Origin of the sequence: Vibrio sp. 10N.237.312.B06 (assembly GCF_041464685.1) — a bacterium.
Classification (GTDB): Bacteria; Pseudomonadota; Gammaproteobacteria; order Enterobacterales; family Vibrionaceae; genus Vibrio; species Vibrio tasmaniensis_A.
Map to the genome: position 1 here is coordinate 1 of NZ_JBFSPI010000019.1, position 57,671 is coordinate 57,671.

A 57,671-nucleotide genomic window follows, 5' to 3' on the forward strand; every position below is an offset into this window, starting at 1 on the left:
TATTCATCAACGAGTGCCCACACAGATTGATAGGTTTAAATTGTTAAAGAGCTTTACTTATTGAGCGTTCCTTTTAGTAAGGAGCCTCTCTAAGTGGACGGCCATTCTAGCGAATTAGGTCCCAGTGTCAAACACTTTTTCCAGCTAATTTTTCAAAGCATCTTAAATGCTTAATGTCGTCTCGTTACTTAGTTCAAACCGCTTGGTTATCCCTGGCAACGGAGGCGCATTATAGAGAGAATCCCCCTTTGCACAAGACCAAAAACGGAAAAAAACCGCCACAGGCGATCGTTCGGACACTATTCACACAAAGCGTTCAAAATAGGTACGATTAAGCCTTAATTTCGGCTAATCGTACCTATTATTCATAGTTTGATTATTGGTGAGCAATAATTCGGTCGTTATTCACCAATAGCTGTACTTTCTTCTCTGGATTTATTTTTCCAGCCAGTATCGCTTTCGCTAACGGGTTCTCAACAGTTTGTTGAATTGCTCTTTTAAGAGGCCTTGCACCATATACAGGGTCAAAACCAACTTGAGAGATTAGCTTGAGCGCTTTTTCTGAAACTTCGAGTTCATAACCATTGTCTTCCATTCGCTTTTTCAAATGCTCAAGCTGAATAGCAGCAATTGACTCGATGTGCTCTTGGCCTAATGGATGGAACACGACACTTTCGTCAACTCGGTTCAAAAACTCAGGTCGGAAATGTTTACCCACAACTTCCATAACCTCATTTTTAATGCCTTGGTAATCCAATGTATTAAAGTTCTCTTGAATACGAGTTGAACCTAGGTTCGATGTCATGATTACCACGGTATTTCTAAAATCGACGGTGCGACCTTGTCCGTCAGTTAATCGTCCATCATCCAAAACCTGCAATAGAATATTGAAAACATCTGGGTGAGCTTTCTCTACCTCATCAAGCAGAATGACAGAATAAGGTTTTCGACGAACAGCTTCGGTTAAGTACCCACCTTCTTCATAACCCACATAACCAGGGGGCGCACCAACTAAACGAGCAACAGAGTGTTTTTCCATAAACTCAGACATATCGATACGAACCATCGCATCTTCACTATCGAACATAAAGTTAGCTAATGTTTTACACAGTTCCGTTTTACCGACACCTGTTGGCCCTAAGAACAAGAACGAACCAATCGGCTTATTCGGATCAGACAAACCAGCACGGCTACGACGAATCGCATTCGATACCACTTCGACCGCTTCCGCTTGACCGATAACCCGCTTATGCAGAACACCTTCCATTTTCAGAAGCTTCTCCTTTTCTGCTTCTAGCATTTTAGAAACAGGAATACCGGTTTGATTTGAAAGGACATCGGCGATCTCAGCGTCGGTCACCTTATTACGTAATAAGGTCATTTCTTGCATTTCAGCTTGAGTCGCGAGATCTAACTGCTTCTCCAATTCTGGGATTCGACCATATTGCAATTCAGACATACGGTTAAGGTCACCAGCGCGTCGTGCAAAATCCATATCCATTCGAGCTTGTTCTAGCTCTGATTTAATATGTTGCGTACCAGACAGCGCCGCTTTTTCAGCGTTCCAAACTTCTTCAAGTTCTGCGAAATCTCGTTCTTTCTCAGAAAGTTCGCTTTGTAGCGTGCGCAGGCGTTTTTCACTGGCCTCATCATTTTCATTCGTCAAAGCTTGCTGTTCGATCTTCAATTGAATGATTTTGCGCTCTAACTTATCCAATGACTCGGGCTTTGAATCTATCTGCATTCGAATACTCGAAGCCGCTTCATCAATGAGATCAATCGCCTTATCTGGTAACTGACGATCTGAAACGTACCGGTGAGATAACGTTGCCGCCGCTACGATAGCAGGATCGGTAATTTCTACATGATGGTGGAGTTCATAGCGCTCTTTCAAACCACGAAGAATCGCTACCGTGTCTTCAACAGTGGGTTCATCCACGATCACTTTTTGGAATCGACGCTCCAAAGCCGGGTCTTTCTCTATATATTGTCGGTATTCATCGAGCGTTGTTGCGCCGACACAATGCAGTTCACCACGAGCTAATGCTGGTTTCAGCATGTTACCCGCATCCATAGAACCTTCGCCTTTACCTGCGCCGACCATAGTATGAATTTCATCGATAAAGAGAATGACATTGCCTTCTTCTTTCGATAATTCATTAAGCACTGATTTTAGACGCTCTTCGAATTCACCACGATATTTAGCACCCGCAACTAATGAGCCCATGTCTAATGAAAGCACTCGTCGGCCTCTTAAGCCTTCAGGCACTTCATTATTGATAATACGCTGAGCCAAACCTTCGACAATCGCAGTTTTACCCACACCGGGTTGACCGATAATGACAGGGTTGTTCTTAGTACGACGTTGAAGGACTTGGATCGTGCGACGAATTTCATCATCACGACCAATCACAGGATCTAGCTTGCCTTGCTCAGCTCGCTCGGTCAGATCAATGGTGAACTTCTCTAAAGCTTGGCGTCTATCTTCCGCATTCGGGTCATCAACCTTTTGACCACCACGAACTTGCTCGATAGCTTGAGATAGTTTTTGCTCGGTCAGGCCTAACTCTTTAAGTAAGTTACCTAGAGGTCCTTTGTCTTCTATTGCAGCGAGTAGGAATACTTCTGAAGATATGTAACTGTCTTGACGCTTTTGCGCGACCTTGTCACATAGGTTGAATAGCGTTCCCATTGCGTTAGAAAGCTGAACATCACCACCGATACCACTTACTTTTGGGACTCGGTCTAATACTTCACTTAATTTAGAACGCAATTGAACAACATCAATATTCAACATGGTGAGCAATGGACGAATCGCACTGCCATCTTGATTAAGCAAAGACACCATTAGGTGTACAGGTTCTATATATTGGTGATCACGACCTAATGCGAGCGACTGAGCATCAGATATCGCAATTTGGAATTTACTAGTGAATCGATCGAGACGCATGCCAACCTTCCTACTCTTAGATATGTTTATCTTATGGTTAGAAGATGGATACGGTAACGCAGATTTTCAAGGGATAAGGATGAAGAATAGAGCTGATATGAAAATATAAATGAACTGGATGAGTGGTTATGCTAGTCAGAGATTACTCTAACCAAATAAATGTTGCCTGACGCCCAGTAATACCATCACGACGATAAGAATAGAAAGCATCTGAATCTGCGTATGTACATAGATTCGAATCTGTCACCGAAGTCACGCCAACTTTCATTAATCGTTGAGTCGCAAGTTGAGACATGTTTGCTAACCACTTGCCAGGTTCAGATTTAGCTTTAAATGCTAATTTCGCTTGAGGGTCAAAACGAACAAAAGCGTCCAACACATCGTTGCCCACCTCAAACGCATCTTTACCAATAGCAGGACCAAGCCAAGCAATGATCTGATTCTCTGGATCTAGGTTTGAAAACTTTGCGACGGCATTTTCAAGAATGCCACCAGCAAGACCGCGCCAACCCGCATGAACGGCAGCAACTTGAGTGCCTTTGGTATCGGTAAGGATGACCGGTAAGCAATCGGCTGTCATCGCAGAACACACAACACCCGTTGCAGTGGTAAATACACCATCCGCATCAAGCACATTCGCCACAGGTTCTAACACTGTAACGACATCCGTTGAGTGAGTTTGATTTAGCCATACCGGAGCCGTGGGCATCTTAGATTGTTGCTTTAGCCATGTTCGATTACTTTCAACAAGTAAAGCATCATCCCCAACGTGCATACCAAGGTTTAACCCTTGATAAGCACCTGTAGAACAACCATCAAAACGAGTCGAAGCAAATGCTTTCACGTTTTTTGGTGCATTCCAGTCAGGGATGATCATTGACACGATTAAATGTCGTCTTCTATGTTTTCACGAGCATCAACACGCAACGCTTCAGCCATCACAACCATGTCATTTGGCACAGGTGCATGGAACTCAACTTCTTCACCAGTAATCGGGTGAACAAACTTCAGCATAACCGCGTGTAGCGCTTGGCGATCAAAAGAACGAATCATTGTCGTTAGCTCTTCAGATGCACCTTTTGGAATACGTGCACGACCACCGTACGCGATATCACCTAACAGCGGATGCTGAAGGTATGACATGTGAACACGGATTTGGTGAGTACGACCTGTTTCTAGACGCAGACGAATACGAGTATGTTCACGGAAGTGCTCAGCAACACGGTAGTGAGTTACCGCAGGCTTACCCAGTTCATTAACGTCCATTAACGTACGCTTAGTTGCATGACGGCTAATGCCTTTCTCAACCACACCACCCGCTGTCATTTTACCAATAGCAATTGCTTCATATTCACGAGTAATACGACGTTTAGCAAGAGCTCGTACAAGACGAGTTTGAGCTGGAACCGTTTTAGCCACAACCATAAGACCTGTTGTGTCTTTATCAAGACGGTGCACAATACCCGCACGAGGTACTTCAGCAATCTGAGGGTAATGGAAAAGCAATGCGTTTAGTATGGTTCCATCCGGCGTACCTGCACCTGGGTGTACAACCAGATCGCGAGGTTTATTGATAACCAATAAATCATCATCTTCATAGACAATGTCTAACGGAATATCTTGTGCTTCCCAGCGCTCTTCATCCGCAAGCTCTGCTTGTAAGATGATCGCTTCACCGCCCAAAACTATGGTGCGCGGTTTAGTGATAACTTCGCCATCCACTTGGATTTTGCCGTCAAGAAGCCACTCTTTAATACGAGAGCGAGAAAAATCGGTAAATAGTTCAGCGACAGCTTGGTCTAAACGTTGACCTAACTGGCTGCTTTTTACTGTGTCTGTTAATGTTATCTGCTGAGCCATATCGAACTTTTTTAAAAACCGTGAGACTAATACCCATTAGTATGGATAAAATAGAATAATTGCATCATTGTATCTGTTACTGGTTAGAAAGTAACGGAAGCTTACGAAATATTTAATTCAAGGAATCGACGCCTGACATGAAACACCTTACTTTAACGGGTCTATTAGCCGTATCACTCTTAGTTGGTTGTTCAAGTAGTGAAGAAATAGTACCGGATGTACCGCCATCGGTTCTTTACTCTGACGCCCAAGAATCACTGCAGAGTGGTAGCTGGCTTTCTGCAATCGAAAAGCTAGAAGCCTTAGACTCACGTTACCCATTCGGCGCCTATTCTGAACAAGTACAACTGGATCTGATTTACGCTTACTACAAAAATGATGACTTGGCGCTTGGCCTTGCGACTATTTCGCGATTCCTACGTTTAAACCCAACTCATGAGAAACAAGATTGGGTTCTTTACATGCGCGGTTTAACGCATATGGCACAAGACCGAAACTTCATGCATGATATTTTTAATATCGATCGTAGCGACCGAGATCCAGAGCCAGTGAAACTTGCATTTGCTGATTTCAAACGACTGTTAGAACGTTTCCCTGCAAGCCCATACGCTGAAGATGCACAAAAACGCATGTTCGCACTGAAAAACCGCCTAGCGGAGTATGACTTAGCAACAGCTGATTTCTACCTGCGTCGTGAAGCTTGGATTGCAGCTATAAACAGAACACAAGAACTGCAGAAGACTTACCCAGACACAATTGCTGCACGTAAGTCTTTGGATATTCAGTTAGAAGCTTATGAACAACTAGGCTTAGAAGACGCAGTGTTACGAACAGAAAAGTTAATCGAGCTCAATCCACTACCTTAGTCAGCGAATCATACTCGTCGTTAACTAAAACAATCACTTCAAAATCGCGCTAATTTGTTAGCGCGATTTTTTTTGAACTTCGTCTGGTAAACTTGATGAATGGCAGCATAAGCAGTATCTTCAATAGATAACTTTTAACAAAACATCAACATGGAGTGTGGATGTGAGCAGGATGTTATTATTTATCTGGATCGGGTTATTTAGCCAACTTTCCAACGCATTAGAACTGTCCCCATTGAGCAATCAACCTTACATGGGAGACTTAGATGTACTCAAAACAAAAGGAACAGTGAGAGTATTGGTATCGGCTGATCTGGGCTTTTACTACATAGAAGATGGCAAGCCAAAAGGCATTGTGGCAGAAATGCTCTATCACTTTGAGAAAAGCCTTCGTAAGAAACACCCCTATCTCAATGTGCAGATCATTCCGGTTCAGCGAGATGATCTTCTTCCTTCATTAGAATCCGGATACGGTGATGTCGCGGTAGCAAACCTAACCATTACTGATAAGCGGTTACGAGTGATCGACTTTTCAGATCCCATGATTAAAGATGGTAAAGAACTCATTATCACTGGAAAAAATTCAGAACCTCTCACCGAAATCAAGCAATTGAGCGGTAAAGAAGTATGGATCCGCGCGAGCTCTAGCTACTTCGAAAGTGTGCAAAAAGTGAATATGGAGCTCAATGAACTCGGGTTGCCACCATTACATGTCCACTTTATCGAAGAATCTCTCCAAGATTACGAACTGATAGAACTGGTTAATCAGGGGTATATACAAGGCACGATTCTAGATAGCCATAAAGCAAAACTATGGACTGATGTAATGGAAAACATTCAGATCCATAGCGACTTACCTTTGCGAGAGGATGGTCAAATTGCTTGGGCACTGAGAAAGGATAGCCCTCTTCTCAAAAAGGAAATCAACAAGTACGTTAAGAAAGCCCGCACAGGTACTTTACTGGGTAACGTGATCTACCAAAAATATATCGATAATACGCGTTGGTTAGGTCGAGCTCTCAATCCAAACAAAGTCGACAGAGTTGCCAAGCTCGCTGACGTATTTGAGAAGTACTCCAGCAAGTACGAATTTGATCCTTTAATGATGTCTGCTCAAGGGTTCCAAGAGTCAGGGCTCGATCAGAGTCAAGTATCTCATCGTGGGGCGATTGGCGTCATGCAGGTTTTACCAAGTACGGCCAAAGACAAAAACGTTAATATCAAAAATATTCATAAAGTGGATAACAACATCCATGCCGGCGTGAAATATATGCGTTTTATCAAAGACCGATATTTTAATGACCCTGCCATAACGGCTGACAACCAGATCTATTTTACGTTGGCGTCTTACAACGCAGGCCCCGCTAAGATAAGAAAGATGCGGAACATTGCTAAAAAAAAGGGTTATAACCCAAATATCTGGTTTAAAAACGTGGAAATCATCACTCGTAAGTACGTGAGTAAAGAACCCGTAACCTATGTCGCCAACATCAATCGTTACTTCGTCATTTACAAACAATTGCAAGCAATCAATGCCATCCGAGAGGACGGTACAGCGAGATTACTGAACACTAACGATTAACTTCGCCCTTAACATCAGAGCTTGAGGAACAAAGGTGTTAGATAAGGTTAAAAACATAAAAGCCGCATAAGAAAACTTATGCGGCTTTTGTTTATCTAATTCTGAAGAAGCTTACGCAGAGAGCTACATCATGATACCTATATCACAAAACACTATTGAGTAAATTTCAATCAAGCACTTTCTATAGGCTGTAGACCGCCCCTAAAAACTGGTTTAATTTTTAGCGAAGCCTTGTCTCCAACTTATCGTTTTTCATAGGGATAACAAGTATTTTTCGACAAAAAGATCTCAAGACTTGCGTGAGATCACATTTGATTTTAATGCTTATCCCACCCAACCAAAACAAGATCTAGATCACATTCTTTATTCCTGAAAGTCGTAATCTGAAGTTAACCCATGAGGGATACAACAGAGGAAAACTTCTATGAAAATGAACATCACTGGTAAAAATATCGACATTACCTCTGCAATCCGTGATCACATAGAAAGCAAATTTAAGAAGCTGGATAAATGGCAAGTAGACATCATTGGCTGCCAAGCGAGCTTTAGCGAAGAACCAAATAAAAAGAAAAAATTTGAAGCCGTTCTAACGGTACCAAAAGGCCAACTTGTTGCTTCATCAATTCATGACGACCTCTACGTAGCTATCAACGAAGTAGAACAAAAACTAGAGCGTCAACTCAACAAGCTGCGCCATAAACCAGAAGCGCGCCGCGCTGAAAAGCCTGAAATCGAAGAGCTAGAAGCTGAAGTAGAATAAGGAAATATGACAGATTAAAAAATAGCGCCTCAGGGCGCTATTTTTTTGCTTGACGCTCGTAGCTCGCTTGCTTATTGTGTTTAAACATTCATAAAACAATCACTTTTTATGCACTCTCACTCTTTGTTTATTTTTGACTTCTTTTTTCTTCCGTAAATCGGAGGCTAAGTCGTTTTAGAAAAACAAGTCAAAAACGAACAAGAAGCCTCCCACACTAGGGGGGCTTTTTTATAAGGACACATTTATGACTGACCGAACAATTTCACTAGATGATATCCGCCTTCGTCTCAATGATTTAGACGACGAACTCCTAAAATTACTTTCAGAGCGTCGTAAGCTGAGTATCGAAGTCGCTAAAAGCAAGGTAGAAACATCAAAACCCGTTCGTGATGCAGTACGAGAGCAACAACTACTAGTCAAATTGATCAACAACGGAAAAGACAAGTACGAATTGGATGCTCAGTACATTACTAAGCTGTTTCACACCATCATCGAAGATTCCGTTTTACTGCAGCAGTCATACTTACAAAACCTAGCGAATCCGCAAAGCCGTAAACCACTAGCTCGCGTTGCATTCTTAGGTTCTAAGGGATCGTATTCTCACCTTGCGAGCCGTGAATACTTCAGCCGCAAGAATATGGAATTAATTGAGCTGAACTGTAATCACTTCAAAGAAGTCGCATCGACTGTAGAATCGGGCCATGCCGACTACGGTGTACTGCCGATTGAAAATACCAGTTCAGGGTCAATTAACGAAGTCTACGATCTGCTACAACACACAACGCTTTACATCGTTGGTGAACTTTCTCAACCGATTGAACACTGCCTTGTCGCGAAAAATGATATTCGTTTAGAAGACATTAAAACGCTCTATTCGCACCCACAACCTCATCAACAATGCAGTGAGTTTTTAAGCCGCCTTAAAGATGTCAGCCTTGAATCTTGTGCAAGCACAGCTGATGCTATGAAAAAGGTAAAAGATCTAGACGGTGATGATGTGGCAGCGATTGGTAATGCATCGAGCGGCAAGCTTTATGGACTTCAACCAATCCAAGGCAACATTGCAAATCAAACTGAGAACCACACTCGTTTCATCGTGGTCGCTCGTAAGCCTGTTGAAGTATCGACTCAGATCCCAGCTAAGACGACACTCATCATGTCGACTTCTCAAGAAGCCGGTTCTTTGGTTGAAACACTGCTGATTCTGCAACGCTTAGGTATTAACATGACCAAGCTGGAATCTCGTCCTATCATGGGTAACCCTTGGGAAGAGATGTTCTATGTGGATTTAGAAGCACACTTAGATTCAGATAATATGCAGCAAGCGATAACGGAACTAACAGCCATAACTCGTCACCTAAAAGTGTTAGGTTGTTACCCAAGTGAAAACATTAAGGCTACTCAGGTTAAGTTGTCTTAACTTTTTATTATCTGTTCCCCCATTTTAACTGCTATAAGCTTTTCACTAATACAAGCATTTGGCCTACTACAGGCCAAATGCTAAAAGAAAGTAACTAATGGAATAAAACTCGAACTAAGGAATACGCAAAGTCTGTATACTTAAAAATGAATTGGTTGTGTTACTGATTCTCACTCCTATCCACTTCAATCACTCCCACCGTACTTACTTAAACACTCATTACTGATAATTTAATCAGTAAATACAAAAACTTAAAACCCAAACAAAACTCTTCAAACACAATATAATCGATGGCAAGAACTCTCGAAATAACATAAACTTGCGCGCTAAAATTTATAAACCATGTTGTGAATAACCATGAAGCTAAGTACTAAAATATTACTTGTGATTGCCCCCGTAATACTGATCAGTACAGCGGCTTCTAGCTATATCATCTATTCCACACAAAAAAGCAGCTTTATCAAACGTGAAGACAATGCACTGCAATTAAGCATGGAAAAATTAGCAGGCTATTTTCAACAGTCTCGTTCTTTCCTCAACAATTACTCCTACACCCTCACCAATAGTGACCTGGTTAAGCGTTATTTTATGGTTGATGAAAATGTCGACCACCAACGTGAACTGACTGATAACCTAAACGAAACGATTAAGTTACTGCAAGATGGTAACGACAGTTTTACAAGGGTCGCGTTGCTTGATAGCGATCGAGCTCTTAAATATTACGCTGACAATACCAATGATCCTTTCGCAAAAATGGATCCCAAGATATTAGAGTTCATTGAGCATCAATATCAAAAAACGTTAGCAACTTCGAGTACGGACTACATACAGAATTCCCAAGGTGAAGGGGTATTAGTTCATTATGATGTTATTGATAAAAAAACAGTTTCGACACCAATAAACGATCCACCCAACAATGTGTTTTTTGTGGTTGTATCTGTCTCTCTTGATAAGTTTAATTCACTACGAAAACAGATAGAGTTCGACTATCAAACTACTTTGTTTTTTACCCCTACGTTAGTGACACAGGGGCGTGAGTTAACACAATCTATAAAGCTAGCACCTGGCCTCTACGCCACGCTCGATCCTGCACCATTCTTATTAGACAACAAACTCAAATCTATCTGGAATGAACTGAGCCTATCCTTTGCCCTATCTGCATTTGTCAGTGTTACCTTACTGCTGATCCTGCTATCTCGCTGGGTGATAAACCCGATCACCCGTTTAGATAGGCAGCTTCAAGAGGTTGAGAAAAAACAGAGAAAAAACATTGAGCGCCTAGGAACAAATGATGAGTTGGGGCGCTTATCCCAACGCTTTTATGATATGTACCAAGAGTTGGATGACACGTACCAACAGACTAAGTTGTTGGCAGAAAATGATCAGTTGACCCAAATAGCCAATAGGCACCAGTTTCAAACCTTCGTGCAGCAGTCGTTGTCAAAACCTAGTTCGAACACCGAAACCTGGGTTCTCTACTTTGATTTAGATAACTTCAAATTTGTGAACGATAAATACGGGCATCAGATCGGCGACTCGATTCTCGTCAGTTTTGCTCAGCGTATCTCCAATATTTGTAACCACTACAAAACAGAATTAAATGCCCACTGTCTGCCAGCCCGACTTTCTGGGGACGAGTTCGTTGTATACATTAATGCTCCAAATCACCAAGAAAATATCGCACATCGATTTTCGAATGATTTACTCACCCCACTACAAAAGGGGTTTGTCACCGAGTCAGGTAATTTCCCGATTACGGTCAGTATTGGTATTGCGACCCACCCTAATGATGGCGATACAATCGAGAAGCTTCTTTCGAATGCTGATACCGCGATGTATCAAGCCAAACGTGCAGGTAAAAACCAATTCGCAGATTACTCGTTAGACTTAGATAAAACCATTCAGCGTCAAGCCAGTATTGAGAGCGCCCTCAGAGAAAATAACTTTGATGAAGAGTTTAAGCTCGTTTACATGCCTTATATGGACTCAACGGGAAGTTATATTATTGGTGTAGAAGTGCTATTACGTTGGCACTCAAAACACCTTGGTTTAGTGCCACCCGATGAATTCATTCCTATCGCCGAACAAACCGGATTATTTGAAATAATTGATCGCTGGGTTATCCAGAATGCATTTGCTTCATTCCATCAACTTCAAGCTCAATTCGATCACTCTATTCAGCTATCGATTAACTTATCTTCAGCCGGGATTAAAACCACTCACCTTGCTGATTTCATCAAAGAGCATGCGAAAATCAATCAGATTCCGCCCAATTTGATCGATTTTGAAATCACAGAAACCTTTTACTCAAACTCTCAGGGGTTCCCATTACTTAACCAGTTATCATACATGGGCTATAGATTAGCAATCGACGACTTTGGTTCTGGTTACACCTCGATCACTCAACTGGTTCAATATCCAACTCAGAAGATTAAATTGGATAAAACCTTTTTGGACACCTTGATTGAGACAGATAACCAGAACATAGTGAAACCCATTATCGGGCTATGCCATGCTCAAGGGAAAAAGGTCACAGCCGAAGGAATTGAAACTCAATGCATGCATCAGTGGTTACAAGATGCGCAGTGCGATATGCTACAAGGCTATTATTTTGGTAAGCCAATGCCATTAGAAGAGCTGACGGAATGGTACCGACAGCATCAACTCAATTTTATCGATAATAAAAAGAATCAACCACATGAAATCTGTAATCATCGCATCGCTGAATCCAGCTAAAATTAGCGCCGTTAAAAGTGCATTCTTATCGGCTTTTCCTGATACTGAATTTGATTTCAAAGGCATCAGTGTCCCTAGTGGCGTCGCCGATCAACCCATGAGCAACGACGAAACCTATCAAGGTGCGGTAAATCGTGTTTACAACACGATCCAAGCTCAGCCTAATGCAGATTTTTATGTGGGATTAGAAGCTGGAATAGAAAAAAACGTTACCTTTGCATGGATGGTGATCGAAGCAAATGGCCTACGTGGAGAATCGCGTTCAGCAAGTTTGATGTTGCCACCTGCAGTACTTGAAAAGTTAGAACATGCGAACGAGCTAGGGGATGTGATGGATGAAGTGTTTGGCACCGATAATATCAAACAAAAAGGCGGTGCGATTGGCCTACTAACGCATAACCAACTAACACGCAGCTCTGTCTATCATCAGGCTTTAATTTTAGCGCTGATCCCATTTGTGAATCCAGAGCACTTTCCTATCTAGATCTTCGCTAAACTTCGAAAGCCTCAGAGAACAATCACCAGAATTAAAAAACGCTAACATTCAGTTAGCGTTTTTATCGAATTAATAGACACACTACTCAGAGGTTGCTTAACTCAGTTATTGTTTGAGCAAAAGGTCGGCGATCACGGCTTTCTCTTGTTCAGATTTGGCCTTTAGCTCATTTGAGCCTCTGGTTATCGTCGCGACGCCTACTCCCAGCATTTGGCTAACCTGTCGTTGAGACATCTCACCTTTCATCAACTCACAAAAGATGTTAATTCGAGCAACTAAAGCATCTCGCTCGTCTGGTGTCATCATCATGGTCAACAATAGTTCATGCTGATCTTTTTCGACAGCCGTCTTTACCAAGTCCATCAGTTGTTGCCAATTCTCATATTCAGGTTGTGATGCCATATCTCTACACTTACTTTTAAATTCTGACTTTAAAGAGTCGCTTAACGATTGAAAGCGTCGAACACTTTATACCGAAACACTTGATGTGATCCAATGTAAAAAGGCAGTAAGTGGAAATGGTTCGCACTCACTGCCTTTAATATTACTCAGCTTGGAGAAAAATACAGAAAGCTTAGTATTTCGTTTTTGCCTCGTGAGGTGCTAAAAACGTCCCTTTCTCACCCAGGATATCTCGATAGTAAGTCTCAAACATCAAGATATTCTGAACGTAACCACGAGTCTCTTTGAATGGGATCATCTCGATAAAAGCAAATGCATCGAGCTTTTCATCGCTGCGAGATCGCCACTGTTTCACACGACTAGGGCCAGCATTATACGCGGCAAATGCGAAGATGCGGTTATCATCATATTGAGCGAGTAGGCCATCTAAATAATGACTGCCTATCTCAATATTCTTACCTACATCATAAAGATCATCGCTGCCCTGGTACTTAATCTTATGTTTGTTAGCCGTGTATTGCGCCGTCTTTGGCATAATTTGCATGATGCCACGCGCGCCAACTGGAGAGCGAGCCTCTGAATCCATCGCACTCTCTTGTCTTGCTAAAGACATCAAAGTAATTGGATCGAGATCGTGCTTCTCGGCATAGAAATTAAACCACCACTTATGAGCGACAGGGAAACGTAACGCAATGTTATCCCACATCTTCGCAGAAATACTCGCCGTTACCGTAAAGTGATTCCATCGATGTGTCGCAGCATGAGCAGCAAGCATCGCTTTTTGCTCTTTATCTGCATGACTTAATAACCAGCGCCACTCACTCTTTGCAGCCGCTATTTTATCTCGCTCAATCAGCTCACCTATGCGAACCAAAGAAGTGTCGAATGGTTTCACCATTTCTGCACTGTATTTAAGGGTCGACGTTGGATAGCTAACAGGCTTATTTAATTGCTTAGCGGCAGCCACACTATAGAAATTACGCTGACCCAAAATGTCTGACAATCGCTTATTACCTTCAGCAGTATCGCCTAGCGCAATCTCAGCTCTACCCTGCCAATACTGCCAGCGAAGCGAAGCTTGATGTTTACCATCTAAGCGCGCAATCCACTCTTTCAAACCCGTCCAATCGGCATGTTGAATAGCTAAGCGAGCACGTCTTTCCAGCAAAACTTGCTTTGATGAACTCGCGAGCATTTTGTCTCGCCACGCCATCAACTCTTCAGAGTCGGTATTGATCAAGCGGAACGCTAGGTAATCCGCGAGCTCTTGGGATTTTTCTTTCGAAAATTTTTGAGCTTTCACAACATCATCAAAAACCTCTTGAGCGCTGCTTGCGGATTTCCTTACTAGCTTCTCGAAACCAAATTCGGTTTGTGCTTGGTAGAATTCATTCGCTGGGTGCTTCTTAGCAAACGCGAGTACATCTTCAGGCTTGTTGTACAACGCCTTCATCTGCTTCGCTTGAGTAATTGACTCATCATGATCTAATTGCTTAACCAAGTAGCTCATTAACTTACCGTTTCGACTCTCGAACGCTAAAAGCATTCTGTCCAGAATCAGCTGATCCGTTCTTAAGCCCGCTTCATCCCAACTTTCGAAAAGTGAATCACAGTTATCATCAACACCACGGCCACTTAACCAAAGTTGTTTCGCACCTTTAAAGGCGAGATCTTGATTACCTTGTTCATAATTAGCGCGGTAATAGATACATTGATATTTTTCACCAACAGGCTCTTGGGTTTGAAACTCAAGGATCGTCTTCCACTGTTTTTGAGCCGCCAATAAATCTAAATAAGGCGCTCGTATACGATTGGAAAACGGCAGTGCTGTGTTCTCTTCAATAAAAGCATCCACCTCGCTTGGCGTTCGATCACCTAAGCCCAGTAAAAAGGCGCGATAGTCAGTGTAAGGTGTTAACGGGTATGTTTGAATTTTGTTACGAAGTGCTGAATAAGCTTTTAGATCACGGTTGTCTAAAACCTCTTGCGCTCTGTCATAAACATCACGCTGCATTTCAAGCTCGGAAGCATTGCTGGCCATAGCCATTGGAGCCTGTGAAAATGAAAACAAAATTGCCGATGCAGCGACAGCAATTTTCGTATTACCAATGCGGAAAAACATTCGCTCTTTCCTTAGTGCGTGTATGAATACGTGAAGTCTATTTACGCCCGACATCACATCAAATGTAAAGAGTTTGAGTGTAAATATTGTTAATATTTAACACATCGCCTCGAAAGCTTATTAAATATAGTTTTAATGACCAATGTGACAATAATAGGTGAGGATTAGTTCAAGAATGGCTTTTCTGTCCTAGGAGTAACATCTTTGAGGATATTGGTATAAAATAGCAAACAATTTTGAACAATAATTAGGATCGATCGGCAATGGCTGAATACGTATATACCATGTCTCGGGTGAGCAAAACTGTTCCACCTAAGCGTCAAATTCTTAAAGACATTTCTCTTAGCTTTTTTCCTGGCGCTAAAATCGGTGTTTTGGGTCTAAATGGTTCAGGTAAATCTACCCTACTACGTATCATGGCTGGTATTGATACTGATATTGATGGTGAAGCTCGTGCACAACAAGGTCTAAAAGTAGGTTACCTACCGCAAGAACCTGTACTAGACGAATCAAAAACCGTTCGTGAAATCGTAGAAGAAGCGGTTTCAGATGTTGCTGACGCACTTAAGCGCATCGACGCAGTATATGCTGCTTACGCAGAACCTGATGCAGATTTCGATGCATTAGCGAAAGAGCAAGGTGAGCTTGAAGCACTGATCCAAGCAAAAGATGGTCATAACCTAGAAACAGCTCTAGAGCGAGCTGCAGATGCACTTCGTCTTCCTGAGTGGGATGCGAAAATCGAATTCCTATCAGGTGGTGAACGTCGTCGTGTTGCTATCTGTCGTCTACTTCTTGAGAAGCCAGACATGCTGCTTCTTGATGAACCAACCAACCACTTGGATGCAGAATCAGTTGCTTGGCTTGAGCATTTCCTTGTTGATTACAGCGGTACTGTTGTGGCGATTACCCACGACCGTTACTTCCTAGACAACGCTGCAGGTTGGATTCTAGAACTTGACCGTGGTGAAGGTATCCCATGGGAAGGTAACTACACATCTTGGCTAGAACAGAAAGATGAGCGTTTGAAGCAAGAAAAAGCTGGCGAAAGCGCACGTCAAAAAACGATTGAGAAAGAACTTGAATGGGTTCGTCAAAACCCTAAAGGTCGTCAAGCTAAGTCTAAAGCTCGTATGGCCCGTTTTGAAGAAATGACGACTGGCCAATACCAGAAGCGTAACGAAACCAACGAATTGTTCATCCCACCAGGTGAGCGTTTAGGTGACAAAGTACTTGAAGTTAAGAACCTAACGAAGTCATTTGGTGATCGCGTTCTTATCGATGACCTATCATTCAGCATGCCTAAAGGCGCTATCGTTGGTATCGTTGGTGCCAATGGTGCGGGTAAATCAACACTATTCAAGATGCTAAGTGGCGCAGAACAGCCAGATTCAGGCACAGTTGAACTTGGCGAAACGGTTAAGCTTGCTTCTGTTGATCAGTTCCGTGACAGCATGGACGACACAAAAACAGTATTCCAAGAGATCTCTGAAGGCGCTGATATCATTAAGATCAACAACTTCGAAATCCCTGCTCGTGCATACTGCTCTCGTTTCAACTTCAAAGGCAACGACCAACAAAAGATCATCGGTCAGCTTTCTGGTGGTGAACGCAACCGTGTTCACCTAGCGAAACTGCTAAAAGCGGGCGGTAACGTACTGCTACTCGATGAACCAACCAATGACCTTGATGTTGAGACACTACGAGCTCTTGAAGAAGCACTACTTGAGTTCCCTGGCTGTGCAATGGTTATCTCGCATGACCGTTGGTTCCTTGACCGTATTGCGACCCATATCTTAGACTACCGTGATGAAGGTCAAGTTAACTTCTACGAAGGTAACTATACTGAATATACAGAGTGGCTGAAAAAGACTCTAGGTGCACAAGCGGCAGAACCTCACCGCATCAAATACAAACGTATTGCAAAGTAAATAAGCTTGTATTTTGAACAAAGGCCGCGATAATAGCGGCCTTTGATATATCTGGTTATATGTTACGTATTGATATAGAGAGATTTGTTATGATTGAAAGACGTCAATTTTCACGAGTTGTTTATCAAACCCCGACTGATATATCACAAGGGAACGTAAATGTATCAGGCTCAGTACAAGACTTATCTCTTCATGGCCTACTCATTCAGTGCGATAAATTACAGCAACTCAGAGCTGACATTCCTGTTCAAGTCAGCTTTAAGCTCGAAAACAGTGATATCAATATTCAGTTAGAAGCAACGATAGTCTCGACCATCAATACCTCAATGCGTTTACGTATAGAGCATTTAGATATTGATAGTATCAGCCACCTTAAGCGCCTTGTGGAACTTAACGTTGGCGACGATGAACTGCTTTATAGAGAGATTGAACACCTTACCGATTTAGGTAGTGAGTGACGTCTCCATTCCCCTTTTTCTATTAGAAGCATTTAGTTAATACAGAACCATGTCTAAGAAAGTTTCCATTACAATCCCCTTAACCCAAGGGGATCAGACGTTTTATTTCGGTCGAAAAGCCGTACTACTATGTACTACCGCAATTTTTTCAGTACCTCTATTGATTGGCGGAGCTGCATACATGCACTTTGAGGGCAAGCAAGAACTCGCCCTACAAGCCGATGATGCACAACAATTGATTGAAACACTGATTGTTGAAAAAGAACAAACCGACTTTCTTTACGCTGAGCAGGTAGAAACCAATCACTCACTGTCTCAAGCATTAACCGAGAAAGAAGGCACTATTCAGTTACTTGGTAAGCGTGTATTTGATGTGGAATCAGTGCTTGGCCTGACCGATGAAGAGCCGCTTACTGATGACGTCTCTTTAGAAGACCGAATTGATGCAGCTGCAGTAGATTCAGCAGTCAGAGCCACAATGTTTCGTTTGATTCCAAATGACAGCCCTATGGCTTATCAACGCATATCATCCTCTTATGGTCGTCGCTCTAACCCTATAACAGGTAAACGCCACGTTCATACTGGTATCGACCTAACATGTAAGCGTGGTGAAGATATTGTCGCGCCAGCAGATGGCGTAATTGAAACCGTGCGCCCAAGTAAGAAAGGCTTCGGTAACTTTATAACTATGCGTCACTCATTCGGCTTCATGAGCTCTTATGCGCACCTACAGAAGTTCAAAGTACGTAGCGGTCAATTTGTGAGTAAAGGCGATGTGATTGCGAGCTGTGGTAACTCAGGTAACTCAACCGGGCCACACTTGCACTATGAGGTACGCTTTCTTGGTCGTTCATTGAACCCTCAATACTTGATGGATTGGACACCTGAGAACTTCAACTACGTGTTCGAGAAAGAGAAAAAGGTTAAGTGGGGTCCATTGGTTCAACTGATTGATAATGTGGTTCGCTTGCAGATCAACCTGACTAACGTGCCTTACATTAGCTCGACCATAGACACCGTATCGAGTGAAGATAGTAAGAAACCTATCACGACTAACTAGTTATTGGTTATTGGTTATTGGTTATTGGTTATTGGTTATTGGTTATTGGTTATTGAGGGATATTAATTTGGCCTATGATGATCTCATTGCTTTTAGCCTACTGTGCCAAATACTTTTAGTCCTGAATTAGATAAAAAAAGAGCGACCATCAGGTCGCTCTTTTTTATGATTTCAAATCGTAATTAGCCACGATGAATCGAGTCATGTGCTTGTTTTAGAAGACTTTGGCTCTCTTGTAAGAACTGCTGCGAGTAGTCGCCAAACCAATCACTGACTTGATTAAAGCTATCAACGAATTTAGCTTTATCTTTCCCATCCAAGATTTCCAATGCTTCACCGAAACGACTATGGAAACGTCGAATCATCTCAATGTTCTCATCTGAAGAAAGAATGATATCACCGTACAAGTTCGGGTCTTGAGCAAACAGACGACCAACCATCGCAATCTCAAGTCGGTAGATTGGCGAGCTTAACTTCAGAAGCTGATCAATGTTCGGGTTCTCTTTACTCAGGTGTAAGCCGTAAGCAAAAGAGGTGAAGTGGCGTAGTGCTTGAATCAGAGTCATGCCGTGATCGTGTTCCGCAGCATCCATCTGGCAAAGGCTCGCGCCCCAAATACCAAATTGATTCAGCAACCATTGGTAGCTTTCAGAGCCACGCCCATCACTGTAAACAATCACTTGTTTCGCAAGGCTTGGAACATCTGGACCAAACATTGGGTGCAACCCAACCACAGGGCCTTGATGCATGTCTAACATAGCTTGTAGAGGCTTTGATTTTATCGACGTCAGATCACACAGAATACAATCACTTGGTAGGTTACCCAACTTCGCAATCACACCTTCTGTCAGGTGAATTGGAACCGTAACAACCACAAGGCCAGCATTATCTAAGATCTCATCGGCTTTATCCCAATCTTGGCTGCCAAGGATTTTCACTTCGTAACCAGAAAGCTTGAACATACGTCCAAACAGACCACCAAGCTGACCATTACCACCAACGATAACCACTGAACGTAACTCTGGGTTAAGGCACTTAAAACCAGAATCTTTTTCACTGGCATAAGACTCACGCATCGTACGACGTAAAATATCTTCGATTAACTGCGGTGGTACTCCTATTTTCTCGGCTTCTTGACGACGAGATGCCAACATCGCGGCTTCACGTTCCGGTACATAAATAGGTAAACCATGTTCACTTTTTACTTCACCGACTTTCTCTACTAGAGCCAGTCGTTGAGCCAGTAAATCCAACATTTGTTTATCGACAGCATCGATTTGGTCGCGTAATTCGTTCAGTTCAACGGCCATTTTATTCCTTACTCATCTATAAGCCCGTGCCAATCTAAAAGCCCGCACTGATGCAGGTTCGTTAGCAACAGATCTTAAAATGCCCCATTAGATGAGGCACTTAAATTTAAACTCTGACTAACCTTTCAGGCGGTTCTCTAAAAACGGGACTAATTCCGTATGTGCATGTTTCAATAGTGCCTCAGTTGAATCCCAATTGATACACGCGTCGGTAATAGATACACCGTATTTCATCTCATTGAGAGGTATATCTGAAGATTGGTTTCCTTCGTTAATATGGCTCTCAATCATCAAGCCGATAATCGACTTATTACCTTCACGAATCTGATGGATGACATCTTCAGCCACTAGCGGTTGACGACGGAAATCTTTACGAGAGTTCGCATGACTACAGTCGACCATCAGCGCCGCTTCTAAGCCTGACTTGCCAAGCTCTTGTTCACATTCGTGTACTGATACTGAATCGTAGTTCGTTTGCTTACCGCCACGTAAAATAACGTGACCATTCGGGTTGCCTTGAGTCGTAAGTAATGCAACTTGACCTTCGCGGCTGATACCCATGAAGCGGTGGCTAGAAGAAGCTGCCTGCATCGCATTGATTGCAGTACCTAGGTTGCCATCGGTACCGTTTTTGAAACCGATTGGCATTGAAAGGCCACTTGCCATCTCACGGTGAGTTTGTGACTCAGTCGTACGAGCGCCGATTGCTGCCCAGCTGAATGTATCTGCTAGGTATTGCGGGCTGATTGGATCTAGCGCTTCTGTCGCTAGTGGGATTTCCATCTCAGCGAGTTCAACAAGTAACTCACGACCAACATGCAGACCATGCTCAATATCGAACGTACCATCTAGATGTGGGTCATTGATCAAGCCTTTCCAACCAACAGTAGTACGAGGCTTCTCAAAGTAAACACGCATTACAATATACAGTTGGTCGCTAAGCTGCTCAGATAAAGCTTTTAAGCGTTTCGCGTATTCTTTCGCAGCTTCAATATCATGGATAGAACATGGGCCACATACTACAAGCATGCGATGATCTTTCTTATGAATAATGTTTGCTATAGTTTGACGAGACTCTTGAATGAAACGACGAGCATTATCACTCAAAGGCAGTTTTGCTTTTAACTCCTCAGGAGTAATCAGTACCTGTTCGTCGATGATATTGACATTGCTTAATTCACTTTTCTGCATAACTCAACCTGTATATTTATTTTTACACCCAACATTTACATTTGGGCTGATAATCTTTAAAAACACAATAACAGCTACAAAAACGATTGCAAGTGTAAACAATAAAAAACATTTACTGTAAATTAAAACTTACACACCTTCTTTAATTCACTCTGATACACAAACCAGCTTAAACTGCACCTCACACATACAAAAAAGGCGATATTTCTCATATCGCCTTCTTCAAACTTATAGAGTGTTTATTTATCACCCAGCGTTTAACATTCGCTTAATTTGCTCTGAGGCCTCTTTCCATCGACTATCCGAGTGAAGCGTCGATAAATCAAAGCTGTGCTTTTTAAGCAATGAGTTGGCTAAAGGCACCTCTTGAATCGCTAAATGATCAAGAGCCTCAATTTGTGCATCTCGCTTATTACACATCAGCACCATGTCACAGCCAGCATTCAAAGCTGCTTTCGCTCTGTCTGCTGGTCCGCCCATAATGGCCGCGCCTTCCATCGTTAAGTCGTCAGAAAAAACTAAGCCTTTGAATCCAAGCTGCTGCTTCAATACTTTCTGCAGCCAATACAGTGAACCGCTCGCTGGTTGATCATCATAGTGAGAGAAAACCACGTGTGCTGGCATCATCGCATCCAATATTCCGGCTTCAATTTGCGCCTTGAAAATGGCCATGTCTGTTTCAAAGATATCATCTCTAGGATCGTAAGGCGTTTCTAAGTGCGAATCAGCAATTACACCGCCGTGTCCTGGGAAGTGCTTCCCTGTTGTCGCCATTCCAACCGATTTCATGCCTTTAATAAAAGCACTGCTGTGGCGAACGATGGTATCAATATCTTCACCAAACGCTCGGCTACCAATCGCTTTACAGTCGTGACCTTTGTCTAATACCGGCGCAAAGCTCAGATCGATATCATGGGCAATCAATTCCGCCGCCATCAACCAACCGGCTTGTTCTGCTAACTGCTCACCATTATTCTTAGTCGCGAATTCTTGAGCGGCAGGGATAATTGAAAAGCCATCGCGAAAGCGCTGAACTCGGCCGCCTTCTTGGTCAACGCCAATCAAAATAGGACGTTTCGCTACCTTGCGGATCTCTTTGTTTAACGCCGAAAGCTGTTTGCTATCGTGGTAGTTTCGAGCAAATAAGATGAGACCACCAACAGTTGGATGCTCTAAAATTTCTCTGTCTTCAGCTGTTAGCTCATAGCCCGCAACATCTACCCACAACGGTCCCATATTTATCCCTTATTAAACCTAATTTCATAAACTTCCCGAGATTATTCTCTTTAAATTTGCTTTACAATGTTTTTAAACCAATCTGTGGAAGACTTTAAGAATGCAGGGCAAGAGCTTAGGAATGGATCATAAAGAACTGTATATCGGTGTGATGTCGGGGACGAGTATGGACGGTGTTGATACGGCCTTAGTTTCGATTGAAAACACTGGTATCACATTGCTCGCTCATGATGAATTTCCTATGCCTGATGATATCAAAGCGCGTCTGCTTGAAGTTTGTATTGGTCAGAAAACGGATTTGATTGCTATTGGTGAACTAGACCACCAGCTTGGTCATCTATTTGCTGATGCGGTTCTGCAACTTCTCGACAAATCAGGTACACCAGCATCCTCTGTGACTGCGATAGGTAATCATGGCCAAACGGTATTCCACCAGCCAACGGGTGATTCGCCATTTACCATGCAGTTGGGTGATGCCAATATCATTGCCGCTAAAACACAGATTCAAACAGTCGCCGATTTCAGACGCAAAGACATGGCGCTTGGCGGGCAAGGTGCACCATTAGTACCGGCTTTCCACCACACTATTTTTCACCCGCAAGACAGCTCAGTTGTGGTTTTGAATATTGGTGGTATCTCGAATATTTCAGTGCTGCGCCCGAATCAGCCTACTCTTGGTTATGATACTGGCCCGGGCAATATGTTGATGGACGCTTGGGTAGATAAACACATCGGTGAGAAGTTTGACCGTGATGCGCAATTCGCACTTAAAGGCCAACTAAATCAAGCCTTACTCGAACAGCTGTTGAACGAATCTTATCTATCTCAAATGCCACCGAAAAGCACTGGCAGAGAGCTGTTTAATCTACCGTGGCTAGAGCAACAATTAACAGAATTTAAAGACCTTGCAGCAGAAGATGTTCAGCGCACACTTTGTGAATACACCGCATTGACGATAGCGAATGAAGTGGAGATTTATCGCTTGGGTGACCAACCTGCACTCTATGTGTGTGGCGGTGGTACGAGAAATCCATTGTTGATGAAGAGACTGTCTGAACTGCTTCCTAGCTGGGAGGTTGAGTCGACCACCAGTAAAGGCGTTGATGCCGATTATATGGAAGCCATGGCCTTTGCGTGGCTCGCTCAACGTCATGTTCATCAACTGCCAAGCAATTTACCAGAAGTAACTGGCGCAAGTAGACCTGCCTCTCTAGGCGTTCTATATCGTGCCGATTAACTTGTTAGCCGTGCTAACTTAGTAACAATACTGACTTCGTGGTGCTGTCTAAACAATTTTAGAACCATCATTTTAGAATTATCATTTAAGGATCATTATGAGTAACGACGCTCTCATATCAGCACTCTCGCACCTCGTTTCGGAGGGGAGAAACCCTGACACTATGGATATTGATCTGCTCACCTCTCTCGAAGTGGTTGAAAAGATTAACCAACAAGATAAACAAGTGCCTTTAGCGATCGAAGCGGAACTGCCACAGATCGCGAAAGCGGTTGATAAGATCGCTCATGCCTTTCAAAACGGTGGCCGACTGATTTATATGGGTGCAGGTACCAGTGGTCGACTAGGTGTGTTAGATGCCTCAGAATGCCCACCGACTTTTGGCGTTTCAGACAAGATGGTTATCGGTCTCATCGCTGGCGGGCCCGAAGCGATTTTAAAAGCCAAAGAAGGCGCTGAAGACTCGCTGACTCTCGGTATTGAAGATCTGAATGCAATTCAGTTTTCAGAAAATGATGTCGTGGTAGGCATCGCGGCTAGTGGCCGCACACCTTACGTAATTGGTGCACTCAACTACGCCAATCAGATTGGTGCGGTGACGGTTGCGCTGTCTTGTAACCCTGGCTCTCCGATTGCTGAGATTGCTCAAATCGCGATAAGCCCAGTGGTTGGCCCAGAAGCCTTAACCGGTTCCACACGCCTCAAATCAGGTACCGCGCAAAAATTGGTGCTCAACATGCTGACCACTGCCAGCATGATTCGTATTGGTAAGAGCTACCAGAACTTGATGGTCGACGTAAAAGCGACCAATGAAAAATTGGTTGCCCGCGCAGCTCGTATCGTAATCCAAGCAACGGAGTGTGACAAAGCCCTTGCAGTTTCGACACTTAAAACCACCGATTATGATGTGAAGCTATCTATTTTGATGATTCTAACAGGGCTAGATTTAGAACTGGCCAAGGCTCAACTTGATCAACAAAATGGCTTCTTGAGAAAAGCAGTCGAGAATAATCAGTAATCTTAATTTGGTTTGTGGCTTCTCATTTAGACAGCTACTTTAACGACATACAAAAAGACCAGTACACATACGGCACTGGTCTTTTTAATTTCTAATCGCTAGCTTGAGCTTAGTAGTAGTTAGAAAACTCATCCCAGCCGCGCTGCCATTCCATACGGAAACGTTGAGCGTCTTCCGTACCTGAACAAACGCCTTCATAAACCTGGCCAGATAAGCCAATTTGATAAGCATGGTTTGGGTTGCAGTATTCAGCAACACCTAGATAGTATCCTTTGCTGTAGCTTGATTGATCTACCGTTCCAAGCTTAGTCATCTCTTGGTAAGAACGTTGAGTGTTACCTTTGATACCGTCACGATAGCCAATCTCTTGCCAATTGCCTTCGGCCGCTAAATCTTGAACATTGGCGCTGCATCCTGCAAGGCTAAATGCCACGGCGAATAGTGCTATTATTTTTTTCATTTCAATCCTTTATATTGTTACTTCACCACTTCCTGACGAAGCGCTGCCTTTGTGGCGATTCTCCGCTGAACACGTACTGATGTCCACTCATTGTATGTTGTTGCCCTCTTAAGCAAGAGAACAAACCGCTCAATCAGTTATAACACCACTTAATTAGCTATTCGACCACTCACTCTGATAGCGGAAGTTTCTTCTCATACACTCCTTTAATATACACCCTGACTTAATTAATACATTCAGGGATAACAAATTATGATGTGGTTTCTTACCTGTGTTGCAGCACTCATTGGTGGCTACTTTATTTACGGTGCCTTTATCGAGAAGATTTTCGGTATCAATGAAAAGCGTCAAACACCCGCTCACACCAAGCAAGACGGCGTGGACTTCGTTCCAATGTCGACGCCAAAGGTTTACCTAGTTCAACTGCTTAACATTGCAGGTGTAGGTCCAATCTTCGGCCCTATCATGGGTGCCCTTTACGGCCCAGCAGCAATGCTTTGGATCGTGCTAGGTTGTATCTTCGCAGGTGCCGTACACGACTACTTCTCAGGTATGTTATCTATCCGCAATGGTGGTGCTTCGGTTCCAACTATCACTGGACGTTACCTAGGCAATGGCGCAAAACACTTTATGAACATCTTTGCCATTGTTCTACTGCTTCTTGTTGGTGTGGTATTCGTTTCTGCTCCAGCAGGCATGATCACTAACCTAGTGAACGACCAAACTGATTTCGTAATGTCGACGAGCACCATGGTTGTCATCATCTTTGCTTACTACATCATCGCAACAATTGTCCCTGTCGATAAAATCATTGGTCGCTTCTACCCACTGTTCGGTGCACTGCTTATCTTTATGTCTGTTGGCCTAATCACTGCGATTGGTCTATCTGACGAGCACCAAATCATGGGTGGCTTCGAGATGAAAGACATGTTCACCAACATGAACCCTAACGATCTACCGCTTTGGCCTGCTCTATTTATTACCATCGCTTGTGGTGCTATCTCTGGCTTCCACGCAACTCAGTCTCCACTAATGGCGCGTTGCATGGAAAACGAGAAAAATGGTCGCTTCGTATTCTACGGTGCAATGATTGGTGAAGGCATCATCGCTCTAATCTGGTGTGCGCTTGCTCTGTCATTCTTCGGTTCAGTTGAGTCTTTGTCTGACGCGATTGCAAACGGCGGCCCTGGTAACGTGGTATACAGCGCTTCATTTGGCCTACTGGGTGTATTTGGCGGTATCCTTGCTTTCCTTGGCGTGGTTATCCTACCTATCACTTCTGGTGATACAGCGTTCCGTTCAAGCCGTCTTATCCTTGCTGAATACTTCAACATGGAACAGAAGACACTGCGTAACCGCCTACTGATGGCTTTACCACTGTTCGTTATCGGTGGCATCCTGACTCAAGTAGACTTCGGCATCATCTGGCGCTACTTCGGTTTTGCTAACCAATCAACAGCAGTCATGATGCTATGGACAGCTTCGGCTTACCTACTTCGTCACAATAAACTGCACTGGGTAACAACGGTTCCAGCTGTGTTCATGACATCTGTATGTATCACATTCATCCTGAACAACAGCCAGCTGGGCTTCGGTCTACCAATGCAGCTTTCAACCATCATCGGCGTGGTGAGTGCATTCGGAATTGCGGCTTACGTTATCAAAATTTCAAAAGGCAAAGGCGATATCGACCTTGCTGATGAAGAAGAAAAAGAAGCAAAAGGCGTCACCAAAACCGCCTAGTTCTTTCAGACTCTTGATAACAAGAGACACGTCTTCATAGAGAGACAAAAGAACAAGCCAAACACACTTCGCTTGCTCCCGTAATCACCCAGTGATTCGTGGAAATTAAGACTAAAGCCCGTCCTCTGTGATGGGCTTTACTGTATCTCAGCATTGGTACATCAACATACATTTGTACATCAATATTGGTATCTCCGCCTGACAAGCAATCGCAACTCGATATAACCAATGAAAACACAAGCAAAGCTACCGTTACCACGCAATGAGCTTTACACTTAACCAGCGTCTCAATAGGTGAAAATATGGAACTCATTCTCTCTCTGCTGCAACAAACCTGTGTCTACTTAGTGATTGCTTACATGCTCAGCAAGACTCCACTGATTCTCCCTTTGTTGAGCATCTCCTCACGCTTAAGTCATAAGATAAGCTGCTACGTTCTGTTTTCCCTGTTCTGTATTATGGGCACCTATTTTGGGCTGCAGATTAATGACGCCATCGCCAATACACGCGCGATGGGTGCGGTAATGGGTGGTCTGTTTGGCGGCCCTGTCGTTGGCTTTGCGGTCGGTTTTACTGGCGGAATCCATCGTTACTCTTTGGGTGGATTCACCGATCTAGCTTGCGCGATTTCAACAACAGCAGAAGGCTTGATTGGCGGCCTATTGCACGTTTACTTGGTTAGAAAGAACAAAGCCAGCCAACTGTTTAATCCATTGGTGGTTTTCTCGGTAACCCTGTTTGCAGAGATTATTCAGATGCTAATTCTGTTAGCGGTCGCGAAACCATTCGAGCAGTCTTATGCTCTGGTTTCTGATATTGCCGCGCCAATGATCATTGCTAACTCGGTCGGTGCGGCGCTGTTCATGAGCATCATCCAAGATCGGAAAACCATCTTCGAGAAGTATTCGGCAACTTTCTCACGCCGCGCATTAACCATCGCCGAGCGTTCAGTGGGTATTTTGCATGGAGGATTCAATTCGGATAATGCGCAAAAAATCGTGCGGATCATTTACGAAGAGACCAACGTTGGTGCGGTGGCGATCACTGACCGAGAAAAAATCCTCGCATTCATCGGCATTGGTGATGAACATCATATTCCGAATACCCCTATTTCATCGCAGAGCACGCTCACTTCGATGGAACAGAACGACATCATCTACCTTGACGGCAAAGAGAATCCATACCAATGCTCCCTTTCGCAAGATTGTAAGTTAGGCTCAGCGCTAATTATCCCGTTAAGAGCAGGAAACGAAGTCATCGGAACCATCAAACTGTATGAGCCAAAGCTAAAGCTGTTCTCGACCATCAATATGTCGATGGGCGAAGGTATTGCTCAGCTATTGTCGAGCCAGATATTGTTTAGTAATTATCAGCAACAGCAAACGCTGCTCACCCAAGCGGAAATCAAACTGCTGCATGCACAGGTGAATCCTCACTTCCTGTTTAATGCACTCAACACCATCAGTGCCGTTACACGCCGTGACCCTGACAAAGCACGAGAGCTTATTCAGCATCTGTCTCACTTCTTTAGAAGTAACCTGAAGCAGAACATCAATACAGTGAAACTCAAAGACGAGCTGGCACACGTCAATGCATACCTAACTATCGAGAAGGCGCGTTTTACCGACCGATTAGAAGTGGAATGGGATATCGCCCCACAACTGTACGAGTCGCAACTACCGAGCTTTACCCTACAACCGCTAGTAGAAAACGCCATCAAACATGGGATTTCTAACATGCTGGAAGGCGGCAAAGTGAAGATCTATAGCGAGGCTTTCGTGGGTGGATTCAAGTTAATCGTTGAAGACAATGCTGGTAATTATCAGAAGCCATCCCAAGATCACGTTGGATTAGGCATGGAGATTGTTGATAAACGACTCACTAATTTCTTTGGACAAGATTCAGCACTAAAAATAGAATCTCAACCACAGCAATTTACTCGAATGAGCTTTATCATACCTATACTGAAATAAAGGTATTTTCGGAGACGAATCACTCCGAGTTGAAACATTTAGAAGCAGACATTTTAAAAAAAGCGTGAAACAAGCAGGGATAGAACCAAAATGAAGATTGTAGGATGTTAAAGGCATTAGTTGTCGATGATGAGCTTTTTGCTCGCGAAGAGCTGATTGAACTACTCACTGAAACCGGACAAGTAGAAATCATCGGCCAAGCAAGTAACGCGATCGAAGGACTGAAACAGATCAATCTGCTCAAGCCTGATGTGGTGTATTTGGATATCCAAATGCCGCAGGTTACCGGAATTGAACTGTTAAGCATGCTTGATCCAGACACCATGCCCTACGTGGTATTCGTCACCGCCTACGACCAATATGCGATTCAAGCATTTGAAGACAATGCCTTTGACTACCTACTCAAGCCAGTTGAACCTTGTCGATTAAATAAGAGTGTTTGCCGTCTGAATAAGGTCATCAAGCAGAACCAGAAAGCGCCAGAACAAGATATATCTGCTATCGCTCCCTGCCACTTAGAGCAGATCCCGTGTATCGGCCACAACCGCATTGTGATCATGGCGAGCCAAACGGTCGAGTGCGCCTATTCAGATATCAGCGGTGTGCATGTTCGTAGCTCATCACAAACCGCCACTTCACAGTTAACCCTGAAGATCCTAGAAGAAAAGACCGATTTGATCCGCTGTCATCGCCAGTATTTGATCAACATAAAATCGATCCAAGAGATCAAACTGTTAGAGAATGGATTAGCCGAGATCATCACACTGACTGGCTTTGAAGTGCCTGTCAGTCGTCGTTACTTAAAGGCTTTAAAAGAGCAGCTCGGTCTCCAGTAACCCCATAAATTTCGACTCTTTTTCCAAAGCACGATCAAAAAAGCCAACGCATCAACGTTGGCTTCCTGCTGTTTACAAATCAATAGTGTTTGCAAATCGATAGAGTTACGAATCGATCTTGTCACGAATCAATAGAGATCAGTCGACTTGCTTAATCTGCAGCTCTTTCGGTACTTCGAAGAACATGTTCTCTTCACGACCTTGAATCTCTTCAACTTCGGTTGCACCTAGCTCACGAATACGATCTAAGATTTGGTTTACTAGCTCTTCAGGTGCTGAAGCACCCGCTGTCACACCAATTTTCTTTTTCCCTTCAACCCATTCTGTTTGAATGTCTTCAGGACAATCGGTTAGATAACCTGGCGTGCCTAACTTCTCAGCTAGCTCTTTTAAACGGGTAGAGTTCGATGAGTTCTTAGAACCGACAACAATCACGACATCAACATCACCGGCCATCTCGCGAATTGCGTCTTGACGGTTTTGTGTTGCGTAGCAGATATCGTCTTTACGTGGCCCTTGGATCTCAGGGAACACGCGACGTAACTCTTCAATCACATCCGCCGTCTCATCAACTGACAGCGTTGTTTGGCTGACGTAATGTAAGTTACTCGGGTCGTTCACGACTAAGTTCTGTACATCTTCTGGTCTTTCAACCAAGTACATACCGCCAGTTTGGCTAGCGTACTGACCCATAGTGCCTTCAACCTCAGGATGACCAGCGTGACCAATCAATACCACTTCCATATGTTTGCGGCTCGCTCGAGCAACCTCCATATGAACTTTAGTCACCAACGGGCAAGTCGCATCAAAAACGGTAAGTTCGCGCTCTTTCGCTTCTTTACGAACCGCTTGAGAGACACCGTGAGCCGAGAAGATCACGATGTTATCGTCAGGTACTTCACTTAACTCTTCGACAAAAATAGCACCACGCTGCTTGAGCCCCTCAACAACAAAGCGGTTGTGCACCACTTCATGGCGAACATAGATCGGTGGCTGATACATTTCTAGTGCGCGCTCTACGATGCTGATCGCACGATCGACACCGGCACAAAAGCCACGAGGGTTAGCTAACATTATTTTCATTTCATTGCTCATCATTTACCGCGGTACTAAGGTTGTTTCTATAGAGTTCGCTGTCAGCGAGGTTCGCATTCTACAGTGAAGCGCCTAGACAGTGAAGCTCTGGGTTGCATCACACCTGTAAGGCGATATTATTCTACTGTTAAGATAGTGATTAACCGCTAAGATAGCTACTCCACCGTTAAGACAGTTAGTCCACAGCTAAGATGTTAACGTCAAACGTAACGTCTTGGCCTGCTAATGGATGATTAAAATCAACCGTCACTGAATCACCCGCGATCTCAGTGATAATACCTGGAATTTCCATACCATCAGGACCAGAGAAAGCCATAATAGTGCCAACCTCGACTTCAGAATCGCCAACAAACTTAGCACGATCCATATGATGAATATGATCTGGATTTGGCATACCAAACGCGTCTTCCGCCTTCAATTCGATAGACTTTTCAGTCCCCGTTTCAAGGCCGATCAGGCACAGTTCAAAGTTCTCACTTAGGCTGCCATCACCCATCACGAACTTTGCAGGCTTACCCATATTTTCGGTGCTATCGGCAACTGAACCATCCTTCATTTTAATCGTAAAATGTAGAGTTACTGCTGAATCATTTTTAATTTCTGCCACGTTACTTTCCTTAGATTTCTTTATTATTTGAGAATGCATTTTGCTTTGCTCTCATATTAATTGCAGCATAAAAAAAAGCGCCGTCGGAATCAACCGACAGCGCTTAGGGCTATTCTATTCTGTGAGTCATAGGCTGACTTTAGGACAATCTATTACAAAGCGATTTGCTTGATACTCATTAATGTCTGAGTAGTCTATTGGCTTTCATTTTTCTTACGGAAACCATCTAAGATGATCATCGCGGCGCCGATACAGATTCCCATATCCGCTAGGTTAAATGCAGGCCAGTGGTAAGTACCCCAATAGAAGTCTAAGTAATCGACGACAAAGCCATGTACAACACGGTCGAACACGTTACCAACAGCGCCACCAATGATGATCGCATAAGCAATGTTGTTCCACTTATCTGTTGCTGGTAGCTTGCTCATCCAGTACGTCAGCATCCCCGTTACTGTAAATGCGATACCAGTAAATAACCAGCGCTGCCAACCACTTTGATCACTCAAGAAGCTAAATGCTGCACCGTAGTTATGCACGTATAAAAAGTTAAAGAATGGCAACACCTCAATACGGTTTGCCCAGCCATAACCCATGTTGTCCATAACAAAGAGTTTGATACCGATATCAGCAAGGAAGACCAGTAGGGCCAACCATAACCAACGCACACCAGATTGTTTTAACGAAACTTCACTCATTTCTATTCCTAGTATTTACGAAGTTGGTATTCACTGTTACTCAATTTAAGTGACCTTGATTACCAAACTTGGCTAAACACATTTCCTATAATTAAAAATAACCCCAGTTGGTACTGGGGCTATGATTTTTACAAAAAGTTCAGTCTTTCTCTGAGTCGTTATGCGAACTTACGCACTTCGCCTTCACCGTCGATGTTCGACACACAACGACCACAAATTTTCTCGTGACCTTCAATTGTGCCTACATCTGGAGTGTGGTGCCAGCAACGGTCACACTTCTCAGCTTCAGTTGCTGCAACTTCAACGTATAGACCTTCAACGTCTGTCGCTTGAGCTGTATCAGACTTATCGCTAAGTGGCTTAACAACCGCAGCAGAAGTGATAAGTACGAAACGTAGCTCATCTTCTAGCTTGTTGATTTTAGCCGCTAGTGCATCGTCAGCGTATAGAGTAACTTCAGCCTGCAGAGCACCACCGATTGTTTTCTCTTTACGAGCATCTTCAAGAAGCTTGTTCACTGCACCACGAACTGACTGGATTTCAGTCCAGAATTCGTTGCTTAGCTCTTCGTCGTCAGCAAGACCAAATAGGCCTTCGAACCACTCGCCTGTGAATACAAACGTGTCGCGTTCGCCTGGCATCTCGTTCCAGATTTCATCTGCAGTGAACGACATGATAGGCGCCATCCAACGAACTAGAGCTTCTACGATGTAGTAAAGCGCCGTTTGGCAGCTACGTTGAGCATGGCTGCCCTGCTTCGCTGTGTACTGACGGTCTTTAATTACGTCTAGGTAGAAAGAACCCATTTCGATAGAACAGAACTGCATTAGACGTTGAGTTACACCATGAGTGTTGTACTCACCGTATGCTTTAACAATCTCTTCTTGTGCAGCTTGAGCACGGCCAACAGCCCAGCGATCAAGTGCTACCATTTCTTCAGCAGGCACTAGGTCAGTTTCAGGGTTGAAACCGTTCAAGTTCGCTAGGAAGAAACGAGCCGTGTTACGAATACGACGGTATGCATCAGCAGAACGCTTAAGAATCTCGTCAGAAACCGCAACTTCGTTAGTGTAATCCGTAGAAGCAACCCATAGACGTAGAATATCTGCGCCTAACTTGTTCGTTACATCTTTAGGAGCAACAACGTTACCGATAGATTTAGACATCTTACGCCCGTTACCATCAACCACGAAACCGTGCGTTAGCACTTGCTTGTATGGTGCTTCGTCTTTCATCGCGATAGATGAAATCAAAGAAGACTGGAACCAGCCACGGTGTTGGTCAGAACCTTCAAGGTAAAGATCAGCACTGTGCGTTCTTTCTTCATTCGGGAAATTGTACTCTTCACGAGAATCCACAACAGAGAAGTGCGTTACACCTGAGTCGAACCATACGTCTAGCGTATCAAGTACTTTCTCGTACTTATCAGCGTCTTCAGCACCCATCAGTTCAGCAGCATCTACATCCCACCAAGCTTGAATGCCTTTTTCTTCCACAAGCTTCGCTACTTTTTCAATAAGAGCTGGGCTATCTGGATGAAGTTCTGATGTTTCTTTATGAACGAACAGAGCAATTGGCACACCCCAAGTACGTTGACGAGAGATACACCACTCAGGGCGACCTTCGATCATACCTTCGATACGGCTTTGACCCCATTCTGGCATCCATTCAACACTCTTCGTTGACTCTAGTGCTTTTGCACGTAGGCCAGCTTGATCCATAGAGATGAACCACTGCGGTGTTGCACGGAAGATGATTGGAGTTTTATGTCTCCAACAGTGTGGGTAGCTGTGCTCGTAAGCGTGGTGATGCAGTAGTGCACCTTTCTCTTTTAAAACTTCTAAAACAGAATCGTTCGCTTTGAATACATGCTGACCAGCAAATAGCTCAGTATCTGGCAGGTAAACGCCGTTTGAGCCTACTGGGTTAGCGATTTCTAGGTCGTACTTCTTACCAACCACGAAATCCTCTTGACCATGACCAGGCGCAGTGTGAACCACACCAGTACCTGAATCCGTTGTAACGTGGTCGCCAAGAACAGCAGGAACAGTAAAATCGTAGAACGGGTGGTTGAACTGAGAAAGCTCAAGATCAGCACCAGTCGCAAAACCAAGGTTATGGAAGTACTCGATACCTGTACGATCCATTACGTCTTTTGCTAGTTCAGAAGCAACAACGATACGTTGAGCTGGCTGTTCGCCATTCGCTTCAACTTGGATAAGTACGTATTCAAGATCATCACGTAAACATACTGCGCGGTTAGCAGGCAGAGTCCACGGTGTTGTCGTCCAGATAACGATAGAGATTTCGCCCTGACCCGCGTGACCTTCCGCTAGAGTAAATTTCTCTAGAAGCGCCGCTTCGTCAGCTGCTGTAAATTTCACATCGATAGATGGAGAAACTTTATCTTTATATTCAACTTCAGCTTCAGCCAAAGCAGAACCACAGTCAGTACACCAGTGAACGGGTTTGAAACCTTTAAGAAGGTGACCTTTGTCTGCGATTTTGCCTAGAGAACGAATGATGTTCGCTTCAGTGCCGAAATCCATAGTGCGGTAAGGTTTATCCCACTCGCCCATGATACCAAGACGTTTGAAGCTCTCTTTCTGACCTTCAACTTGGCCCGCAGCGTACTTACGACACTCTTCGCGGAATTCAGCAGCCGAAATCTTCTGACCAGGCTTACCTTTCTTCTTCTCAACCATTAACTCGATTGGAAGACCGTGACAGTCCCAACCTGGGATGTACGGTGCATCAAAACCAGAAAGGGTCTTAGATTTGATAATAATGTCTTTAAGAATCTTATTCAGCGCGTGGCCAATGTGAATGTCGCCGTTCGCGTATGGAGGGCCATCATGCAGCACGAAAGATTTTTTACCTTTCTTTGCCTTACGGATTTCGCCGTAAAGATCTTCTTTGTACCAACGCTTCAGCATTTCTGGTTCACGATTTGCCAGATTGCCGCGCATTGGGAACCCTGTTTCTGGTAAGTTCAGGGTATCTTTATAATCACTCATCGATTCTTAATTCCGTTATATTGGGCGAAGTTAGACATTATGTTAATCGGTGGAATCATCCGACTAATTCTTTAGCTGAAGCAGCCACACCCTTGCGGCTTCAGCATCCAATTCTATTTGATTCTTTAGTGCGTCGAACGATTCAAATTTTATCTCGTCGCGCAGTTTGTGCAAAAGTCGTACTTCTAACTGTTTACCATATAAATTGGCTTTAAAGTCAAAAAAGTGCACTTCTAATTGCTGCCTTACACCATTAACCGTTGGTCGTTGTCCAATATTAGCAACGCCACCGACAGGAACACCATCGATATCCAATGCTTCAACAACATACACTCCCGATACAGGAGAAACACAACGCTTTAATGGAATGTTAGCGGTAGGGAAACCGATAGTTCTCCCTAGTTTTCGACCATGAGACACACGACCACTAATACTGTAGTCACGGCCTAACATGGTAGCACTTGCAGCCAAATCATCGACCGCTAGTGCATTCCGTATCTCAGTGCTGCTTACCCGTAATTGATTTAAGCAATAGCTTTGGGTGCTTACCACCTCAAAACCATATTTTTCGCCCGCTTCTTTAAGCATCGCGAAATTACCTGTTCGACCTTTGCCAAAGCAAAAATCGTCACCAACCACCAAGAATTTCACACCAAGCTTATCAACCAAAAGATCCTTAATGAATGCTTCCGCAGACAAGCTTGCAAAATACTGATTGAAATTCACACACAATAAACGACTAATCTCTAGCTTGCTCAATTGCACGTACTTATCTCGTAAGCGAGTTAAACGCGCTGGCGCTCGACCTTTAGCAAACAACTCCATAGGTTGCGGTTCAAACGTCATGACAACAGAAGGGAGTCCCAGTGCTGTAGCTTGTTTAGAAACCTGACTCAGAACCTCTTGATGCCCTAAATGAACACCATCGAAGTTACCTATGGTTAATACACAGCCATGATGCTGTGCTTTAATATTGTGTATACCTCGGATCAGTTCCATTGTGATCAGCTAAAACCTGTTATTTGCATCATTTATTGTGTGAAACCGACGGATTATATACTAATCAGTATTAATCTGTCGCTGCTTTTAAATGTTTTACTCGGATACCTAAAACCAGTACCGACACAATATAAGCAAAGCCACCAAGTGCGATCAACCCTGTTAGCGTCAACGCTCTTTGGTTGAAGCTCCAATCAAGCCACAGCTGCATATTGTCTAGTTGCCATAAAATCACGCCAACCATCACAGTTCCAGATACTAATAATTTAAGGCTAAACAACAATGTAGTCTTGGTTAAACGATAAACACCCGCTATATGCAGACCACGATAAAGTAGAGTCATGTTCACGAACGCAGATAACGCCGTTGCGATTGCCAAACCAACATAACCATAGAAATAAGCGAAGATCGCGTTAAACACCATGTTAGTGACCATCGCAATGATGCCGTACTTCACAGGAGTTTTAGTATCTTGACGTGAGTAATAGCCCGGAGCCAACACTTTAATCAACATGAAGTTAAGCAAGCCTGAAGCGTATGCCACCAAAGACATGGAAGCCTGCTGTACATCGTGTGGTGAAAACTCGCCACGCATGAAGAGCACCATCAGCATCGGCTTCGCTAAAACAATAAGACCTAACATCGCAGGAATGCCTAGCAATAAAACCATGCGCACGCCCCAGTCCATTGTATGAGCAAACCCTTCCCCTTGAGCGTCTACGTGTTTACGAGATAAAGCAGGAAGAATAACCGTCGCAATAGCAATACCAAACAAACCGAGTGGGAATTCCAATAATCGATCCGAATAATATAGCCAACTGATAGAGCCGGTTGCTAGAAAGCTGGCAATGAAGGTATCGAACAACAAATTGATTTGGCTCACTGATACACCAAACAAGGCAGGGATCATTAGCGTGCGAATCTTAACTACACCGGGATCTCTCCACCCCCACTTCGGCTTAACCAACACACCCGCTTTAATCAAGAAAGGCATTTGGAAAAGGAACTGGACTAAACCACCAAGAAACACACCTATGGCCAAGCCAATTTCGGGTTGTTCTAAATTAGGAGAGATAAACCATGCTGAACCTATGATCATTACGTTCAGGAACACAGGGGTAAATGACGAAACCGCAAATTTGCCCATGGTATTGAGGATTGCACCAGATAAAGCAACAAAGGTGATAAACCATAAATAAGGAAAGGTAATCTTGAGCATAAAGCTCGCCAGCTCAAATTTTGGTGCTGCTGGGCCATCATTTAACCAATCGATAAACCAACCTGCGCCAAACATCGCAGTGATGACACCCGAGCCCAACACCCCGATAACGGTAACGATAGAAACTAGTACCCCGAGCGTGCCCGACACTTTGGCAATTAAATCTCGAGTCTTATCTTTATCACCTGCAGCGTGATATTCCGTTAATACAGGAACAAACGCTTGAGAAAAGGCACCTTCTGCGAAAAGTCGACGTAAGAAATTTGGGATTTTATTAGCGAAGAAAAATACGTCGGCACTCGCTCCTGCTCCCATCAAATTTGCTACTACTACATCACGTACTAGCCCCAATACGCGGGAAACAAAAGTCATTGCACTGACAATCAGGCCTGACTTTAATAGTCGTTTACTCACACAAACCTCTGACACTGGTTGATTACTTTCAAGCGAGGATAAATACTATCCTGTCCTAAGAAGCATATTTATTAGCATTGGTCTAAAAATGCTGTTAGAATCCCCGCCATCTTAACCGCGATGACCTTTCCATACCAAAGTTTGTTTGGCTACGATTGGTTTTTGCACAAATCATTTGACAATTAAGCGCCTATGAGGGATAGTCCTCGCCCTTAAATTGTCACCGAACTAAGTTTTTGGGAGTTAGACCTTGGCAAACAGTAAATCTGCTAAGAAGCGCGCTATCCAAGCTGAGAAACGTCGCCAGCACAATGCTAGCCGTCGTTCTATGATGCGCACTTACATGAAAAAAACTATTGCAGCTATTGAAGCTGGCAATAAAGAAGCTGCAACTGCTGCTCTTGTAGAAGTTACACCTCTTCTAGACCGCATGGCGACTAAAGGCCTTATTCATAAGAATAAAGCTGCACGTCATAAGTCTCGTTTCGCTGCTGCAATCAAAGCTCTTTAATAGAAATTTGATTACAACGCAAAACGAAAAAAACCGGCCTCGGCCGGTTTTTTTATATCTAAATTTTGAGTAACACAGAGATTTTTCTTGCTGAGCGTTACTTGGTTTACTTAAAGATATGCGGTTTACTGATAGGCACTAACGTTCGACATGAAATACTGACACTTCCTTGTGTCGACCCTACCCCTGGTAAGAAATCACTTCCCCCACCAGCAATAAACTACTTGCAGTACATACCATGCAGCAGGTTAATCATCGCTTTTACTTCTTCACTGCTCAATGTGTAATACACTGTTTGAGCTTCTTTGCGAGTTTCGACCAAACCATCTCTTCTCAACCAAGCAAGATGTTGAGATAAAGCAGATTGACTCAATTCCAACTTGCCACACAACTCCCCAACCGACAGCTCAGTACCATGCAATAGGCACAGAATCTGTAAGCGACGCTCATTGGCCATGGCTTTGAGTAGAATCACAGCTTGTGCTGAATTCTTCTCCATCTCTTTTAAGTTCATAGTTTGGCTCCATACAACCTTTACGCCAAGTCCGGGTTATCAGTATTTCCGGCAGATTATGAAGTCATGATAATCGATATCAATTCATTAACAAACAAGCTCACTCGAACAATTTGCTAAAATCTGCGTCACATACATTTTTTACTGCTGGATGTTGGATCATCCTCTCAGCAAATATGACGTAGTACTCCTCTTTTAACTCCTCGATTCCCCCCAACAATTGCAATGACGTATCTTCCTCAACCTCTGACATATATAGCGTAGGCGCTAAGAAAATAGCGTCGTGGTGGTAACGAGCGAAAGCCTTCATCAATGCCGCGTCATCAAACTCACCCAAAATATCAGGCTTAAGTCCTTGTCTATCAAACCATTGCAGTACTTTACGCCCCATCGAAGTTCGACTTCCTGGGATTAACAGTTTCTTTTGTTCTAATACAGCAGGAAAGTTAACACCTTCCACATTACCTGAACTGAAAAAGCTCATACCACTCTCACCCAACTTTTTACTAAACAGGCCTGGGCTTTGGCTAGAATCCACCGGGCAGTCAGACAAAATCATATCGAGCTTATGCTGAGAAAGTTGTTCAAGTAGCATTTCATGAGTCGATTCAAAGCAGCGTAAATGAATGCTGTTATCGGGTGGGATTGTCGACATCAATATCTTGCTGACTAATCTTTTGGACAGTGCATCCGCGACGCCAACATCAAACAGAATATTGGAGTGCTGGCTATAATTCACGATATCCAGCATCTCGTAACTCAGGCCAAACATACGATCGGCATATTTAAAGACCAACTGCCCAAGCTCTGTCGGCTCAACACTGCGACCATTACGCTTAGTTAGCTTGCCGTCCATACGCTCTTCTAAGGCTTTTATCTGACCAGTTACCGTTTGTGGTGTTAGGAATAGGGCTTCTGCAGCTTTAGTAACAGAGCCTTGCTTGCAAACCATCCAGAAGTAATAAAGGTGGTTATAGTTGAGATGCGACATAAATGTGCCGTAAAAAAAGAGAAGATAACCTGTTATATCAAATATGCCCTCCCCACTCAACAAACTCGGAAAAACCACACCTAACTATCAATTACTACTTATTTTTACGAAGTGTCTAATTTCATAATGTAATATTTCAACGATTATTTTCAATTTTTCTCTAACTTTTAAGATCTATATCACCTATCAAAAACACGAACAAAAAACTTTAAAAACAACAAGTTAAACCACCACCATTTCAAGACCAAATATTTAAAGAGCAAATCATCACAAAAAAGTCTCACCTAAACCAAAATGTAATATTACTGAAATATTTGTTCTCTAACATCACGCTCAGATTAAACAAACAGACCAAACACAGACTAAAACGGTCCAATGGAGAAAACATTATGAACCAAGCTACTACTGCAGCAGCGCCTATCTCGAGCACAACTCGTTGGCTACGCTGGGCTAACTTGGCATTCATGCTTTACCTACTATTACTTTCAGTTTCAATGGTTGGTACAGGCTTCAAATGGGCAACAGGCGAGCAAGCAAAAGTTCTTTTCGAATTTGCTTCACACCCAGTTGCAGGCTTAATGATTGGTTTAGTAGCAACAGCACTTATTCAATCATCAAGTACAGTTACTTCAATTATCGTTGGCCTTGTGGCAGGTGGCTTACCTGTTGAGCTAGCAATCCCTATGATCATGGGTGCGAACATTGGTACTACGGTAACCAATACGCTAGTTAGCCTTGGTCATGTTCGTTGTAAAGATGAGTTCAAACGTGCATTCGCAAGTGCGACGATTCACGACTTCTTTAACCTATTAGCCGTTGCTATCTTCCTACCACTAGAGATGGCGTTTGGTATTCTAGAGAAAATTTCTCACTGGTTAGTATCACCGATGCTAGCAACAGGTGATATGAGCATGGGTGGTCTTAACTTCATCAAGCCAATCACTAAGCCTGTAGTAAGTGCGATTAAAGAACCACTATCAACGTTTGGCGACACTGTTGGTGGGGTTATGCTTATCGTTCTAGGTATCGCGACTATCTTCGTAGCTATCACGGTAATGGGTAAGCTAATGAAGAGCCTAATGGTTGGCCGTGCTCGTGAGATTCTAAAGAACGCAATCGGTCGTGGTCCTATCCACGGTATCGCTTCTGGCTCTATCGTGACTATCCTTGTTCAGTCTTCTTCTACAACAACAAGCTTGATGGTTCCACTAGTAGGTTCAGGTGTTCTTAAAGTACGTGACGTTTACCCATTCACTTTGGGTGCAAACATCGGTACATGTATTACGGCTCTACTTGCAGCTACAGCAGTATCTGGTGAGTTCGCAGTATTCGCACTACAGATTGCTCTAGTACACTTGGTGTTCAACATCATGGCAACGGTATTCATCTTTGGTATTCCGTTCCTACGTGAACTGCCAGTGAAAGCAGCTGACATCATTTCAGACATGGCAGTGAAAAATAAAGCTGTAGTAGCTGGTTATCTTGTTGCGGTATTCCTTGTACTGCCAGGTAGCGTGTTAGCACTGACTGCTTAATAGCAAAACAAACATCGCTTATAGCAAAGCCCGCAACCTTCTAGGTTGCGGGCTTTTTCTTTTCTGAAAGGCAGATGTGGGAAACAAAAAGAAGATTGGAGTAGCGAGTGACAAGTTGAAAGCAGATACAGGATGCGAGTGAACGAGTAACGAAAAGCCCGTTTTACTCGCATCTATATATCCCCGTCATTCCCTACAGCGAGGAACGAGCGTGATAGGGAATGACGGGGGTTTTTGATCTTAGTATCCCGAATCTCTTCTACTTGTATCTAACTCCCCTTATCTCGCATCTAAAAAACGCTTACTGACCTTGCTCATTACGCAGGTACATAATGGCAACCATGCCGAAGCCGATAAATTGCCATAGATACTGCCCGTCGCTTGCGCCTGTGATGGTTTGAGTGAAAGCCATACAAGCAGTCACAAACAGAGAAGCGAATGCCGCATAGAGTAACCACGGTCGCTCTTTACCGGCCATGAATTCACCAGCTATCACCGAGCGAAGTACCAATAAAAATGGTAAACATTGCAAAGCAATCAGAATAGGAAACATAAAATCGAACGTAGGGCTCAGTAAAACATGACCGACTTGGCTCTTATCCCAAGTGCCGACAATATAGCCTTTCCAGCCAGCCCAAGTGTCACCCGAATAAGCGGTATCGGGTGTAATGAAGCCAAGTAGCACGCCCATCACTTTATCGATAAAGCCATTTTTGAACCAAAAGACGAATAAGAAGATCTGAATTGGAATGATCTGAAAAGCAAACTTCTTCAACATGTGTATACCCCAAATAATAAATGATTTGGTGACCAGTATGTGGAAGTCGATGTTTTTACGCTTGATGCAAGGCAATCGAGCCTAAGTCCAAACAATAATCAAACATGTTGAGAAGCCTGTTGGCGCAAGGACACCTTGCGGAAATACCGTTGTCATCAGCTCTCACGAAACACCTTCGCTTGAAAGCGTATTGCGTAGTTTAGGAAAGGTTTGTTTTTTATAAAGATTCAATAAGATCAAAAAGTTGACCGTTATGCTCTTTTTTCACTTCGGTATAGCGTTGATAGTTGTATTGCGAACCTTTTGGGTTGTCCGACAGCTTGTCAGCCACGCTGAGCAGATAAAAGCTAATAGGGCTCGGTGTACTTTCAGCAGCGTAAGAGAGATAAGGGAAAGCTTGATTAGCATGTTGGTTGATTAACAATGCAAGACCCAACGTAAGGTTAGCGATATCACAACGTGGGTTCATCTCGAAAGCTTGCTTTGCCAATAGTAACGCTTGTTCACGATCTTCCTGTTCATGGCCTTGTAAGTAAGCCAGAGATTCCGAATACGACAGTAAAGCATTAACCAGATAATTATCTCGCCCTTGCTGTTGAATCGTTTCCAATTGAGTAGCGATATCCGAAAATGGCTGACCACCTTTACCTTGGTAAAAAAGAGAAATCCCCTCAGAGATAACCTTCCAATCGTCGTAGTTATTAATCGAAGTCACTCGATGGCTTACCACTCCATACTCTGCATTCATTGGCGCAATAATGGCTTTGATCTCGAGAATGACATCTCCAATGGCATCAAAGAAATTATCTTGGCTAAAGCGCTTTTCCACTTTCTGACTTTGATTGGGCTGGCGGTTGTTTTGTATCAGCACGCTCAGTATATAATTACTGCCCTTTTGCTTGAGCCAACCTTTGAGTTCGACACCATTATTGGCAAGTGATTGCTTGCCCTGTTTCGAGAGCTGAGAGAAGTGGTAACCCGATAAATTTCTCGCTGAGTTCAGCCCGTAGAATAGGTAGTTGTAGACGCTTTCCGACATCTCATAGTCGTTCGCAGAATCGAGTGTTATGTCATGGATATAAACGGGAATCACATCACTTTGAGGCGCAGAAATAACAGCTGTGTCATTGGTTGAGACATCAATTTGCCACGCCCAAGTTGCTATTAAGCCAACAGAGAATACTGCGGTTGTAATCAGGGCGATGGTTTTCTTTTTCGAATTAGCAACAAAAGGTTTAGGCTCAGATTCAGGTAGAGAGGCGTCATCAACGGAAGTTGGTTCGACACTCGGCTGAGTCACCTCAACATCGAACAGGTAACCTTGCTTAGGAATGGTCTGAATGATGCGATACGGGCGTGACTTATCCTGAAGCTGACTGCGCAGTAAGCTGATGACCTGTCTGACCAAGTTGTCAGACACTTGAGTTCGTTGCCAGACATCAGCAGCTATCTGCTGCGTACTAACCACTTGCCCGCGCTTGTCGATGAAATAGCTGAGCAGTCTTGCTTGTAGTGGCTCTAAATGAATCTCTTCACTATCAATCACCAACTGGTTTTTATCAGGGTAGAAAGAAATAGGAAAGTCGTGTTGCAATACAAAGCAATGCGAGCGAGTCATAGTAGTTCTGTGATTAGAAAAGACCACTCAAGATTATTGGTTTTACGAATAGTAAGCAAGCCAAGCATCAGAAATAAAAAAGGCTGCGCAGAGGCAGCCTTTCGATCAATCAGTCAGTCAAACAAAGCAGATTAGATTAAACCGAGAATGGGTACTTAATCGCTTCGTGGCATTCGTAGCCTTCAACCCAGAAGTCATCCATCGTCACCCACGTTTCCAAATCTTCTAGAGACTTAATCTCAGGATTGATATGGAATGTTGGCCCCGCTAAAGGCTCACGCTTCAACTGGATATCACGCATAGGTGCGAGTTGATCTTCGTAGATATGAGCATTAACCAGCTTGTGGTAAGCCACACCCGCTTTCTTACCCGTGATTTGCGCCATGATTGCTAGGAACACATACACTTGAACCATGTTGAAGTTCAGACCTAATGGAACATCACAAGAGCGCTGAGTACTGTTTAGGTACAAAGTGTCACCAAGTAGAGAGAAGTGATGGCTGTACATACACGGACGCAAACAACCCATGTGGAACTCACCTGGGTTATAGAAGTTTAAGATCTCGCCGCGGTCATCAATACCGTTTGTTAGATCATCAACAATCTTCTTCAGTTGGTCGATATGACCGCCGTCAGGTTTTGCCCATGCACGTCCTTGAACGCCATAAACACGGCCCATGTCGTCTTCACCCTTGCGGTAAGGGTTATTTAGCCATGCTTCATTCAGGTTAGAATTCGCATCCCAAGTTTTAGTCCCTAGCTTACGAAAATCTTCAGCATTGTCGTAACCACGTATATAGCCAAGCAGCTCGGCAACTGCGGCTTTCCAAAAACTTTTACGTGTTGTTACCAGTGGGAATTGGTTATTACCAACATCATATTCAAGGTCAGCATTGATTACGGTTAGGCAGCGCTTGCCTGTGCGTTCATTTTCAATCCAAGTACCGTCATTAACGATACGCTGACAGAGATCTAAATACTGTTTCACACCAATTCCTTACTTCGTTTGTTGTGGTAATTCATCTTTGTAGTGACCACGCTTGTATGCCCAAACCATCATCAACACACCGATGATAACCATTGGCAGTGACAAAATTTGTCCCATAGAGATAAATCCACCGAACAAACCTAGCTGAGCATCAGGTTCACGTACGTATTCAACTAGGAAGCGGAATGTACCATATCCTGCTAGGAATAACCCTGATACAGAACCAAGAGGACGCGGCTTTTTGATGAACCAGTTCAAGATGAAGAACAGTACAATACCTTCAAGCGCCATTTCATAAAGCTGAGATGGGTGACGAGGAAGCGGACCACCGTTAGGGAATACAATCGCCCATGGCACATCAGTCACACGACCCCATAGCTCACTATTCATGAAGTTGCCCATACGTCCCATACCTAAACCAAATGGAACCAATGGTGCAATCATGTCTGCGACACCAAAAAAGGTTCGACCGTTCTTTTTGGCATACCAAAGCATCGCGGTGATCACACCAAGCAAACCACCGTGGAAAGACATACCGCCAGTCCATACTTTAAATAGGTAGAGTGGATCATCAATGAAAAGGCCAAAGTTGTAGAAAAGTACGTAGCCAATACGACCACCAAGCACCACACCTAGAAAGCCAGCAAACAGTAGGTCTGATACTTGCTCTCGAGTCCAACCACTACCGGGTTGATCAGCTCGGCGATTTGCTAACCAAAGAGCAAACATAAAACCGACAAGGTACATTAGGCCGTACCAACGAACTGAGATTGGTCCTAGTTCAATAAGAACAGGATCGATATTTGGGAATTCGATAAAACCCTGAGACATACTTGGCTCTCTATCTAAAATTGAATAACGGTTAACTCAACAGCTAACAGAAAAGACACTACAGCAGCATAGTGGCTGCTATAAACATTAAAAATACCGCAAAGAATTTCTTCAGCACGGGGGTTGGCAATTGAGTGGCCAGCTTAGCGCCAACTCGTGTGGTCAGTACTGAGGTACAAGATATCGCTATCAAAGCCGGTAGATAAACATAACCCAAGCTATACGCAGGAAGATCATCGACAGAAGATCCATGCCAAATAAAGCCTAGCATTCCCGAAATCGCGATAACACAACCACATACAGAGGATGAGCCTACAGCTTTACGCATTTCCACACCGTGATGGTTAAGGAAAGGCACCGACAAAGACCCACCGCCAATACCAGCCAAGCTTGAAACCAAACCAATACCGCCACCACATAACATGGTCTTAGCTGAACCCGGCATCGACTTTTGACTCTTAGAGCGGATCGACAACAACATCTGCAACGCCAATACCAAGACAATCACACCAAAGATTTTTGGCAGATATTGAGCAGGAATAACGTCGGCCACGAAAGAACCTAAGAAACCACCAATCACCACGCCAGGCATCAACCACTTAACGACAAAAAGCTCCACATTACCCAATTTTAAATGGTTAATCGCAGACGATCCCGAGGTAACAATAATGGTTGATAACGAGGTTGCCAATGCCATTTGCATCGCAAACTCTTGAGGAATACCCGCTTTAGGAAGCAAAAACAGCAAGGCAGGAACGACCAGCAAACCACCGCCAATGCCTAGCAAACCCGCTAAAACACCAACAATAGCACCAAGGCCTGCTAACAAGCCTATCAGTTCATATGACACGTTAAATCCTATTTTTTACCTGCTCGAATGAAGCCTGTAAATTCACGCTCTTCGAAATAGTTCAGCATCATACTATAGATGTCACTACCATATGGTTTTGAAAGCGCTCTATTTGCCAAATCCTGTAATTCAGCCAAGTTCGATTGACGAATCAAATATTTAGTTCTTGCGACATTCGAGGTATTCATACTTAACGTCTCATACCCCAATCCAATCAATAGTAGCGCGCCCATCGGATCACCCGCGAGCTCTCCACATATACACACCGGCAATTGATATTGCTTACAAGTATCATGGATATGTTTCAATGCCATGATCACTGCAGGGTGCATGGATTCATAGACATCAGAGACACGGGAATTGTTCCGGTCAACCGCCAATAAATATTGAGTTAAGTCATTGGTGCCCACCGAAACGAAATCAACTTTATCCGCAATAAGCGGAAGAAGGTAAAGCATGGATGGCACTTCAATCATGATACCGATACGCGGCATGCGAACTCGACTGTCGAGTTCATGCACTTCATCGTAGGCTTGCTCGATGAGTTGAACAGTATCATCCAGTTCTTGAGTGCTAGAGATCATCGGCAACAAGATACTCAAGTTCTGGCTATCACAACTCGCACGTAACATGGCACGTAACTGAATAATAAAGATGTCAGGATGATCGAGCGTAAAACGAATACCACGCCAACCAAGGAATGGATTGTCTTCTTCTATTGGGAAGTAAGGTAACGCCTTATCTCCACCAATATCCAAGGTTCGCATCACCACTTGCTTCTCTGGGTAGCTTGCCAGCACAGAACGATACTGCTTGAATTGTTCGTCCTCTGACGGAAACCTTTGTTGTAACAAGAAAGAAATTTCGGTTCGATACAGACCAACCCCATCAACCCCTTGGTTGATAGCGATGTTAGTGTCTGCACTCAAACCCGCATTAAGCAGAATCTCGACTTGCTTGTCGTCTTTCGTTTTTGCCGGTAAGTACAGTTCTCGATTGACCATAGAGGAGAGCTCACTCTCTTCTAGAATCAGCCCCCGATACTCTTTGAGCAGGTTTTTAGTCGGCTCAATAAAGATCTCGCCGCTATACCCGTCAACAATCGCTTGCTTACCATTAGCTTGCGAAAGATTAAGGTTAACCCCCATAACAGAAGGGATACCCAAAGCTCGAGATAAAATCGCTGCGTGCGAGTTCGCCGCCCCTTCCAAGGAAATAACCGCTAATAGTTTTTCTTTAGGAATAGACGCTAATACAGAGGCCGTTAACTCACGAACCACCAAAATAATCGGTTTATCTAACGTGCGAAGTTCATGTTCAGAATTGTGGAGGAAATAGAGCAGTCTTTGACCAAGCTCTCGGACGTCTTGCGCTCTCTCCCGAAGGTACACATCTGACATACGAGCAAAACGGTTAGAGTAACTCTCAACAACCTGTCTCAATGCCCAATCGGCTTTGTCGCCTTTCTGAATTTGGCTCTTGAGATCCTTACGTAACATGGGATCGTTGAGTAAGTGAGTAAACAGATCAAAGATCGCCAACGCGTCTTTATTGATTTCACTGTCTAAACGCTTTCGCATTCGCTTAAAATCATTGAGAGCATTTTCGACAGCGACTGCCAACAGCTCATGCTCCCTTTCAACATTGAGCGTCGAAGCAGGGTAAACATCGGTGAGTTCAGGCTGAGTGTTGTCCCACCATAAGTCACCAATCGCCACACCCGATGAAGCTGCAATACCTTTGGTGGCAGGTAGCTTCTGTTGCTCTAACAGCCAATGGCCTTGAGTTTGGGCATGCGCCACAATAACCGCAAGTTGTGCTGAGAGTGTAACAAGGAAGGATTCTTCCATCTCACTGAATAAACGGGGGGACTTCTGTTGAATGACCAATACGCCAAGCACTTGCTTGCGATAGATAATCGGAGTGCCGAGAAAAGAGTGATAAACCTTTTCTCCAAGCTCGGGAAAAAACTTATAAGCAGGGTGAGCAGACGCTTGTGCAAGGTTGATCGGTTCAGCACTTCTTTTAACAAGGCCAACCAAACCTTCGTCAAAACCAATGTGAATACTATTGCCTTTGAAGATCAGGCCTTGAGTTGCCATCAACTCAAGACGCTGCATATCATTATTTGCCAAATACACGGTGCAACATTCCGTCTGCATCGCGCTGCATGTCTCTTTAACCAAAATATCAAGAGCCGTCGACACATCTTCAACTCTTGATACGTGTTCAACTATTTCCCTTAGTTGGCTGAGCATGCTTAACCTCTACGCAATTTGCGCTTTCCTTTTGTTTTTCGCTCTTTAAACGGCATTGCTAAAGATGCGAATTCTTTCATCGCTCGACGGTAAACATCTCGCTTGAAAGATACAACTTGTCGAACTGGGTACCAGTAACTCACCCAACGCCAACCATCAAACTCAGGTGTGCTTCCACGCTGCATATTGATATGCGATTCATCGCAATCTAAGCGTAAAAGAAACCACTTCTGTTTTTGTCCAATACAGACAGGTTTAGAATCCCACCGAACCAGTCGTTTGGGCAGCTTATAGCGTAACCAATGACGACTTGTCGCGACGATCTTTACATCCTTTTTAGTAAGGCCAACCTCTTCATATAACTCGCGGTACATTGCCTGTTCCGGAGTTTCACCTTCATCTATTCCCCCTTGAGGGAATTGCCATGAATGTTGCCCGTATCGTTTAGCCCAGAAGACCTGACCATGGTTGTTACAGATTACAATACCAACATTTAATCGGTAACCATCGCCATCTATCACTGGCCAACCTCTATCTAAATTTTTAATTACACTGATTTTTCCACATATCCCCAATCGGAGCAAACTTAGTGACGTGACAAGCGCTATATTTATGAATAATAACTACGAATATGGATAAGTTTTGCTCAAATCTTAGTTACCCACACAAGAGTGAGACATAGACCACATTTATTCACCTTTTCTGTGAATAACTATGTGAAGAATTACCCGCAATCGTTTTTTTTAATCCATAGATTTATCAGAACCAAAAACAAAAAACCACCCACCGACAAAAAAACAATTAAAAATCAATTAATTAAAGTAAACTCATCGATTTTAAAAACATGAAAAAAGAAAAAGATCTTTTAAAAACCACCCATGGTTAAAGATCAACCACTCCGATGTTTATCCACACTAGTAAGTGAAAGATTCATTTCAAACCCTATTTAGCAAGCATTTTATCCCCTGCAAACCCCTGTTTATTTATCCACTAAATTAATATTTCAATTAATTACCTTCATGTCCTGTGGATAACCATGAGTTTGATCCCTTTTCTAGCAAGGCGATCATTTCTTAACCAGTCGTCATATGGTGATAACTTCTGGTAAAATCATTTTTTTGATCATGCCTTTTATTATGAAACCAGAACCACAAACACAACAAGAGCTGTTAGACAGAGCATATGCTATTGCAGGAATGACCTTCAAAGAGCTCGCCGATGAAGCCAATATGGTTGTACCAAACGACCTAAAGCGAGATAAAGGCTGGGTTGGACAACTATTGGAATGGCACTTGGGTGCGCCAGCTGGCAGTAAACCAGAACAAGATTTTGCCAAGCTCGGGATCGAGCTAAAAAGTATCCCGATTGGTTATTCAGGGAAGCCACTCGAAACCACCTTTGTTTGTGTCGCGCCATTGATGGGCGTGCAAGGCATAACGTGGGAAACCAGTCACGTTCGAAACAAGCTGTCTAAAGTGTTGTGGATCCCGGTAGAGGGAGAAAGAGAGATCCCACTGGCAGAAAGGCATGTAGGATCCCCTTTATTGTGGACACCAACCCAAGCGGAAGACGAGATCTTAAAAAGGGATTGGGAAGAGCTCATGGAGCTGATCGTGTTAGGTAATGTTGAACAGATAACAGCAAGACACGGCGAAGCACTGCATTTGCGACCAAAAGCCGCCAACAGTCGAGTGTTAACAGAAGCTTACGGTGCAAGTGGAAAACCAATAAAGACCAAACCTCGTGGTTTCTATCTACGAACTCAATTCACCCACAGATTACTGACAACCCATTACGCATAGAAAGCCATTACGCATAGAAAGCCATTACGCATAGAGGTTTTATCTAGCATAGATAGGCTAAAAGATCAGTACGTTATAAACCGTCTCAATTTAGAAGTAATTTCTCACTACAACGCTCGTTAAAAATACTCTCTAATGAGGTTTGAGCGCCAGTTCAATATCGCAGTAGCTTTGGTTGGGTTCATTACCAAACTCATCATACGCGTTGTGCAAGCGAAGGTAGGCCTTTTCAAAGCCGAGCCGGAGTAATTCCTCTTTCACTTGATCCAAGGATCCAAAGTGAAGCGGCTCGCCGTCTTGCTTTACCGGTTCTAGCTTGTGTTTGTACTCCACCGCCAGTAAATATTCTGAGATATCAGAGCAACCAATAACGTACACTTTCGGTGTCTGATAAGAGTCTTTGTGCTCTCCATGTAACCACATGTCTAATTGATGCTTCTGCATAGTCAGCCTCCCTTGCTCTATAAAGCTTAGCCGAACTATTTACCTTTACTAGATAACGACTTAAAAAAGCAAAAAAGAGAAGCAAGAGCTTCTCTTTTTTGGCCAGTTCTAGTTCAAAAATTTGCACTTTCGACGCCATAACCATCACTGTGACTTATCTTAGGGGTTGAACGGTGCTATCAACCCCGCAGATTACGTCGGTATTCGCGCACTTAGGACACGACGAAGATGGCGTACTCGGCGCTCAATCGTGACAACTTCAGGCTCAGAAAAACCAATTGGTCGACTATCGGCTTCAAGGCCAATATCTCTCAATAAATGGGTGTTGTTCCATGGTAGATCATATGAACTACGACGAACTTTTCGTTGCCATTCACGCTCTTCACGACGAAGGTCTGCACGGATAAGAACTGTTGCTAGTTTTAAATATACTGAGTGACGCATAATAACTCTCCAGTTGTGGAATAAACTGAGGAAAAATAGCGTTCTAGATAGTATGAGGGCTTCTCACTTAGCTGCTATTTTTCCGCAGCCAAATAAGGGTACGGATCTATTAGTTAGATTTATCTTGGGTGTTTCGATCGGCCATGGCTGATGTGTGTGACATATCAGTCACCATGTCAGTACACGGATCAAACGACGCGCAAATATGCTGTATAAAATCGAAATGTTTCATTTGCGCCTCCAAGCTAACTAAAAAATCCAAAAAGAAATGGGGTCGTAAAAGCAGACAAGTCTTTGTTAAATCGTTGCTTTCACGGTTAAAGTCTAACCAAGTGAGTATATTATTCAACCGATATTTGGTTAACATTTTTAAAACAATGCATTCGCCTGAAATATCAGTTGCATATTCATTTACATATAACATATTCACTATGATTATATAAAATCACAGCATATCTATCTTAGGGCTCTCTCTATAGAACAGCGGACTATCCTTCAGAAACAAAAAAGCCACGTATGATACGTGGCCCTTGAATTTTCACTCACCGGATAGAGTCAATGAATAGAACGTTCTAAACAACGCCCTCAGATATAAGACCATGTTTATTGAGTAAGCGGTACATAGTTGCGCGTGAAACTCCAAGCTCCTTAGCGGCCAAAGACACTTGACCACCATAAGATTCCAACACAATGAGTAAAGCATCTCGCTCTGAACGTTCACGTATACTTTTCAGACTGCGGCGTTCATCATTCTGTTTTGGTAAATCCAGTTGATGATCCTCAATGATGACAGCATCAGACATCAACACAACACGCTTAATCTGATTCATCAATTCACGAACGTTGCCAGGCCAATGGTAGCGACTCATCGAGCGGATAGCATCGTCTGAGAAGCTCTTCGCTTGCGCATTAAACTCTTTTGAGTACTCACGCAGAAAATGATTCGCTAGCACTGAAATATCACTCACACGTTCTTTTAAGCTAGGAACATGAATACGCAGAACATTGATGTAATGATAAAGCTCTTCATTGAAGTCGCCTTCGATCAATGCCTTTTCAATATCAGAAGAGTTAGCAGCCAAAATGCGAACATCAACCGACTTAGCTCCCTTCGTGGTTTCAATTTTCCCTTCTTGTAAAAAGCGTAAAAGGTTCAATTGTTGATTACGAGGCATCGCTAGGACATCGTTGAGTAAGAGGGTTCCGCCATCGGCTTCTTCCAACATACAAGGCGCTGCCGTTGCTGGGGCTGAAATACCAAACATCTCAGTCTCTATCCTCATTTCAGATAGAGCACGGCAATTCACAGTTAAAAATGGTTTCTGAGCTCGCGATGAATTTTGATGAATGGAACGTGCAATTGTCTCTTTTCCTGTCCCACTCTCACCGTAAATCAAAATACTGACATCTGTGGGGCCAATTCGCTTTACTTGGTCTCTCAAGCGTTTCACCGCCACAGAATCACCGAGTAGGCCCATATTGTTGTTAATACCGTAGTTTGGCCATACTTTCTGCTCAAGTTTGAGCATACCCAGTTGATGACCAATGGTACTCAATAGCTGAGCATCAGGGATTGGTGCCGTGAAAAAGTCGATACAGAAGTTAACGATAAATTGGCAGATTGTATCTGAGCTCAATTGCGATTCACGGATAAAAGCAAGCCATCGAACTTGCTTGTTGTTGCTCACGAGGTTAGCAATACCATTAAGGCTAAACTCATCATGACTAAGATCCACAATGCCAATGCAGGGGCCAATATCAGTAATTAAGGCATCGGCTTTTCGTAAATCTGCACACTGGGTACATTGCCACCCCACTTGTTCTAACACTGATAACCAGGGTTCGTACGCACCACCAACGACGATAAGAGAACCTGGTAAGGAATCCATCTTAAATTGAGTTCCCATCCTTCTTCCTTATTCTTTTTTTATTTTTTTCAATCAGGCTAACACGAGTTAAACGAATCATACGGGAACAAAGTTGCCGCAAGATCGTATTCAGATCCGATACGTATAGTAATGAGACTATCTTAGATTTTTTGTCTCAATGGTAAGACTATGTCATAAATAATCATTTTTCGAATCAAGAGTGCGGTACGAGCTAGGTTTTGACGCTAAAAACCGAAAAAGCCACCCGAAGGTGGCTTTTAAATTACACGGGCAGTAACACCCCATAAGCGAAAATTACGCTTGCGGGCGCATTGCCGGGAACAAGATCACGTCACGGATTGTGTGCGTGTTAGTAAATAGCATCGCTAGGCGATCGATACCAATACCTTGACCCGCCGTTGGCGGTAGGCCGTGCTCTAGTGCAGTAATGTAGTCCGCATCGTAGTACATAGCTTCGTCATCACCCGCATCTTTTGCGTTAACTTGTGCTTTAAAACGCTCATCTTGATCTTGGGCATCGTTAAGCTCAGAGAAACCGTTCGCTACTTCACGGCCACCGATGAAGAACTCAAAGCGGTCTGTGAAGAATGGGTTGCTATCGCTACGACGAGCCAGTGGAGAAATATCCGCTGGGTAACCCGTGATGAACGTTGGTTGAATTAACTGAGGCTCAGCCGTTTCACCAAAGATCTCTTCAAGAAGCTGACCACATGTCCAGAACTTCTCAACGTACAAACCCACTTCTTCTGCAATTTTAACCATCAATTCTCTGTTCTGAAGATCATCTTCAGTCAGAGCTTGAATGTTTGCATTTTCAGGTGTGTAGTGTTTGATTGCATCGAACATGCTCATGCGAGCGTAAGTGCCACCGAACTCAACTGTTTCGTCACCGTAAGGCATAGAAGTAGAACCAAGAACGTCCATCGCCGCTGTGCTTAGCATCTCTTCCGTTAGATCCATTAGATCTTTGTAGTCAGAGTACGCTTGGTAGAATTCCATCATTGTGAATTCTGGGTTGTGACGTGGAGAAAGACCTTCGTTACGGAAGTTACGGTTGATCTCGAATACACGGTCAAAACCACCAACTACTAGACGCTTAAGGTAAAGCTCAGGTGCAACACGTAGGTACATGTCGATGTCTAGTGCGTTGTGATGAGTGATGAATGGACGTGCTGTTGCACCGCCTGGGATCACGTGCATCATTGGCGTTTCAACTTCTAGGTAGCCTTTTGAGCTCATGAAGTTACGGATTGAAGACACAAGCTTAGAACGCACGATGAATGTGTTACGAGAGTCTTCGTTCACGATTAGATCAACGTAACGCTGACGGTAGCGCATCTCTTGGTCAGTTAGACCGTGGAACTTCTCTGGCAGAGGACGAAGTGCTTTGGTTAGCAATTCAAACTCTTCCATGTTCACGTAAAGGTCACCTTTACCAGACTTGTGAAGCGCACCTTTAACACCGATGATGTCACCGATATCTAGGCCTTGGTACTTCTCTTTCAGTACTTTTTGTACGTCTTTCGCTACGTACGCTTGGATACGACCAGAAGTTTCTTGAATCGCAAGGAATGGACCACGCTTCGCCATAATACGACCTGCGATCGCAACGATGTGGTTAAGCTCTTCTAGCTCTTCCTTAGTCTTCTCACCGAATTCCGCTTGAAGATCGCCAGCTAGGTGCTCACGACGGAAATCATTTGGGTGACCGTTCGCTTTGCAGTTTTGGCGGATATGATCCAGCTTGCTACGGCGCTCAGCGATTAGTTTGTTCTCTTCAGGTGAAGAAGCTTCTTGTGCATTTTCGTTTTGAACAGCATCAGTCATTTGAGATGTACCCTGCTTTTATAATTTGGACAGCTATATTTTTGAAAATATAGGCATTTTTACCAATATTATTGGTAAAGCTTAATAGTTGATAAAGCTTACAGACCTGATTTCAGGCTAGCTTCAATAAACTTGTCTAAGTCACCGTCAAGAACCGCTTGAGTATTACGGTTTTCGATGCCGGTGCGTAAATCTTTGATACGTGAATCATCCAGCACGTAAGAGCGGATCTGACTGCCCCAACCGATGTCTGATTTCGTTTCTTCGCTCGCTTGTTTTTCAGCATTTTGCTTTTGAATCTCAAGTTCAAAAAGCTTAGCACGTAGCTGCTTCATCGCTTGATCTTTGTTCTTATGCTGCGAACGGTCATTCTGACACTGAACCACGGTGTTAGTTGGAACGTGAGTAATACGTACCGCCGATTCCGTGGTGTTTACGTGCTGACCACCAGCGCCAGAGGCACGGTATACGTCAATACGTAGGTCAGAAGGATTAATGTCGATCGTAATGTTGTCATCAATCTCAGGATAGATAAACGCAGAAGCAAATGAAGTATGACGACGACCACTTGAATCAAATGGTGACTTACGAACTAGACGGTGAACACCAGTCTCTGTGCGTAACCAACCGTAAGCGTACTCACCAGAGATACGTACCGTTGCGCCTTTAAGGCCAGCAACATCGCCATCAGACACTTCGATAACTTCAGTCTTGAAGCCTTTCGAATCTGCCCAACGCAAGTACATACGCAACATCATTGAAGTCCAGTCTTGAGCTTCTGTACCGCCCGAACCTGACTGTAAATCGATGTAGCAATCTGATGCGTCGTGATCACCAGAGAACATACGACGGAATTCCAATTTCTCTAACTTAGCTTCAAGCTCAGCTAGTTCTGGCTCAATTTCATCGAACGTTTCTTGATCTTCTTCTTCAACCGCAAGCTCTAATAGGCCATCAACATCCTCAACACCTTGGTCAAGTTGGTCGATCGTTTCTACTACCGCTTCCAATGCTGAACGCTCTTTTCCTAGCGCTTGAGCACGCTCAGGTTCGTTCCATACATCCGGTTGTTCTAATTCTGCGTTTACTTCTTCTAGACGCTCTTTCTTTGCGTCATAGTCAAAGATACCCCCTCAGGATATTTGTGCGCTCAGACACATCCTGCAGACGGTTTTTTATAGGATTGATTTCAAACATTTTAGCTCATCATTTATGAGTAGAATTTAACCGGAGAATTGTACTCAAAAGTGTGACGGAGATACAGAATTTTTTAGAGTGGTACACCAAGATTCAATAACTTAATCGGATATAAAATTGACGGGCAGAAAAAACACGTAAAATTTGTAAGGCAATAAAGGAAAACAAGCCCTGTTTTTGAACAGAGCTTGTTGGATTTGGCACTAAATGATGAACCTCATTCAGTGAACGATAACGCTATTTGGCTTCAACTATTTCGCTTCGATATGATCAATCATCAACTGCAACGATTGATTGCCACGAAACTCGTTAATATCAAGCTTAAACGCAAGATGTACCGTTTTCACTGAGGCATCAGGCCAGCGACGTAGGTCAACATTAAAGGCAATACCATCAATCATCACATTGGTCGGGTGGCCTTTATACAATGGCTCAAGCATTAACTTTAGGTGCTTTTCACCCACTAATTTTTGATGCAGAACTTTAAACTCACCATCAAAGATGGGCTCAGGGAAAGCTTGTCCCCACGGACCACCTGAACGCAATGTTTCAGCGGTATGCATTGAGAACTCTTCAGGTAGCAGCTCACCATCAGACAAGATAATGCCCTTAAGTGCCGTCTCACCGAGTTCTTTACGCACAACGTCATCAAACATCTTGCTGAATCGCTCGAAGTCTTTTTCCATAATGGTTAACCCGGCTGCCATTGCGTGACCACCAAACTTCAAGATCAGGCCAGGGTTTTGAGTGTCGATTCTGTCTAGCGCATCGCGCATGTGCAAACCTGGAATCGAACGACATGAACCCTTAATGCTACCTTCACCACCATCAGCAAATGCGATCACTGGGCGGTGATATTTGTCTTTGATACGCGAAGCTAGAATACCAATTACGCCTTGATGCCAATCACGTTGAAACAGAGCCAAACCAGAAGGCAAATCGTCTTTACCAAATTCAAGGCGCTCACAAAAAGCCATCGCTTCTTGTTTCATGCCCTCTTCGATCTCTTTACGTGTTTGGTTCAAGCCATCTAACTCGCTGGCCATTCGACGCGCCGCATGGATGTTATTACTCATTAGCAGCTCAACACCAAAGGACATGTCATCCAATCGGCCAGCCGCATTGATACGTGGACCAAGCGCAAAACCAAAATCGGAAGCAACTAAACGCTTAGCATCTCGCTTAGCAATTTCAATCAAGGCTTGAATACCCGGACGAGCTTTACCCGCACGAATGCGTTGTAGCCCTTGGTGTACCAAGATTCGGTTGTTTTCATCAAGTGGTACCACATCTGCAACAGTACCCAGAGCCACTAGGTCAATCAGTTCCATCAACTTGGGTTCTGTCATGCCGTGTTGAGCAAACCAGCCCAACTTACGCATATGAACACACAATGCCATCATCAGGTAAAAGGCGACACCCACACCGGCTAGCGCTTTTGAAGGAAATGCGCAGCTTTCTAGGTTGGGATTGACCATTGCATCTGCAATCGGTAATTCAG

Annotated in this window: 47 protein-coding genes and 1 other annotated feature (1 of these 48 running past the window's edge); of the genes, 17 read left to right on the forward strand and 30 right to left on the reverse strand. The window is 43.6% G+C overall.

Annotated elements, in window-relative coordinates; genetic code table 11:
* Positions 1 to 376: 376 nt before the first annotated feature.
* From clpB to rluD, 3 genes are all read right to left on the reverse strand, one after another.
* Positions 377 to 2,950: an ATP-dependent chaperone ClpB gene (clpB, locus tag AB6C75_RS07235; protein WP_372107479.1), complete on the reverse strand. Its 2,574-nt coding sequence runs from the start codon at positions 2,948 to 2,950 to the stop codon at positions 377 to 379.
* Between the two features lie 142 nt (positions 2,951 to 3,092).
* On the reverse strand, positions 3,093 to 3,827 hold the full coding sequence (pgeF, locus tag AB6C75_RS07240; RefSeq protein WP_032500669.1) for a peptidoglycan editing factor PgeF: 735 nt from the start codon (positions 3,825 to 3,827) through the stop codon (positions 3,093 to 3,095).
* Positions 3,828 to 3,835: 8 nt separating this feature from the next.
* Positions 3,836 to 4,810 (reverse strand): 23S rRNA pseudouridine(1911/1915/1917) synthase RluD, encoded by a 975-nt coding sequence (gene rluD, locus AB6C75_RS07245; protein WP_009848467.1) that lies wholly within the window; start codon positions 4,808 to 4,810, stop codon positions 3,836 to 3,838.
* A gap of 137 nt (positions 4,811 to 4,947) precedes the next feature.
* Between rluD and AB6C75_RS07250 the strand changes: the two genes are divergently transcribed.
* From AB6C75_RS07250 to yjjX, 6 genes are all read left to right on the forward strand, one after another.
* Positions 4,948 to 5,676, forward strand: coding sequence for an outer membrane protein assembly factor BamD (locus AB6C75_RS07250; protein ID WP_009848466.1), 729 nt, complete (start codon positions 4,948 to 4,950; stop codon positions 5,674 to 5,676).
* A 157-nt stretch (positions 5,677 to 5,833) separates the two neighbouring features.
* A complete protein-coding gene (locus AB6C75_RS07255) occupies positions 5,834 to 7,258 on the forward strand; it encodes a transporter substrate-binding domain-containing protein (RefSeq protein WP_372107480.1) in 1,425 nt (474 codons plus the stop codon).
* Positions 7,259 to 7,682: 424 nt separating this feature from the next.
* Positions 7,683 to 8,018, forward strand: a complete 336-nt coding sequence (gene hpf, locus AB6C75_RS07260; RefSeq protein ID WP_004735034.1) for a ribosome hibernation-promoting factor, HPF/YfiA family — start codon at positions 7,683 to 7,685, stop codon at positions 8,016 to 8,018.
* Between the two features lie 110 nt (positions 8,019 to 8,128).
* Positions 8,129 to 8,250, forward strand: a sequence feature (Phe leader region).
* Positions 8,251 to 8,262: 12 nt separating this feature from the next.
* The gene (gene pheA / locus AB6C75_RS07265; protein ID WP_009848464.1) at positions 8,263 to 9,438 is read left to right on the forward strand and encodes a prephenate dehydratase; all 1,176 of its coding nucleotides are present in this window, start codon (positions 8,263 to 8,265) and stop codon (positions 9,436 to 9,438) included.
* Between the two features lie 357 nt (positions 9,439 to 9,795).
* On the forward strand, positions 9,796 to 12,174 hold the full coding sequence (locus tag AB6C75_RS07270) for an EAL domain-containing protein (protein WP_372107481.1): 2,379 nt from the start codon (positions 9,796 to 9,798) through the stop codon (positions 12,172 to 12,174).
* Complete coding sequence (gene yjjX, locus AB6C75_RS07275) at positions 12,137 to 12,658, forward strand: inosine/xanthosine triphosphatase (protein ID WP_009848462.1); 522 nt, start codon at positions 12,137 to 12,139, stop codon at positions 12,656 to 12,658. Before AB6C75_RS07270 ends, yjjX begins: the two co-directional genes overlap by 38 nt.
* A gap of 117 nt (positions 12,659 to 12,775) precedes the next feature.
* Here the strand turns inward: yjjX and trpR are convergent, their stop codons facing one another.
* Both trpR and AB6C75_RS07285 read right to left on the reverse strand, forming a co-directional pair.
* Positions 12,776 to 13,072 carry a trp operon repressor gene (trpR, locus tag AB6C75_RS07280; RefSeq protein ID WP_009848461.1) on the reverse strand — a complete coding sequence of 99 codons (297 nt, stop codon included), beginning with the start codon at positions 13,070 to 13,072 and terminating at the stop codon, positions 12,776 to 12,778.
* 172 nt (positions 13,073 to 13,244) lie between these two features.
* The gene (locus AB6C75_RS07285) at positions 13,245 to 15,194 is read right to left on the reverse strand and encodes a transglycosylase SLT domain-containing protein (protein WP_372107482.1); all 1,950 of its coding nucleotides are present in this window, start codon (positions 15,192 to 15,194) and stop codon (positions 13,245 to 13,247) included.
* 263 nt (positions 15,195 to 15,457) lie between these two features.
* Here AB6C75_RS07285 and ettA point away from each other — a divergent pair, with 263 nt between their 5' ends.
* The 3 genes from ettA to AB6C75_RS07300 all read left to right on the forward strand — a co-directional run bounded on the left by ettA (position 15,458) and on the right by AB6C75_RS07300 (position 18,643).
* Entirely contained in the window at positions 15,458 to 17,125 is a 1,668-nt protein-coding gene (ettA, locus tag AB6C75_RS07290) for an energy-dependent translational throttle protein EttA (RefSeq protein WP_009848459.1), read from the forward strand.
* Between the two features lie 89 nt (positions 17,126 to 17,214).
* Positions 17,215 to 17,583: a PilZ domain-containing protein gene (locus tag AB6C75_RS07295; protein WP_269335599.1), complete on the forward strand. Its 369-nt coding sequence runs from the start codon at positions 17,215 to 17,217 to the stop codon at positions 17,581 to 17,583.
* A gap of 49 nt (positions 17,584 to 17,632) precedes the next feature.
* On the forward strand, positions 17,633 to 18,643 hold the full coding sequence (locus tag AB6C75_RS07300; protein ID WP_017103007.1) for a M23 family metallopeptidase: 1,011 nt from the start codon (positions 17,633 to 17,635) through the stop codon (positions 18,641 to 18,643).
* 182 nt (positions 18,644 to 18,825) lie between these two features.
* Here the strand turns inward: AB6C75_RS07300 and tyrA are convergent, their stop codons facing one another.
* From tyrA to nagZ, 3 genes are all read right to left on the reverse strand, one after another.
* A complete protein-coding gene (gene tyrA / locus AB6C75_RS07305) occupies positions 18,826 to 19,953 on the reverse strand; it encodes a bifunctional chorismate mutase/prephenate dehydrogenase (RefSeq protein ID WP_017098357.1) in 1,128 nt (375 codons plus the stop codon).
* Between the two features lie 117 nt (positions 19,954 to 20,070).
* Positions 20,071 to 21,144, reverse strand: a complete 1,074-nt coding sequence (locus AB6C75_RS07310; protein WP_017059354.1) for a 3-deoxy-7-phosphoheptulonate synthase — start codon at positions 21,142 to 21,144, stop codon at positions 20,071 to 20,073.
* Positions 21,145 to 21,390: 246 nt separating this feature from the next.
* A complete protein-coding gene (nagZ, locus tag AB6C75_RS07315) occupies positions 21,391 to 22,380 on the reverse strand; it encodes a beta-N-acetylhexosaminidase (protein WP_372107483.1) in 990 nt (329 codons plus the stop codon).
* Between the two features lie 121 nt (positions 22,381 to 22,501).
* On the opposite strand from nagZ, the gene AB6C75_RS07320 reads away from it, so the two are divergent.
* Both AB6C75_RS07320 and murQ read left to right on the forward strand, forming a co-directional pair.
* Positions 22,502 to 23,617, forward strand: a complete 1,116-nt coding sequence (locus AB6C75_RS07320) for an anhydro-N-acetylmuramic acid kinase (RefSeq protein ID WP_372107484.1) — start codon at positions 22,502 to 22,504, stop codon at positions 23,615 to 23,617.
* 97 nt (positions 23,618 to 23,714) lie between these two features.
* Positions 23,715 to 24,635 carry an N-acetylmuramic acid 6-phosphate etherase gene (gene murQ / locus AB6C75_RS07325; protein ID WP_017077730.1) on the forward strand — a complete coding sequence of 307 codons (921 nt, stop codon included), beginning with the start codon at positions 23,715 to 23,717 and terminating at the stop codon, positions 24,633 to 24,635.
* A gap of 109 nt (positions 24,636 to 24,744) precedes the next feature.
* Here the strand turns inward: murQ and AB6C75_RS07330 are convergent, their stop codons facing one another.
* Positions 24,745 to 25,095 (reverse strand): DUF2799 domain-containing protein, encoded by a 351-nt coding sequence (locus tag AB6C75_RS07330; protein ID WP_372107485.1) that lies wholly within the window; start codon positions 25,093 to 25,095, stop codon positions 24,745 to 24,747.
* A gap of 252 nt (positions 25,096 to 25,347) precedes the next feature.
* On the opposite strand from AB6C75_RS07330, the gene AB6C75_RS07335 reads away from it, so the two are divergent.
* From AB6C75_RS07335 to btsR, 3 genes are all read left to right on the forward strand, one after another.
* The gene (locus AB6C75_RS07335) at positions 25,348 to 26,838 is read left to right on the forward strand and encodes a carbon starvation protein A (RefSeq protein WP_017077728.1); all 1,491 of its coding nucleotides are present in this window, start codon (positions 25,348 to 25,350) and stop codon (positions 26,836 to 26,838) included.
* Positions 26,839 to 27,140: 302 nt separating this feature from the next.
* Positions 27,141 to 28,811 (forward strand): LytS/YhcK type 5TM receptor domain-containing protein, encoded by a 1,671-nt coding sequence (locus tag AB6C75_RS07340; RefSeq protein WP_372107486.1) that lies wholly within the window; start codon positions 27,141 to 27,143, stop codon positions 28,809 to 28,811.
* Between the two features lie 104 nt (positions 28,812 to 28,915).
* A complete protein-coding gene (gene btsR, locus AB6C75_RS07345) occupies positions 28,916 to 29,647 on the forward strand; it encodes a two-component system response regulator BtsR (protein ID WP_065680301.1) in 732 nt (243 codons plus the stop codon).
* Positions 29,648 to 29,785: 138 nt separating this feature from the next.
* On the opposite strand, the gene ispH is transcribed toward btsR, so the two are convergent.
* The 6 genes from ispH to murJ all read right to left on the reverse strand — a co-directional run bounded on the left by ispH (position 29,786) and on the right by murJ (position 37,693).
* Positions 29,786 to 30,742 carry a 4-hydroxy-3-methylbut-2-enyl diphosphate reductase gene (gene ispH / locus AB6C75_RS07350; RefSeq protein WP_012603278.1) on the reverse strand — a complete coding sequence of 319 codons (957 nt, stop codon included), beginning with the start codon at positions 30,740 to 30,742 and terminating at the stop codon, positions 29,786 to 29,788.
* Positions 30,743 to 30,917: 175 nt separating this feature from the next.
* A complete protein-coding gene (gene fkpB, locus AB6C75_RS07355) occupies positions 30,918 to 31,349 on the reverse strand; it encodes an FKBP-type peptidyl-prolyl cis-trans isomerase (RefSeq protein ID WP_372107487.1) in 432 nt (143 codons plus the stop codon).
* A 194-nt stretch (positions 31,350 to 31,543) separates the two neighbouring features.
* On the reverse strand, positions 31,544 to 32,044 hold the full coding sequence (gene lspA, locus AB6C75_RS07360; protein ID WP_372107488.1) for a signal peptidase II: 501 nt from the start codon (positions 32,042 to 32,044) through the stop codon (positions 31,544 to 31,546).
* A gap of 158 nt (positions 32,045 to 32,202) precedes the next feature.
* Positions 32,203 to 35,061: an isoleucine--tRNA ligase gene (ileS, locus tag AB6C75_RS07365; protein ID WP_372107489.1), complete on the reverse strand. Its 2,859-nt coding sequence runs from the start codon at positions 35,059 to 35,061 to the stop codon at positions 32,203 to 32,205.
* Positions 35,062 to 35,124: 63 nt separating this feature from the next.
* Entirely contained in the window at positions 35,125 to 36,060 is a 936-nt protein-coding gene (gene ribF / locus AB6C75_RS07370; protein WP_371703602.1) for a bifunctional riboflavin kinase/FAD synthetase, read from the reverse strand.
* Between the two features lie 70 nt (positions 36,061 to 36,130).
* Complete coding sequence (gene murJ, locus AB6C75_RS07375; RefSeq protein ID WP_009848488.1) at positions 36,131 to 37,693, reverse strand: murein biosynthesis integral membrane protein MurJ; 1,563 nt, start codon at positions 37,691 to 37,693, stop codon at positions 36,131 to 36,133.
* A 250-nt stretch (positions 37,694 to 37,943) separates the two neighbouring features.
* Here murJ and rpsT point away from each other — a divergent pair, with 250 nt between their 5' ends.
* Positions 37,944 to 38,204, forward strand: a complete 261-nt coding sequence (rpsT, locus tag AB6C75_RS07380) for a 30S ribosomal protein S20 (RefSeq protein WP_012603273.1) — start codon at positions 37,944 to 37,946, stop codon at positions 38,202 to 38,204.
* 220 nt (positions 38,205 to 38,424) lie between these two features.
* On the opposite strand, the gene AB6C75_RS07385 is transcribed toward rpsT, so the two are convergent.
* Complete coding sequence (locus AB6C75_RS07385) at positions 38,425 to 38,718, reverse strand: metalloregulator ArsR/SmtB family transcription factor (RefSeq protein ID WP_009848443.1); 294 nt, start codon at positions 38,716 to 38,718, stop codon at positions 38,425 to 38,427.
* A 100-nt stretch (positions 38,719 to 38,818) separates the two neighbouring features.
* The gene (nhaR, locus tag AB6C75_RS07390; protein ID WP_009848442.1) at positions 38,819 to 39,709 is read right to left on the reverse strand and encodes a transcriptional activator NhaR; all 891 of its coding nucleotides are present in this window, start codon (positions 39,707 to 39,709) and stop codon (positions 38,819 to 38,821) included.
* Positions 39,710 to 40,098: 389 nt separating this feature from the next.
* Between nhaR and AB6C75_RS07395 the strand changes: the two genes are divergently transcribed.
* Positions 40,099 to 41,244, forward strand: a complete 1,146-nt coding sequence (locus tag AB6C75_RS07395; protein WP_017102996.1) for a Na/Pi symporter — start codon at positions 40,099 to 40,101, stop codon at positions 41,242 to 41,244.
* A gap of 301 nt (positions 41,245 to 41,545) precedes the next feature.
* On the opposite strand, the gene AB6C75_RS07400 is transcribed toward AB6C75_RS07395, so the two are convergent.
* The 7 genes from AB6C75_RS07400 to rppH form a co-directional block, all read right to left on the reverse strand.
* Complete coding sequence (locus AB6C75_RS07400; RefSeq protein ID WP_372099549.1) at positions 41,546 to 42,022, reverse strand: hypothetical protein; 477 nt, start codon at positions 42,020 to 42,022, stop codon at positions 41,546 to 41,548.
* Between the two features lie 217 nt (positions 42,023 to 42,239).
* The gene (locus tag AB6C75_RS07405) at positions 42,240 to 43,640 is read right to left on the reverse strand and encodes a winged helix-turn-helix domain-containing protein (protein WP_372107490.1); all 1,401 of its coding nucleotides are present in this window, start codon (positions 43,638 to 43,640) and stop codon (positions 42,240 to 42,242) included.
* Between the two features lie 136 nt (positions 43,641 to 43,776).
* Positions 43,777 to 44,628, reverse strand: a complete 852-nt coding sequence (locus AB6C75_RS07410) for a thymidylate synthase (protein ID WP_009848438.1) — start codon at positions 44,626 to 44,628, stop codon at positions 43,777 to 43,779.
* A 9-nt stretch (positions 44,629 to 44,637) separates the two neighbouring features.
* A complete protein-coding gene (gene lgt, locus AB6C75_RS07415; protein ID WP_004735021.1) occupies positions 44,638 to 45,459 on the reverse strand; it encodes a prolipoprotein diacylglyceryl transferase in 822 nt (273 codons plus the stop codon).
* 58 nt (positions 45,460 to 45,517) lie between these two features.
* Entirely contained in the window at positions 45,518 to 46,309 is a 792-nt protein-coding gene (locus tag AB6C75_RS07420; RefSeq protein ID WP_372107491.1) for a sulfite exporter TauE/SafE family protein, read from the reverse strand.
* Positions 46,310 to 46,317: 8 nt separating this feature from the next.
* Positions 46,318 to 48,567, reverse strand: coding sequence for a phosphoenolpyruvate--protein phosphotransferase (gene ptsP / locus AB6C75_RS07425; RefSeq protein WP_372107492.1), 2,250 nt, complete (start codon positions 48,565 to 48,567; stop codon positions 46,318 to 46,320).
* Between the two features lie 2 nt (positions 48,568 to 48,569).
* Positions 48,570 to 49,088 carry an RNA pyrophosphohydrolase gene (gene rppH / locus AB6C75_RS07430; RefSeq protein ID WP_009848435.1) on the reverse strand — a complete coding sequence of 173 codons (519 nt, stop codon included), beginning with the start codon at positions 49,086 to 49,088 and terminating at the stop codon, positions 48,570 to 48,572.
* A gap of 615 nt (positions 49,089 to 49,703) precedes the next feature.
* Between rppH and mutH the strand changes: the two genes are divergently transcribed.
* Positions 49,704 to 50,369, forward strand: a complete 666-nt coding sequence (gene mutH, locus AB6C75_RS07435; RefSeq protein ID WP_086017877.1) for a DNA mismatch repair endonuclease MutH — start codon at positions 49,704 to 49,706, stop codon at positions 50,367 to 50,369.
* 132 nt (positions 50,370 to 50,501) lie between these two features.
* On the opposite strand, the gene AB6C75_RS07440 is transcribed toward mutH, so the two are convergent.
* The 6 genes from AB6C75_RS07440 to recJ form a co-directional block, all read right to left on the reverse strand.
* Entirely contained in the window at positions 50,502 to 50,813 is a 312-nt protein-coding gene (locus AB6C75_RS07440; RefSeq protein ID WP_009848433.1) for a DUF6482 family protein, read from the reverse strand.
* Between the two features lie 192 nt (positions 50,814 to 51,005).
* Positions 51,006 to 51,257, reverse strand: a complete 252-nt coding sequence (locus tag AB6C75_RS07445; RefSeq protein ID WP_372107493.1) for a DUF1127 domain-containing protein — start codon at positions 51,255 to 51,257, stop codon at positions 51,006 to 51,008.
* Positions 51,258 to 51,829: 572 nt separating this feature from the next.
* Complete coding sequence (gene vpsR / locus AB6C75_RS07450) at positions 51,830 to 53,164, reverse strand: cyclic-di-GMP-binding transcriptional regulator VpsR (RefSeq protein WP_009848431.1); 1,335 nt, start codon at positions 53,162 to 53,164, stop codon at positions 51,830 to 51,832.
* Positions 53,165 to 53,440: 276 nt separating this feature from the next.
* Positions 53,441 to 54,973: a lysine--tRNA ligase gene (gene lysS, locus AB6C75_RS07455; protein ID WP_372107494.1), complete on the reverse strand. Its 1,533-nt coding sequence runs from the start codon at positions 54,971 to 54,973 to the stop codon at positions 53,441 to 53,443.
* A 98-nt stretch (positions 54,974 to 55,071) separates the two neighbouring features.
* Positions 55,072 to 56,170 (reverse strand): peptide chain release factor 2 gene (gene prfB / locus AB6C75_RS07460; protein ID WP_100208942.1). Its coding sequence is split into 2 segments (ribosomal slippage): positions 55,072 to 56,094 and positions 56,096 to 56,170, totalling 1,098 coding nucleotides; the frame shifts between segments, so codons are not numbered across the junction.
* A 251-nt stretch (positions 56,171 to 56,421) separates the two neighbouring features.
* Positions 56,422 to 57,671, reverse strand: partial view of a single-stranded-DNA-specific exonuclease RecJ gene (gene recJ / locus AB6C75_RS07465; RefSeq protein WP_372107495.1) — the 3' portion only. 487 nt of this gene lie beyond the right edge of the window; 1,250 of the gene's 1,737 nt are visible here — the last part of the coding sequence; its start codon lies off the right edge, out of view — the gene reads right to left on this strand; it ends in the stop codon at positions 56,422 to 56,424.

What these genes read in the sequence shown, in the direction of transcription:
- AB6C75_RS07330 (WP_372107485.1), bottom strand. Translation starts at nt 25,095, where the DNA reads ATGAAAAAAATAATAGCACTATTCGCCGTGGCATTTAGCCTTGCAGGA.
- AB6C75_RS07335 (WP_017077728.1), top strand. Translation starts at nt 25,348, where the DNA reads ATGATGTGGTTTCTTACCTGTGTTGCAGCACTCATTGGTGGCTACTTT.
- AB6C75_RS07385 (WP_009848443.1), bottom strand. Translation starts at nt 38,718, where the DNA reads ATGAACTTAAAAGAGATGGAGAAGAATTCAGCACAAGCTGTGATTCTA.
- tyrA (WP_017098357.1), bottom strand. Translation starts at nt 19,953, where the DNA reads ATGGCCGTTGAACTGAACGAATTACGCGACCAAATCGATGCTGTCGAT.
- btsR (WP_065680301.1), top strand. Translation starts at nt 28,916, where the DNA reads ATGTTAAAGGCATTAGTTGTCGATGATGAGCTTTTTGCTCGCGAAGAG.
- AB6C75_RS07250 (WP_009848466.1), top strand. Translation starts at nt 4,948, where the DNA reads ATGAAACACCTTACTTTAACGGGTCTATTAGCCGTATCACTCTTAGTT.
- AB6C75_RS07285 (WP_372107482.1), bottom strand. Translation starts at nt 15,194, where the DNA reads ATGTTTTTCCGCATTGGTAATACGAAAATTGCTGTCGCTGCATCGGCA.
- mutH (WP_086017877.1), top strand. Translation starts at nt 49,704, where the DNA reads ATGAAACCAGAACCACAAACACAACAAGAGCTGTTAGACAGAGCATAT.
- clpB (WP_372107479.1), bottom strand. Translation starts at nt 2,950, where the DNA reads ATGCGTCTCGATCGATTCACTAGTAAATTCCAAATTGCGATATCTGAT.
- ribF (WP_371703602.1), bottom strand. Translation starts at nt 36,060, where the DNA reads ATGGAACTGATCCGAGGTATACACAATATTAAAGCACAGCATCATGGC.
- pheA (WP_009848464.1), top strand. Translation starts at nt 8,263, where the DNA reads ATGACTGACCGAACAATTTCACTAGATGATATCCGCCTTCGTCTCAAT.
- ileS (WP_372107489.1), bottom strand. Translation starts at nt 35,061, where the DNA reads ATGAGTGATTATAAAGATACCCTGAACTTACCAGAAACAGGGTTCCCA.
- ispH (WP_012603278.1), bottom strand. Translation starts at nt 30,742, where the DNA reads ATGAGCAATGAAATGAAAATAATGTTAGCTAACCCTCGTGGCTTTTGT.
- hpf (WP_004735034.1), top strand. Translation starts at nt 7,683, where the DNA reads ATGAAAATGAACATCACTGGTAAAAATATCGACATTACCTCTGCAATC.
- nhaR (WP_009848442.1), bottom strand. Translation starts at nt 39,709, where the DNA reads ATGTCGCATCTCAACTATAACCACCTTTATTACTTCTGGATGGTTTGC.
- nagZ (WP_372107483.1), bottom strand. Translation starts at nt 22,380, where the DNA reads ATGGGACCGTTGTGGGTAGATGTTGCGGGCTATGAGCTAACAGCTGAA.
- lspA (WP_372107488.1), bottom strand. Translation starts at nt 32,044, where the DNA reads ATGAGTGAAGTTTCGTTAAAACAATCTGGTGTGCGTTGGTTATGGTTG.
- lgt (WP_004735021.1), bottom strand. Translation starts at nt 45,459, where the DNA reads ATGTCTCAGGGTTTTATCGAATTCCCAAATATCGATCCTGTTCTTATT.
- yjjX (WP_009848462.1), top strand. Translation starts at nt 12,137, where the DNA reads ATGAAATCTGTAATCATCGCATCGCTGAATCCAGCTAAAATTAGCGCC.
- AB6C75_RS07445 (WP_372107493.1), bottom strand. Translation starts at nt 51,257, where the DNA reads ATGCGTCACTCAGTATATTTAAAACTAGCAACAGTTCTTATCCGTGCA.
- AB6C75_RS07440 (WP_009848433.1), bottom strand. Translation starts at nt 50,813, where the DNA reads ATGCAGAAGCATCAATTAGACATGTGGTTACATGGAGAGCACAAAGAC.
- trpR (WP_009848461.1), bottom strand. Translation starts at nt 13,072, where the DNA reads ATGGCATCACAACCTGAATATGAGAATTGGCAACAACTGATGGACTTG.
- AB6C75_RS07400 (WP_372099549.1), bottom strand. Translation starts at nt 42,022, where the DNA reads ATGTTGAAGAAGTTTGCTTTTCAGATCATTCCAATTCAGATCTTCTTA.
- AB6C75_RS07295 (WP_269335599.1), top strand. Translation starts at nt 17,215, where the DNA reads ATGATTGAAAGACGTCAATTTTCACGAGTTGTTTATCAAACCCCGACT.
- vpsR (WP_009848431.1), bottom strand. Translation starts at nt 53,164, where the DNA reads ATGGGAACTCAATTTAAGATGGATTCCTTACCAGGTTCTCTTATCGTC.
- lysS (WP_372107494.1), bottom strand. Translation starts at nt 54,973, where the DNA reads ATGACTGATGCTGTTCAAAACGAAAATGCACAAGAAGCTTCTTCACCT.
- pgeF (WP_032500669.1), bottom strand. Translation starts at nt 3,827, where the DNA reads ATGATCATCCCTGACTGGAATGCACCAAAAAACGTGAAAGCATTTGCT.
- murQ (WP_017077730.1), top strand. Translation starts at nt 23,715, where the DNA reads ATGAGTAACGACGCTCTCATATCAGCACTCTCGCACCTCGTTTCGGAG.
- AB6C75_RS07320 (WP_372107484.1), top strand. Translation starts at nt 22,502, where the DNA reads ATGGATCATAAAGAACTGTATATCGGTGTGATGTCGGGGACGAGTATG.
- rluD (WP_009848467.1), bottom strand. Translation starts at nt 4,810, where the DNA reads ATGGCTCAGCAGATAACATTAACAGACACAGTAAAAAGCAGCCAGTTA.
- AB6C75_RS07270 (WP_372107481.1), top strand. Translation starts at nt 9,796, where the DNA reads ATGAAGCTAAGTACTAAAATATTACTTGTGATTGCCCCCGTAATACTG.
- ettA (WP_009848459.1), top strand. Translation starts at nt 15,458, where the DNA reads ATGGCTGAATACGTATATACCATGTCTCGGGTGAGCAAAACTGTTCCA.
- ptsP (WP_372107492.1), bottom strand. Translation starts at nt 48,567, where the DNA reads ATGCTCAGCCAACTAAGGGAAATAGTTGAACACGTATCAAGAGTTGAA.
- AB6C75_RS07300 (WP_017103007.1), top strand. Translation starts at nt 17,633, where the DNA reads ATGTCTAAGAAAGTTTCCATTACAATCCCCTTAACCCAAGGGGATCAG.
- AB6C75_RS07310 (WP_017059354.1), bottom strand. Translation starts at nt 21,144, where the DNA reads ATGCAGAAAAGTGAATTAAGCAATGTCAATATCATCGACGAACAGGTA.
- AB6C75_RS07395 (WP_017102996.1), top strand. Translation starts at nt 40,099, where the DNA reads ATGAACCAAGCTACTACTGCAGCAGCGCCTATCTCGAGCACAACTCGT.
- AB6C75_RS07340 (WP_372107486.1), top strand. Translation starts at nt 27,141, where the DNA reads ATGGAACTCATTCTCTCTCTGCTGCAACAAACCTGTGTCTACTTAGTG.
- AB6C75_RS07405 (WP_372107490.1), bottom strand. Translation starts at nt 43,640, where the DNA reads ATGACTCGCTCGCATTGCTTTGTATTGCAACACGACTTTCCTATTTCT.